The sequence below is a fragment of the Providencia rustigianii DSM 4541 genome, from assembly GCF_000156395.1.
Lineage (GTDB): Bacteria > Pseudomonadota > Gammaproteobacteria > Enterobacterales > Enterobacteriaceae > Providencia > Providencia rustigianii.
The window spans coordinates 937,277-979,937 of record NZ_GG703819.1 but is presented as its reverse complement, the minus strand read 5'-3'; the positions used below and the strand labels follow the sequence as shown (position 1 = coordinate 979,937).

Genomic DNA, 42,661 nt, shown 5'->3' with positions numbered 1-42,661 from the left:
GCCCATTTGCTTCATTACGAATGGTGATGAATATGGCGGCGGTTTTGTTTAGATTAACACCAGAAGAAATTTGGGCTGGAGTGACTCGGTATGCAGCTCAAGCTTTGGGTCGTGAGCAGAGCCATGGGCAATTGCGGGCAGGCTTCCAGGCTGATTTTGTGGTATGGAATGCCAAAGATCCGGTTGAAATGATTTATGAGCAGGGTAGTAATCCACTGAATATGAGAGTCTATCAGGGCAAAATAACCCATCAAAACTAATTAATAAATTTCCGATTGCTGTCTATGGTGAGTTTCGTCACTATAGACGGTAACTATTTTAATATTTTTTCCAATTTTGTGGCTCCTTCAATGATGTTATTACTTAACGGGAAATAAACGTGGCAGCCGAAAATAAAACGAAGCTGAAAACTCCGATTCCATTGTATTTACAGGTAAAGCAGTCAATTATTGAAAAAATACAGTCGGGTGAATGGCAAGCAAATGATCGTGTGCCATCTGAATCTGAATTAGTGGCGCAATTTAATTGCAGCCGTATGACAGCGAATCGAGCTTTACGCGAACTTACGGCGGAAGGATTGCTGGTGCGTCTTCAAGGTGTGGGTACTTTTGTCGCCGAGTCAAAAGGGCAATCGGCGTTATTTGAAATTCACAGTATTGAAAATGAAATTCTTGCAAGAAATCATCAATATAGTTGTAAAATTATTAAGCTAGAGCAAGTTCCAGCCTCTTTGACATTAGCCAAAGAGCTAGATTTACCACCAGAAGCTCCTGTATTTCATTCGATTATCGTCCATTTAGAAAACGATATTCCAGTACAAATTGAAGATCGCTATGTGAATGCACTCGCAGCTCCCGACTATCTACAGCAAGATTTTCTCTCTATTACGCCCCATGATTATTTATCTCGAGTTGCCCCATTGACACAGGGTGAACATATTGTTGAGGCCGTTGATGCTGACGACCGCAGTGCCCGATTATTGCAAGTACATGCTGGGGCATCTTGTTTGCAAATTACCCGTCGAACATGGTCACAAAGTTACATTGTGACCAGTACAAAATTATTGTTTCCCGGTCATCGATATAAACTGAAAGGTAGTTTCTCCTCATAGGCTCAAGTCTCTTAGCGGTCATTTTTTATGACCGCTATCCTACCGTTTTTCCCCTGAATCAATGTAACCAGTCTGTAAACTAAATGTGATCCGGTAGGCATAATTAGAATAAAAAAACAACAATAAAATCAATGGTTAATTTTTTATCTATTTGTTTTTTATGGAAAATAAAATCTATCAAGTGATATAAATTGAACTGTAATTGTTAAAAAATAAATTGATTGTACATGTATATACAACTATATCTATAGATAGACGTTATCGGTAAAACACGCATCTTAGTGAGGTATATACGTGACAAATCTAAATAATAAATATCGTAATATTGAGATCAGAGCTCCTCGCGGAAACGCATTGACAGCTAAAAGTTGGTTAACAGAAGCGCCATTGCGCATGTTGATGAATAATCTCGATCCTGACGTAGCCGAAAATCCCCATGAATTGGTCGTCTATGGTGGAATTGGTCGCGCAGCGCGTAATTGGCAATGCTATGACCAAATCATCGAATCTCTAAAAAAACTCGACAGCGATGAAACCCTGTTAGTGCAATCTGGAAAACCTGTCGGTGTATTTAAAACCCATGAAAACGCCCCTCGCGTATTAATCGCTAACTCCAACTTAGTTCCACATTGGGCTAATTGGGATCATTTCAATGAACTCGATGCCAAAGGCTTGGCCATGTACGGGCAAATGACGGCAGGTAGCTGGATTTACATCGGCAGCCAAGGCATTGTCCAAGGAACTTACGAAACATTTGTAGAAGCAGGGCGTCAGCATTTTAACGGCGACTTAACTGGACGCTGGGTGATTACTGCGGGCTTAGGCGGAATGGGCGGTGCTCAGCCTCTTGCAGCAACATTAGCTGGCGCATGTTCTTTAAACATTGAATGTCAACAAAGCCGCATCGATTTCCGTTTAAGAACCCAGTATGTGGATGAACAAGCCACGGATCTGGATGATGCGTTAGCGCGCATTAAAAAATATACAGCGGAAGGCAAAGCGGTCTCTATCGCCTTGTGTGCGAATGCGGCTGAAGTATTGCCAGAATTAGTTCGACGTGGTGTTAAGCCTGACATGGTGACGGATCAAACTAGCGCTCATGACCCATTAAATGGCTATCTGCCTATCGGAATGAGCTGGGATGAATATCGTGAGCATAGCGTTAATGACCCTCAAGGCACTACGTTAGCCGCGAAAAAATCCATGGCTGAACATGTCAAAGCTATGCTGGCATTTAAAGCTCAGGGGATCCCGACGTTTGATTACGGCAATAATATCCGCCAAATGGCATTAGAAATGGGTGTGGAAAACGCGTTTGATTTTCCTGGATTTGTTCCTGCCTATATTCGTCCACTGTTTTGTCGTGGAGTCGGTCCATTCCGCTGGGTTGCACTGTCTGGCGACCCTGAAGATATCTATAAAACTGACGCGAAAGTCAAAGAATTATTACCTGATGATAAACATCTTCATCACTGGTTGGATATGGCACGTGAGCGCATCAGCTTTCAAGGATTACCCGCTCGTATCTGCTGGGTAGGATTGGGGGACCGTGCCAAATTAGGCTTAGCCTTTAATGAAATGGTACGAAGTGGTGAAGTTTCTGCCCCGATTGTTATTGGTCGTGACCATCTTGATTCCGGATCAGTAGCGAGTCCAAATCGCGAAACTGAAGCCATGAAAGATGGCTCTGATGCGGTTTCGGATTGGCCATTATTGAATGCTCTGCTGAATACGGCCAGCGGTGCAACATGGGTGTCATTGCACCATGGCGGTGGCGTTGGAATGGGCTTCTCTCAACATTCTGGTGTTGTCATTGTCTGTGATGGAACCGATGCAGCTGCTGAGCGCATTGCGCGTGTACTTCATAACGACCCCGCGACTGGCGTAATGCGCCATGCGGATGCAGGTTATGAAATAGCCATCGAGTGCGCTAAAGAAAAAAACTTAAATTTACCAATGATAAAAACACGTTAAGGAGTGACATTGATGACTAAATTAACTATCCATCCGGGAAAAATGACACTCGATGAGATCCGCACTGTCTACCAAAAACCCGTAACAGTCTCATTAGATAAACAAGCCCATAGTGTGATTGCAAAAAGTGTCGCGACAGTAAATCAAATTATAGCCGAAGATAAAACAGCTTATGGCATTAATACTGGGTTTGGACTTCTCGCCAACACGCGAATTGCTAGCCAAGATTTACAATCTCTACAGCGTTCAATTGTGATGTCTCATGCGGCGGGTATCGGTGAACCTTTGGACGATGACTTAGTTCGCCTGATCATGGTGCTCAAAATTAACAGCCTAGCGCGTGGTTTCTCAGGTATTCGACTTGAAGTTATCAATGCGTTAGTCGATTTAGTGAATGCGCAAGTTTACCCATTTATTCCAGCAAAAGGTTCTGTCGGGGCATCGGGAGATTTAGCTCCACTCGCTCATATGAGCTTAATTTTACTGGGAGAAGGGGAAGCTCGTTTTGAAGGGAAATGGCTTCCTGCGAAAGAAGCGCTTAAGAAAGCAGGTCTAAAACCACTAACTCTGGAAGCTAAAGAAGGCTTGGCTTTACTTAATGGTACGCAAGTATCTACGGCTTTCGCTCTGAAAGGATTATTTGCTGCAGAAAACTTACTGCTGTCAGGAATTATTTGTGGGGCATTGAGCGTGGAAGCAACACTCGGTTCCCGTAAACCGTTCGATGCTCGTGTGCAAGAAGTGCGTGGACAGAAAGGGCAAATCGACGTGGCGGCTCTGTTCCGTGAAGTGCTCTCATCAACCAGTGAGTTGGCTCAATCCCATGAAAATTGTAAGAAAGTTCAAGATCCTTACTCGCTACGCTGCCAGCCTCAAGTGATGGGAGCCTGCTTGACTCAAATTCGTTATGCTGCGGAAGTGATCCTCATTGAATCGAATGCTGTTTCGGATAATCCACTGGTCTTCACGGATAACGGAGACATTATTTCTGGTGGTAACTTCCATGCGGAACCAGTGGCGATGGCGGCAGATAATATTGCGCTAGCTTTAGCTGAAATTGGTGCACTTTCTGAGCGTCGTATTGCCATGTTGATGGACACGCATATGTCCCAGTTACCGCCGTTCTTGGTCAATAATGGCGGTGTGAACTCTGGATTTATGATTGCTCAAGTAACGGCTGCGGCATTAGCCAGTGAAAACAAAGCGCTAGCACATCCATCTAGCGTGGATAGTTTGCCTACGTCTGCAAACCAAGAAGACCACGTTTCTATGGCACCTGCCGCAGGGCGTCGTTTATGGGAAATGGCAAAAAACGTCACGGGAATTTTAGCCATTGAATGGTTATCTGCTTGTCAGGGTATTGATTTTCGAGAAGGATTGAAATCGAGTGAAAAACTGGAAAAAGCCCGTAAAACGCTACGTGACAAGGTAGCTTACTATGATAAAGACCGCTACTTTGCCCCGGATATTAATGCGGCTATCGACCTGATCGACCAACATAAACTTTCAATGCTGTTTGCTGTCAACGCTGTTTTCCCAAAATAAGTGTTATAAAAGTAGCCGGCAATGTACCGGCTGCTATCTCTCTTCGAAACGACTGATAAAAAATACGAAGGAAAAAACATGCAAAGCACATCACAACTTACGCGTGGTCTTTCTGCGCGTCACATCCGATTTATGGCTTTAGGTTCTGCAATTGGTACAGGTTTATTTTATGGATCAGCAAAAGCAATCGAAACCGCAGGGCCTGCGGTTCTGCTTGCTTATATCATTGGTGGCGCAGCTGTTTTTATGGTGATGCGTGCGTTGGGTGAAATGGCAGTTCGTAGCCCATTAGCCGGTTCATTCTCACAATATGCGAGTCATTATCTTGGGGCGCGAGCGGGATTCTTTACCGGTTGGACGTATGTCTTTGAAATGCTCATTGTCTGTTTAGCGGATGTCACAGCATTTGGGGTATACATGAAACTCTGGTTCCCTGATGTCGCTCAATGGATTTGGGTCCTGAGTATTATTTGTTTTATAGGCGCGATTAACTTATGCCATGTTAAAACCTTCGGCGAGATGGAGTTTTGGTTATCTATCGTCAAAGTGGCGGCAATTGTTGCAATGATTGTAGGCGGTGCGGCAATTATGATGTTTGGCTTTGGTCAATCGGCTGACCATGCTGTCGGTGTTTCTAACCTCTTTGATCATAATGGCTTTATGCCAAATGGGGTAGCCGGTGTCATTGCCTCTTTTGCCGTTGTCATGTTCGCCTTTGGGGGGATAGAGGTGATAGGGATCACCGCGAGTGAAGCTAAAAATCCGGAAGTGACTATTCCCCGAGCTATCAATGCGGTTCCCGTCAGAATCTTACTTTTTTATGTATTAACGTTATTTGTGCTGATGTGTATCTATCCGTGGAATCAAATTGGCCAAAATGGTAGCCCATTTGTTCAAATTTTTGATAGCTTAGGCATATCAGCTGCGGCCAATATCTTGAATGTGGTGGTGATCACCGCAGCGATTTCGGCGATTAACAGTGATATTTTTGGTGCAGGCCGCATGATGTACGGTATGGCTCATGAAGGACAGGCACCTAAGTCATTCACTAAATTAACCAAAAATGGCGTACCGTGGATGACGGTGTTAGTCATGGTATTGGTTCTCTTTATTGGTGTCGTTTTAAATTACTTAATTCCAGAAGATGTTTTCTTGGTGATTGCATCTATTGCAACGTTTGCCACGATCTGGGTCTGGTTAATGATTTTATTGTCGCAATTTGCAATGCGCCGTCAAATGACGCCAGAGCAAGTGAAACAATTGAAATTCCCAGTACCAATGTGGCCTGTCGCACCAATCCTCGCCATTGCATTTATGTTGTTTATTTTCGGCGTTCTTGGTTACTTTGAAAGTACACGCATTGCGTTGTATGTGGGGCTGGGCTGGTTAATTTTATTGACAATTGCTTATGCAGTTTGGGTAAAAAAACCTGAAAAACAGGCCCAAGATGCGGAAGAGTTGGCTTAATAGATTTTAAATGAATTTGTATTAACGGCCCTTAGTGAGAGCTAAGGGCTTGTTTGTTTTCATCAACACATCACTAAAGATCTGCCTTCCTGTGCATTTTATTGCATTAATCTGCTGATTTGTCTCTCACTTCGTGGCAAACTTTAGCGATTCCATTTTCCCTTTTAATCGACAGGTAGGAGAAACCCTTCTTGGAAAAGATCTTCGTTGATGAAGCCGTCGCAGAACTTCATACCATTCAAGACATTTTACGTTGGACAATGAGCCGCTTTAACGCTGCAAACATTTATTATGGTCACGGTACCGACAACCCATGGGATGAAGCTTTACAGTTAATATTGCCAAGCCTGTATTTGCCACTCGACTTACCGGATGAGCTACTAACTTCACGCCTGACAACAACGGAGCGTCACCGCATCATTGAACGTGTTTTACGTCGTATCAATGACCGTATTCCAGTTGCCTACCTGACAAACAGCTCTTGGTTCTGTGGACATGAATTTTATGTGGACGAACGCGTCCTAATCCCACGTTCACCGATTGGTGAGCTGATTAATAACCATTTTGTCGGTTTATTATCAGACGAGCCACAAACCATTCTCGACTTGTGTACGGGAAGTGGCTGTATCGCTATTGCTTGCGCTCATGAATTCCCTGAAGCTGAAGTGGATGCAGTCGATATTTCAGCGGATGTACTGGCTGTTGCCGAGCAAAATATTGCCAACCACGGTTTAGAGCACCGTGTGATCCCAATTCGTTCTGATTTATTCAGAGATATGCCGGAAGTCAAATATGACCTGATCGTGACCAATCCACCTTATGTGGATGCGGAAGATATGGACGATCTGCCAGAAGAGTTCCGTGTTGAGCCAGAACTGGCGTTAGCTGCTGGAAGCGATGGCTTAAAATTAGTGCGCCGTATTCTGGCAAACGCACCACGTTTCCTCACTGAAGAAGGGATTTTAGTGTGCGAAGTGGGTAACAGCATGGTTCACTTAATTGAACAATATCCGGATATTCCGTTTATTTGGTTAGATTTCGAATTTGGTGGTGATGGTGTATTTATGCTGACTCGCGAACAGTTAGTCGAGCACCATGCGCATTTTGCTTTATATATTGATTAATCAAGGGTTGCGTTACTCAGCATAATCAAATACAACATAATAATTACTTATCACATCATATTTGTTTACAAGCATACTAACAGTAGACAATAGGGAACGGGGATGGCTGGAAATTCAATTGGACAACTGTTCCGTGTAACCACCTTTGGGGAGTCACACGGAATTGCACTAGGCTGTATTGTTGATGGCGTTCCTCCTGGATTAGCGCTGACAGAAGCTGATTTGCAAATCGACTTAGATCGCCGTCGTCCGGGTACCTCGCGCTATACCACCGCGCGTCGTGAACCTGATCAAGTTAAAATTCTCTCTGGCGTATTTAATGGCGTGACGACAGGAACCAGCATTGGTTTATTGATTGAAAATACAGACCAACGCTCTCAAGATTATGGCGCAATCAAAGATGTATTCCGCCCCGGTCATGCTGATTATACGTATGAGCAAAAATATGGCATGCGAGATTACCGTGGTGGTGGGCGTTCTTCTGCGCGCGAAACAGCAATGCGTGTCGCGGCGGGAGCTATTGCGAAAAAATATCTGCAAGAGAAATTTGGCATTCAAATTCGGGCTTGTTTAACGCAAATGGGCCATGTTGAGTGTGAAATCAAAGATTGGTCGATTGTTGAAGAGAACCCATTCTTTTGCCCAGACCCAAGTAAGCTGGATGCCCTTGATGAGCTGTTACGTGGCTTGAAAAAAGAAGGGGATTCCATCGGTGCAAAAGTGACTGTGATCGCCGAAAATGTTCCTGCTGGCTTAGGCGAACCCGTTTTTGACCGCCTTGATGCCGATATTGCTCACGCGCTGATGAGCATTAATGCAGTAAAAGGTGTGGAAATTGGTGACGGTTTTGGTGTTGTTAGCTTAAAAGGCAGTGAAAACCGTGATGAAATCAACCGTCATGGTTTTACGTCTAACCATGCAGGTGGAATTTTGGGGGGCATCAGTAGCAGCCAACCGATTGTTGCCCATATTGCGATGAAACCAACATCAAGCATTACTGTTTCGGGCAAAACCCTTAACCGTGATGGTGAAGAAGTTGAGATGATCACCAAAGGTCGCCATGACCCTTGTGTTGGTATTCGTGCTGTTCCTATCGCTGAAGCGATGATGGCCATTGTTTTAATGGACCATTTTTTACGCCATCGTGGTCAGTGTGCGGATGTGATTCCGACCATGGCACCGTTCGAATAAGTTGCACGATAGGTTTTTCAGTGGATATCTGCGGATATCCACTGTGCGTTATAAAGGTTGGGATGAGACCTTATTGAATCATGCATCCGGGCTGTGATATTCATGATTACGCGAGTGATTAATGGATAGATAACAAATCTGCATCGTAATATTTCAATTATCTGGAATATAAAATGGATTGGCTAACCGCCGTTGCTCCTGAAGTTTATGCACTTCTTTTCTTCGTCGCTTTGCTGGCTGGTTTTATTGACTCGATCGCTGGTGGTGGCGGTTTACTCACTATTCCTGCATTACTTTCAGTCGGTATTACTCCGGTAGAAACGTTGGCAACCAATAAGTTACAAGCGGTAGGTGGTTCTTTTTCTGCCTCACTCTATTTTATTCGACGTAAAGCGATCAACCTGCGAGAACAAATATTCCCTTTTGTGATGACCATGATTGGTGCAATGCTAGGGGCTATTTTAATTCAATCCATTGATACGGCGTTTTTGAAGCAGTTGTTACCTGTCATGGTGATCTGTGTGGGTGTTTATTTTTTACTCACCCCATCTATTGGTGTAAAGGATCGACCTCAGCGTGTCAGTATGCCAATTTTTGGTGTCGCCGCAGGGATGACCATGGGTTTTTATGATGGTGCTTTCGGTCCAGGAACGGGATCATTTTTAGCATTAGCCTATGTATTACTACTTGGGTATAACTTAGCCAAAGCAACGGCGCATGCTAAATTATTAAATTTTGCCTCCAATTTTGGGTCGTTGATCTTTTTTATTATCGGAGGTCATGTTCTTTGGTCACTAGGTTTTGTTATGCTAGCGGGTCAAATGCTAGGTGCAAGATTAGGTGCGCGTTTAGTCTTAACCAAAGGGCAAAAACTTATCAGGCCAATGATAGTGGTTATTTCACTACTTATGAGCATCAAGCTGTTAAATGACAGCCATGGTGATGTCATTAAAGCTTGGTTTCTCTCATTATTTTAAAATAATTTAAGTATTCAATGAGTCAACATCATTATCAGCAACTAATTGATATTTTTGAAGAGTGTTTTGGTGAAGAGTACAACACCAAGTTAGTCAAAGGGGACGATGAGCCAATTTATTTACCCGCCGATGAAACCACTCCATACAACCAAATTGTGTTTGCTCACGGTTTTTTTACCAGTGCGCTACATGAAATTTCCCACTGGTGCATTGCGGGAGAAGCACGACGCCAGCAAGTAGATTACGGTTATTGGTATTGCCCTGATGGTCGCGATGCAAAAACACAATGTGAGTTTGAAGTGGTCGAAATTAAGCCCCAAGCTTTCGATTGGTTTTTTTGTGTGGCGGCGGGGATCCCATTTAATGTCAGTTGTGACAATCTTGATGGAAATTTTGAACCTGACCGTATTGCGTTTAAACGTAAAGTTCATGGGCAAGTAATGGAATATCTTGAAAAAGGTATCCCAGAAAGACCGCTACGCTTTATTAATGCGTTACAATCGTTTTACAATACGCCTCCACTTTGTGCGGAGCTTTTTCCTTATCCGGAAGATATTTTCGCTTAATTGAATCACTCACTACAGTAAGGAATAAGCATGCTTGCGGATTTTGAAACACGCATACTGACTAAAATTGATGATATGGTTGAACATGCCAGCGATGATGAACTATTTGCTGGTGGTTATCTGCGTGGTCACTTAACCCTTGCAGTGGCAGAGCTTGAAGACGAAAACGAAAGTAGCGTAGACGCACTGTATCAACGTGTAGAGCAAAGTATCCAAAATGCGATTAAAGCGGGAGAATTAACACCACCAGACCAAATTTTAGTGCTTGGGATGTGGAAAACCCTGCTGGATACGGTACGTTAAATTCCCGTGTACACTATCCGATTAGCCAATCAAACGGATGCCCAATGTCTTCCCGCAGTTGAAGAGTCTGCGGGGCAAACCTTTGCCGGACATCCTAAATTTGATTGGATTGCCCACAGTGATGTGCAGCCCGTCGACAACCATATTGAGTGTATTGCACAAGGTATGGAATGGCTGGCAGTCGATCAGCATGATAAACCGGTGGGGTTTATTATGGCGCAGAGATTGGCTGATAGTTTACATATTGTGGAACTGTCGGTGTGCCAATCAGCACAAGGGCAGGGGCTAGGTAAGAAACTCATTAATCAAATTATTAGTTTCGCAAAAATACAGCAGATTAGCCAAGTAACGTTGACTACATTTCGTGAAGTCGCTTGGAATGCACCGTATTACCAACGCCTCGGGTTTACGATTATAGAACCCGCTCAACTCACTGAGCCATTACAGGAAATCCTTCAACATGAAATTGATGCAGGTTTCCAAGCCATTGACCGTTGTGCGATGCAGTTAATGATTCAGTAATGAATGGCGCAATACTAATTAAACTCTCAATCAAAATTAAGGCTGTCCGATGACAGCCTTAATTATTTTTACGCATCTTTAGCCGTTATCGGGCGTCCAGCCAGTAATTTTCGCACCCAAAAACGATTAGGATGTAGCGCAGCTAATACCTCGTCATCTGCGGGTAACGGTTCACTAAAGATTTGGGAGGCTAAAATTTCAGCACACAGTGGAGCGGTAGATAGCCCTCGGGCACCTAGAGCACCAAAAATGAACAGATCTGGATAAACAGGGGCGTCAGGGATAGTTTGCTGCTGCCCCTGTTTATTAGGTAGGTTTTCATAAACCGTCATCAATGCATCAAAATCAGGGACATTACCTAGTAGGGGAAGATGGTCACGGATCACGCAGCGAATACCTTGGCGAGATTGCTTGTCTGAAATATCAACCTGCTGAACCCAATCCACCTCCGGTAAGCTATTGCGTAATTTTTGCAAATTCTCTTGCTGTTCTTCTTCTTGATAATCCATGTCAAGATAGTCCCGTTGATAACTCGCGCCTAAGCAATGGTGACCATTAGTTGTATCTTCTGGTGTTAGATAGCCTTCAAAACACAAGACATTTTTTAGCCGCTGCAAGGTTGGGTTAGTCGGTATGTGGCTAACTTGTCCCCGCACAGGCGTGATGGGGAGCCGTTTTGTCTGTTCAAACTGATTTAGCTGATGGCCATTTGCCAGTACAACGGTTTGATGAAACGCTTTCTGCTCGCCATTTAGAGTTAATTCCCAGCCTTGTTCGGTATGGGTCAACTCGGTCAATTGATGGTCAAAACAGAATGTAACCCCTTGTTGACGGAGGTACTGAGCAAAGCTTTCACAGAGTTGAGCAGGGCATAGCCATCCTCCCATAGCGTAATGGATCCCGCCATAGTTCACATCCACGCCACTTAATTCACTAAGCTGCCGCCTGTCCTTGCCTACTGCGAATTCTTCTGGCCATTCTGTTTGCAGCATATTATTAATTTTTTTTGTCGCTTTCGCGTTATATGCGATTTGACTGACGCCGCACCATTCCCCATTAAATTTTAACCCTTTCGCTGAGAGCTGATGATAAAAACGAGTCGCGAAAGGAAATCCGCTAACAAAAAAACGTTCTAATGGTGAATCGGTTCCCGTTAACAATGGATAGACCGCACCTTGGCGATTTCCGGAAGCGTTCTGGGCAACGTGCTGATCTTGACAATATAGAGTGACGTTGGCGCCACGTGTAATCAGTGAATTAGCAAGTGCTAGGCTGGCTAATCCACCCCCGACAATGGCAATATCATCGGTTCGACTTGCGGGTTGTCGGGCAAACCATGGTGCAGTAATACTCGACAAATTATTCTCTAATATTCCCGTTAACATTTCTCGCTTTTGACCAAATCCTTTGATTTTTTTGATCGTAAAGCCAGCTTGTTGCAATCCTCGTTTCACAAAACCTGCAACAGTAAAGGTGGCAAAAGTTCCCCCAGAACGGGCTAATTTTGCCATTGTAGTGAACAAGTGTTCGCTCCACATTTGAGGGTTTTTCGAAGGTGCGAAACCATCTAAAAACCAAGCATCTATCTTATTGTTTAAATTATCATTAAGTACGGATATTTGCGTATTAACATCACCAATCCATAAATCTAAGACAATACTGCCATTTTCTAAAATAATACGATGATTACCGGGCAGTGCGGGCGGCCATTGTTGGCATAATTGTTGTGAAAGGTCGGCAAGCTCTGGCCAACAGCGATGAGCAGCGATTAAGTCTTGCTGAGATAACGGATATTTCTCGAAGCTGATGAAGTGTAGACGCTGAAGAGTTCCGTGAGGATTTTCGGCTTTAAACTGATTGAATAACTGCCATAATGCTAGGAAATTCAATCCTGTACCAAATCCTGTCTCTGCAATCACACAAGTTTCATATTGGTGTGTTAAAAATCGCTGTGGGAATTGATTTCCTTGTAAAAACACATGGCGACTCTCTTCTAACCCGTTTTGGTTAGAAAAGTAGATATCCTCAAATTGTTCTGAAATCGGTGTTCCTTCTTCATTCCAACTGAGGTGGGCGGTTTGTACAGCTATCTTTTTCACGTTAAAACCTGTAATTGCAAATTCATATTCAAATTCTAACGCTGATATTGGTGTAAGGCTACCGTCACATAAAAGCCTTATTTGTGCTATATGAAAAAAAATACAAATATTTACCCTGATCGGACTTGTTCAGCGTACAAGTGTAAGCTAAAGTGACAACCAGTACAGTAATCCCGTCATCATAAAATTATAGACATGAGGTAACGAATGAAGCGTGCAGTCATAACTGGCCTAGGTATTGTTTCCAGCATTGGTAATAACCAGGAAGAGGTACTGGCTTCTCTGAAGGAAGGTCGTTCCGGGATCACTTTCTCAGAAGAATTCAAAGAGGCAGGGCTGCGTAGCCATGTCTGGGGTAATGTTAAACTGGATACCGAAGGTTTGATTGACCGTAAGATCCGCCGTTTCATGAGTGACTGCTCTGTCTATGCATACCTGTCAATGGAACAGGCAATTAAAGATTCGGGTTTGGCAGAAGACCAAGTTTCTAACCTACGTACAGGTGTTGTTGTTGGTTCTGGTGGCGGTTCCCCACGTAACCAAGTTGCGGGTTCAGATGGCATGCGTGCTAAAGGTTTACGCGGTGTGGGTCCTTATATGGTAACTCGTGCAATGGCTTCCGGTATCTCTGCATGCTTAGCAACGCCATTTAAAATTAAAGGCGTAAACTACTCAATCAGTTCTGCATGTTCAACATCTGCACACTGTATCGGCCATGCTGTTGAGCTGATCCAACTGGGTAAACAAGATGTGGTATTTGCGGGTGGTGGTGAAGAACTGAGCTGGGAAATGACCTGTGAATTCGATGCAATGGGTGCGTTATCAACGAAATATAACGAGACTCCATCAAAAGCATCTAGAACCTATGACCAAGACCGTGACGGTTTCGTTATTGCTGGCGGCGGCGGTATTGTAGTTGTTGAAGAATTAGAGCATGCATTAGCGCGTGGCGCACATATCTATGCTGAAGTTGTCGGTTACGGTGCAACATCGGATGGTGCTGACATGGTTTCACCATCAGGTGAAGGTGCTGTTCGTTGTATGCAAATGGCGATGCACGGTGTTGATAAAATCGACTATATCAATACACATGGTACGTCTACACCGGTTGGTGATACGAAAGAACTGGAAGCGATTCAAGAAGTGTTTGGTAATAACTCCCCAGCAATTTCTGCAACTAAAGCTATGACAGGTCACTCTTTAGGTGCCGCAGGGGTTCAGGAAGCTATTTATAGCTTGTTAATGTTAGAGCACGGTTTTATTGCACCAAGCATTAATATTGAAACTCTTGATGAAAAAGCGACTGGCTTAAATATCGTGACTCAGCCAACAGAGCAAGCGCTGAATACCGTAATGTCCAACAGCTTTGGTTTCGGCGGGACAAACGCAACGCTGGTAATGAGCAAACTGAAAGCTTAATCGAACCTTGTTAGGTTTCTGGTTAGGACTAAAGAAAGCGAGGGCTGATGCTCTCGCTTTTTACTTTCTGATGTTTTCCCGATAACGGATGAAAACGTCAAATATTTCACTAAATAGCCTATTCATAATAAAACTCACCTTCCTCGTTTAAGAGTTCAACGATTGTTTCTCTCAGCCAATATACGGCCTTATCTGTATCACTGCGTTGGTGCCATATCATTTGGAAAACCAAATCAGGGAGAGGTAATGGGGGCGTAAATAGCGTAAATTTGTCTGACATGGACAAGGGAATAGCTTTTTGGGCTAGGGTTAAAATCAAATTAGTTCCCATTAATAATTGGGGCGCAATTTGCCAATAAGGCACTGTTACTGCAATACGGCGTTGTTGATTAATTAATTGTAATTGATGATCAATTTCATTAGCATCGAAAGGTTTCATACTCACTAAAATATGGGGGTATGATACCCAATCTATTAAATCCATCTTCCCCTGCGAACAAACCTGAGGGTCAACGATGCTGACAAATTTATCCGTAAAAACAATTTGATTTCGTAGTGAGTAATCCAGTGTATTAAATACCCCAAAGGCTAAATCTAAACTGCCTTCATGCAATTTATTTTGCATTTCTTCCCGACTGCAATGCCATATTTTAAGGTCAATATCTGGTGCATACTTGCGTAAATAGGGAACGAGTTTTACAGCGATTAAAGCCGCCCCATAGTCTGACATCGCAATATTAAAGTGTCTTTGGCAACTCAGTGGATTGAATTGTTTTTGGGCAATCAAATCATCTAGCTGATTTAATGCTTCATTTAATGGGATGCAAAGAGATTCTGCTTTGCTGGTCAATTGATACTGGCCATCGCGACGAACCAGCAAGGGGTCTTGAAATAATTCTCTCAATTGATTTAAAGCATGGCTGACCGCAGGCTGGCTCTTATACAAAGCCTCAGCCGCTCGACTTACATGGCGTTCTCGCAATAATACCGATAACGTCACCAATTGATTCAAATCTAACTTTCTTAAGTTATTCATCTTATGAATAGTACCTTATAAAACTGTTCATTTCCCAATCTCGTTATCTCTCTTTAACATGGCAACTATTCAATTTTAGTCAATATTAATGTCGAGGTTTCGATGTCAGCAATGTCAATTACAGGAATTTTACTGGCTTTTGTTGCACTATTTGCCGGCGCGGTTGTCCCTATCCAAGCGGCGAGTAATGCCATATTAGCACGGCAGTTAGGTCACCCATTATGGGCGAGCGCCACATCCTTAGTGATCAGCCTAATTGTGTTGATTCCACTTTTAATTATTTTTAAAGTGCCAAAACCCCATTTTAGTACTGAGTTGTTTAATCAACCCATCTGGATTTGGTTTGGTGGCATTGCTGGAATGCTGTATCTCACGTCGGCTCTAATTTTGGTTCCTAAAATTGGCAGTACAACATTCTTTGTTTTAGTGATTGCAGGCCAATTAATTATTTCTGCGCTTATCGAGCAATTTGGCTGGTTTGGTATGAATCGAAATTCCATTCCCATTGAAAAAATCGTGGGCATTGGTTTGGTCATTTTAGGTGTTTTATGTGTACAGTTCTCACGAAAATAATCGATTTTAGTTTGAAAAGTGAATCGAGTTATATGCTTCAGATCGTGGACCAAGTGCTTTCCTACCGTGACTTATCGGACTTATCTGTGAGCTTATTTCGATATAAATCTGTATAAATATCCCGCACTATAATATGAATAAAATAAGGAAAGAAAGATGGCATATTGGACTGCGGGTAGCGTTCCTGAATTAAAGGGTCTAGATAGAAAGACGCAAGGACAACTTTTTAGACAATGCCTGAAAGAAGGCAAGAAACGTATGGGCGCAAAATACTGGAAATTGAATGGGTTGGTGCTATTACTTTCTTGCGTACTTGCATTTGTGCTGTATCAATTAAATTTCTTTTCTGGCGGTTTTCTCGGCGGCGCGATCATCGGTGGTCTGATCGGGTTGATGTTTGTGTTTATTGTGCAAACACCCACTATTGATCTCGGGCGCGAATGGCTGCGCGAGCAAGGCTATCCGAAGCAAGAAAATTAGTTTGGCGAAAAAAAGCCCCAATGGTTAATTGGGGCGAACTCTCATTGAGATAAAGTGCAGTAAGGAATTAAGCTTGCGCTGTTTTGTGTTTACGCTTGCGGATAATTTTTACGATAGGTGGTAACACCAGCACGAATATCGCCAGAATCAATAAGCTCTTCGAAATTGGGCTGCTCCACAGAATATTGAAATCCCCATTGCTGATTGAAAGAGAGCGACGTAAATTTTGCTCCAACATCTCACCTAATACAAAGCCAAGAATCAAAGGGGAAAGGGGAAAATTCATTTTTCGTAATATAAAACCGAAGACCCCAAGCCCCATCATAAGCAGTAAGTCAAATGTGGTGCTATGAACTGCATAAACTCCGACAGCTGAGACACTGGCTATTGCTGGAACTAAGAACCACAATGGAACAGTTAACATGCGGGTAAATACACCAATCATGGGAATGTTCATTACCAGCAAAACGACGTTTGCAATTAATAGTGCGGCAATGAGTCCCCAGACTATATCCGGCTGCTCAGTAAACATGCCCGGACCTGGAGTGATATTGTACAGTGTTAAGGCGCCCATCATTACCGCCGTGGTGCCCGAACCCGGAATACCAAGGGTTAACATGGGGATAAACGATCCACACGCGGAGGCATTATTTGCGGCTTCAGGTGCAGCAACACCACGCACATCACCATCACCAAAGGTGCCTTTTTCTCCCGCAATTTTTTTCTCAGTCATGTAGGTAATGGCGCTGGCGATTGTTGCGCCGGCACCCGGTAAAACACCAACAAAAAAGCCGATGAAAGAGGAGCGTAATGTAGGACCAACACACTCTTTGGCTTCATTACGATTGAACAACATTCTACCTGTTTTGCGGATCAAGCCTTGCCCAGCGGCAGTACTTTCCAGCATCAAGAGGATTTCACTGACAGAGAACAGCCCGATAACTACGACAATAAATTGAACGCCATCAGATAAATTCACACTATCAAACGTAAAGCGGTATTCCCCAGAGTTGGCATCGACCCCGACGGTTGCAAAGGCCAGCCCTATCAAGGCAGCAAGTAATGACTTCACCGGATTTTGGCTCATCATGCTGCCTAAACAGGCGATTGCGAAGACCATCAGTGCAAAGTATTCGGCGGGACCGAAGGCGAGTGACCATTCTGCTAATAACGGTGCGAACAAAATGATACCAACGATTGCAATCGTTGAACCAATAAATGAGCTAACAGCTGAAATGGAAAGTGCAACCCCCGCCTTTCCTTGTTTTGCCATTGGGTAACCATCTAACGTGGTCATGATGGCTGCCGCATCTCCCGGGACATTCAGGAGAATAGACGAAATTCGACCGCCATACTCACACCCTAAATAGACGGTGGCGAGTAAAATCAGTGCAGATTCTGCCGGTAATTTTAGTGCAAAGGCGAGGGGCAATAAAATTGCGACGCCATTGATTGGACCTAAGCCGGGTAGCATACCGACAATCGTACCGATAAAGCAGCCGATTAACCCAATCATAATATTTTGAGGTACCAGCGCAACCTCAAAGCCTTGAGATAGATACATCCAAGTTTCCATACTGATCCCCTTAGCTAAAAAGTTCGCCGATTGGCAAAGTTACGTCGAGTAATTTGTCGAAGGCATAGAATAAAAAGATCCCAAGAACCGGCCCCGAAATGATTGCGGCTAATGGCGTTGCTCCGAATAGCAATGCAACGCTGACCGTCAGTAACGCAGTAGCTAACGGGAAACCTAACCATTCAAACGCCCATGCATAGACCACTAACGAGATAATTAGGATTACTAAACGGCGTAGAACGTAGGATTTTGGCCATTCAATAGCTTCTTGCTTGCCAAAAAGTAGCGCTAAAGCACATAAAGTCATTAAAGAAAGTATGGCTATCGGGAAGGGGCGGGGGCCCAAAGGTTCGTATGAAAACTCACTTTGTATGCCCCAGCCGATATAAAGCCCGATGCCACACAATATTAGCCAGACTATGGCAAATATGCGTTGGCTCATGGTATGACTCCGTTATTTTGCTAATCCAAAGGAACGAGCTTGCTCACGATAGTTTTCAACTTCTTTCTTAACATAAGAATCTAATTCAGCGCCGGTTAAGTTATATTCAAAGAGTCCACGTAACTCGCGTTGCTTTTTAAATTCATCGGTTTGTTGCAGTTTTTGGAAGGCTTCAACCCATTGGTTATAGTCTGCATCAGAGACTTTTGGTCCCATATAAAAACCACGAATAATTGGCCAAACAATGTCGTAGCCTTGTTCTTTAGCGGTTGGAATATTGGCGAGCCCATCGGGTAGACGTTTGTCAGCATAGACCGCAAGAATACGAATTTTCCCATCATTGATGTATGGGGTCATTTCACTAATATCCCCTGAAAGTACTTGGACATGGTTACCGAGCAGCGCCGTTAAGGTTTCACCACCTCCTTCAAATGCGACATAGCGCATTTTGCGAGGGTCAAGATTGATGGCTTTGGCTAACAATGCCGTTTTCATCCAATCTTGACTACCGATGGAACCACCAGCACCGAAGACGATGCTATTTGGATCTTTTTTGAAGGTATCCATTAATTCAGCGAGGGTTTTGTAGGGGGAGTCAGCTCGTACGGCAATCATGCCATAATCGCTACCCACGCTAGCCAGCCAGCGCACGTCATTTTCGTTATAACGCCCAAATTTGCCTTGTGCGAGGTTGAGTAAAGAACCGCCAGAGAAGGCAACAATAGTGCCCGGTTCTGCTGGGCGCTGTGCAACAATTGCATTGTAAGCAACGGCACCGATACCACCTGGCATATAGGAGACGCGCATTGGTTTTTCAATTTCTTTAGTTTCCAGCAAGGAAACTTGAACAAGTTTACAGGTTAAATCAAAACCACCACCGGGTTTTGCAGGGGCGATACATTCTGTTCTTTCTGGTAATGCCACGGCTTGGTTAACGCCAACTAAAAAAATTGCTGCAGCTAAGGTATTGATTGTGAACTTCTTCATGCTTCATTCCTCACTAGACAATAATTAAATGACTTAGTTGTTGTTGCTATGTTGTGGTCTGCGAATCGTTATGGATATTTTGTGTTCGCCATCCATCATTGGTCTTGGAACCTTTCATTTACCTTTCATTAACAAATAAAATTATTTTTATGTGATACATATCAGATTGTTTTATCTTTCTACTACTCCGATATGTTGATTTAATGTTAAATCCAATCTAAAGATGAGGAATAAGACAGGATAGTTGTGATAGGCGCGGTAAAAATGACGTTTAACACTTTTATTCCAATCAATTGGATGCCAACGTGTACGCATAAATAATCATAATGAGTGTGCGACTAATGAGAATGCTATTGGTTGAGGATCATGAAGAGTTGTCATTGTGGTTACAGAAAGCATTAACCGCATCGGGATTTGCAGTCGACATTGCCGATGATGGCTATATTGCCGACCAGCTATTACAAACAGAAGATTATTCATTGGTGGTGTTGGATGTTTCGTTGCCACGCATGAATGGCTTGGAGGTTTTGGCTTCGATGAGAAAGCGCCAGCAAGAAACTCCAGTCTTGCTGCTGACGGCAAATTCGGATGTATCAGACAGAGTGAAAGGGCTGAATGCAGGCGCGGATGACTATCTCACTAAACCTTTTGATATTGCAGAATTAGAAGCCAGAATTCGTGCTTTACTAAGACGCAGTCATGGCAATATCAATGAATCTCAGTGTTATGGAGACTTGTGTTTTCATGATGATGGTTATTTTTTATTGCGCGCGGAACCGCTTGGATTAACACCTAGAGAATACGCTGTATTAAATACACTTTTTCATCGAAGGGGACGACCGGTTTCCAAAACTCAGCTGTTTGAGCAGGTTTTTTCATTGTCGGATGAGGCTAACTTACAAAGTATTGAACTGTATGTTCACCGAGTGAGAAAAAAATTGGCAGGCTCGGATGTGAATATCAATACGTTACGCGGATTAGGATACCGATTAGAGCAGTGTAGTGTATGAAATTTGTCTCTCATCCACGCTCTCTCTTTCATCAGTTGCTGCTTTTTTTCGGTATCCCCCTCATTTTATTAGGCAGTTTCTCTGTCTATACCCACTATTACAGTGCTAAAAATGCAGCTAACTTAGCGTATGACCGTACGTTACTGGCATCAGCGAGAACAGTGGCTGAGCGTCTCCAAGTGGTCGAAGGGCATTTATCGGTGGATGTGCCTTATGTCGTGCTAGACAGTTTCGAATTGAATAATAATGACCGATTATTTTACCAAGTCATTTCGCCACAAGGGGAAACTATCTCCGGCTACGATGATCTGCCCGGTATTCCCCCTTATTGGCTACGTTCTCAACATTACACGGCATTAGTTTATTTCTATGATGCGGAGTATCGAGGCTTACCTATCCGAGTCGCAACCTTTTTTCAGCCTATTAATGAAGGCGGAATCCAAGGGATGGTGGAGATTCGAGTCGCTGAAACGGTCTATTCTCGCCAAGATTTTGCGAATCAATTATTAATTTCTGCGCTTATGAGCCAAGGAACCGTGGTGGTTATGACGCTAGTGTTAGCGTATTTATTGCTGCGAAAATTGCTCAAGCCACTGAAAAAATTGTCTAATTTAATGCTAGGACGTGCTGCGAATGACTTAACGCCAATTCCTAACGTGTTACCGTGGTCTGAATTAACGCCGTTAGTTGAGGCATTGAATCGCTATGTTGAACGGCTTAAGCGCATGGTAAAGCGTCAAGAGCGTTTTAGTGCAGATGCTTCCCATCAATTAAAAACCCCGCTTACCGTGCTGAAAACGCAAGTTTCTGTTGCACTAAACAGTGATGACGAACAGCAAAAGCAGCAAAGTTTACACGCCATCAATAAAACCTTAGATGACACGATTATTCTCACCGACAGATTATTGCAACTCGCTCGGTTAAAAGAACATGAAAAATCGGCGATTAAACTCTATCGCGCAGTGAATCTAGTCGAGATTGTTCAGCAAGTTTGTTTTACCCGTTTGGGGCAATCTGAAAGTAAACAGATTGATTTAGGGTATGAGGGGCTGGATATCTGTTGGGTCAAAGGCGAGGCTATTTTGTTGGCTGAAATGTGCGCCAATCTGATTGATAATGCAATCAAATATACCCCTGAAAATGGCATTGTGACTGTGCGTGTGGTCGCTGATGAATTACATAAATCGATGGTAAAATTGGAAATTGAAGACTCTGGGCCGGGTATTGCAAATAAACATATTCACCGATCAGTCAAAGCATTTATGCGATTAAATAATGCGAAAGGCTTGGAGGGTTCAGGGCTGGGCTTAGCCTTAGTGAAAGATATTGCCAATTACCATGGTTCTGAATTGCAGCTACTCAAAAGTGAACAGTTGGGTGGATTACTGGTGCGGATTACACTGAAAACAAGTCGACCGCCGAAGACTCAAAATTAAAGCCCTCACCAAGTAGGCGAGGGCGAATGAGATACTTTTATTGGTGTGAGTTAATAATCTATTGATTTAAAATACTAAAATCCCATTCCTTTAATGCCACCATCGAGTCTTTATCTAAATATTTTGCACCCATCTCAAGATAATCATGGGCTTTTTGAATATCGTCTTTACTCTTAGTGCCAACTAAACCGTTGTAATACATGTAGGCAAGTTTATATTTTGCCATTGCATGATGGGTACCTTGTTCTAAGTTGGTAATCTCATAGTATTTTGCAGCCTGGATATAATCCTTTGGTATTCCTTGACCGAAATAGTGCATATCTCCGGCTAAATGTGCGGTATTACTGTCATTCTGTTGTGCACCTAAATCAAAGTAATAAAGGGCTTTAGGAAAGTCTTTTTCAATGCCGCGTTCATTATCCTTACGATAAAGGTTTCCTAATATATTGTAGGCGCGTGAGTAACCATTTTTTCCAGCTAATTCATAATAGTAGATCATCTTTTGCGTATCTTCTGGCACCATTTCTCCGCGAGCATAACTAATACCTAATGAAAATGCTTCGATACGATCTCCGGCTTCAGCTTTAAGGCGTTTTTCTTCAATTTGCTGAGCAAAACGTCCATATTTTTGGAATGCTTGCTCATCTGCAACTCGTTGATCTATTTCTTGTCGTTCTTGCGGTAATAATGTACCCAATAACTCAATATTTTCAGGGTCTTTCTCTAAACGTAATGCAATGTAGTAAGCCTGTTTAGCATCCTTCTTTTCTACATAGGCTTGATACAGGTTATTTAGTGCATGAGTATCATGATAATTTAAAGAAATTAGATACCATTCAATAGCTTTATCGATATTTTTGGGCATATCACAGCTTCCATCTAAGTACACATCTCCCATTTTTTTACTTAAATTTTCAGGTTCTTGGATATAGCTTCTATCTGTATTTTTTCCAAATTGTTTTTTGTCGAGCCATTCTTTTAAGTAAATACTAGATTTATCGATATCTGCATTACGACTGTTGGTACAGTATTCCCCTGGATTATTGATTTCATATAGCTTGAAGGTGGCATTTAAGTCCCCTTGCTGATGAGCACGATATAAATAATCGAGAGCCTTTGGCTTATCGATGCTAGCGTAATAGTCATATAAACGAATTAATGCATCAGGGCGTTTTTCAGCTTGATTTTGAATTAATTCAAGGTACTTTTCACTATTGATAGGGCGTAGAATCTGATCATTTTCCAGCAAGATGCCGTTTTTATATAAATTTGCTAATGATTCAAATGCACTATCTGAAATAAAGGCATCAGTAGATTTCATCCCGACATCGAGGTATTGCAGAGCAAGATTATAGTCTGGAGAGTTATTATCTATATTGGCGTCATGCAGATAGACTTGAGCAAGCTGAACTTTGGAGTACAGGTCATTTTTTGCTGTTCCATCCAAATAATTTTGGCGTTTTACTAAAGGATCTTCAGTAACACTGTCTAAGGGGCGATAAGCTGCAATGTTACCTGCGTCAATGCTTTTTATATAGTACAGTTGTGCTGCCGCGTTATTTCCCCAAGAATAATACCAGTCACCTAATTTAGCATAAGCAGCAGCATCCCCTTTTTGTGCGGGCTCTACGAGGGTCTCATATACATCAATATAGGTTTTTACACGCTCAGGCTCCGTGTGTTTTCTTAAATAAAATATGGCATTATCCCAATCTGGTTCAGCGAGCCATTGGTGTTTCTCTTTATCGTAAATACCCATGTAGAGTAGTTCGGTGTAACGCCGTATGGCTAAATTATTTCCTTCATCACTGGCTTGTTTTAAATATTTAATAGCTTCATTGGTGTCTTGTTTTACGCCATTACCATATAAATAAGCATCCCCGACATTGAATTTTGCTGATGGACTTTCATTCAACATTTTCATGCCAAGATCATACTTGTTCATATATCGAATATACTGATCTCCCCAACTCCCAGACTTAATATAGTACTCGCGGGCTTTTTGGCGGTTAGCTACTACAAGGCGGCTACCATTTAAATACTGATGAGCCAACTCTCGGGTATAATGTTGGTCACCTAATTCAGCTAATTGGTCATAATAAGCTAATATTTTAGCCTTATTAGCATCAATAAATTGGTCTTGGCTGTAATAATCGACTAAATCATTTAAGGCTTGCTGGTTATTGAATTTTGCACTAATAGTTAAATATTCAAGCCATTTTTTTTCATCAATTTTTTGCCCATAATTTCCAAATTTATAGGCATTAGCTAATGTTCGTAATGCTTCAGGATTGTTGTTCTTAGCATCATTTTGAATCTGAATGAAATTAGCTTTTGATTTTGCAATTTCACTTTTACGTGATTTTAAAAAGCTAAAGTCGGGATCTGATATTTTCCCATAATATTCCAATGCAATGTCATAGTTAGGATCTTCCCCATATTTTCCCTCTTGATAAATCTCACCCAATTCATATAGGCAGCGATTATTGCCTAATTCTGCACATTTTTTATATTTTGGGATTAGATCATTTGGCTTGAGTCCGGTGATCTGTTGAAATCGGGCTTTATAATAGGGTGTTCTATTATAATAATTAACACTATCAAGGTTTTGGGCTATATACAAATGAGCGGATGAGCTACCTAATTCAGCTGCGTTGAGAATAGTATCATAATAGGGTTTGAGTTCATCGTTGCTTAAACTGTCGACCTCGGTTAATTGGGTCAGTTTTGTAATGCCATATAAATAGGTGATATCCGCGTCAATACAAACTTGTGGCTCTACAAGTGCGATAGCTTTTGAATTTTTGTCATATAGCGCTAAATTTATCAGTAAACTTTTAGTCTCTGGTGCTTGGAAGCCTATTTTTAAGAGAATATCGGTGGCTGCATCTTTTTCATCTGGTGTGAGTTCTGCCTTATTACTTTCCGAAGATAGTAGATTGACAATAAGTTTAGAGGCAAAATCGGTTTGCTCCGGTTTGTATTTTAATAATGCTGCGGCATAGTGAATATGAGCACTTTGGCTATATTCACTCGATTTTTCAAATAAATCAAAAGCAAGTTTGCTATTTTTTTCAGGGTTCTCTTGTAATAAATAATTGGCATAGAAATGTGCTAATTCATAATTCTCTCTTTCTATAACATCATTCTTTAAAATATCAATGATCGTTCTTTCATCTATGTAAGCCTGAATGTCACTATGATAATAAAGTTGAACTAACAAGCGATCGGCAGTGGAGGGGATACCTCGGTCATCTAAATTAGATTTGAGTATATTAACCGCTTTTTCTAAATTTGTTTTTGTACCAAAACCACGAATATAATAACGAGCTAGTTGTACTTGAGAATTATAGTCAGGGGCAATTTTATTAGCTTTTTCTAGAGCAGAAAAAGATTTTTCTGGAGAATATAGTGGGCTATCTTCTTTACCGTATACTTGGCTGGTAACGACTAAAGCCTCCGGTGAATTAGGGTATCTCTCCATTAATATGGGTGTATATTTTGTTATCAAATCAATTAACTGACGATTTGGAAATTGATAACTGGTAATTGATTTTTCAACGATCTCAACGAGAGCATCATGATGACCTAAATCTGCTGCGCCCATGAGGTATTTATTGGCGAGTGTGTCATTGCGTTCGATATTGAAATTAAACGTATTACCTGAATAAACTTGGTATGCTTGATACATCGCATCAGGGTATTGGAGATCAGCTGCTTCGATTAAATCATCGAGATTATTTTTATCCGTAAGGTAATTTAAGTACAAAGCTTTTGGTGAACGTTGTTGTATTAAAGGACGCAAATACGCTAATGCAATATTTTTATCCTTTTTAACTCCATCACCGAACATATATTTCTGATATAAAATATAAATGGCTAGCTCATCCCCTTGGCGAGCTCTTTCTTCTAAATTTTCAATAATTTTTTGTTTTTCTTCTGGTGTCTGAGAACCATAAATAGAGAGTGGGGCTGGTTCAAATTCATTTGTATCTGAAACAAACTCTAAGGCAGACGCCATCGATATTCGCTCATATTTTTCGGCAAAAAATTTATTAGGTGTGACTCCATTTCCACCTTCCGTATAGATTGTTGCAAGCAACATGGCAGGTAATGGAAAGTTTTTACTAACCAGTGGGGTTAAGATTTCTACCGCTTTTTTATTGTCTTTATCAAAATCATGAGCAATATAGCCAAGGGCAAATTTAGCAAATTGAGAATCTTGTTTTGCCGCAAGTGTAAAATATTGGCGGGCTAGTTCAATGTCTTGTGGGATTTTTTCAGTCTTGTCTGCAATATAAATACTGCCGACCATAATTTGAGCTTCTTGTACGCCAAAATCCGCAGACTTTGTTAACGAGACTAAGCCATACAAGTCGTCTGGTGTTCCCTCTATTTCTTGATTGTAGCGGTAAAAGCCAAGGTTATAGAGTGCACTTTTATTATTCTGTGATGCGGATTTCTCCAACCAATATTGGGCTTTACTGTCGTCTGGCGGTGTTCCAATCCCTTCTTTATACATCACGGCTAATGCGTAAGCGGATTGAGAGTCGCTCTCTGCATTCTTTTGAAATAGAGCAAAAGCGGCTTCAGTTTCGCCTTGTTGATATAAATCGTAACCTGCTTGTGCTGAATTGGACTGGCTGGAGGTATTTATAAGATAAAGACCAGCTGAAATGGCAATTATTATAAATATAAAAAGACCTATTTTAAGTTGTCTAGTCATCGTTATTTTATCTCAATGGGCATGTATTTTTCGATATTCCATAATCCTTATAGGCATATCGAATCAATATTTCATGGCAATATGAATACCCTTAATTAACAGAGGGCTATTTGGCTTAAGTCTAGGGAGATATAAATAAGATACAATCAGATTTTGCCTGATTATTCAGTTTAAGAGTGCCAATACCGATTTATAGTTTAGATATGAGAGGTTAGTGATAGGAATTAATGTGGATAAAGGAAAGCCCCACAAAGTGGGGCATATGAGTTAACGACATTGCATTGATTTTTTAGTGATAAATAACAGTAGGTCAATTATGGACAAATATCTTCTTGTGCACTTTTACTTTTACGTGCAAACACTTGAGTGAGTGGAGTGCGTAATTGCTGAGCGAGCATCACACCAAGTAACACGACACCACCACCAATTAAATGGTAACTTTTCAGCTCTTCTCCCAGAGTGAAAACAGCAATAATGGCTGTGAACACGGGGGCGAGATTCATAAAGATTGAAGCGGTGTTTGCACCTAAATGAATAACGCCTTTGATCCATAATGCAGGGGCAATAATTGACGCGGCAATCCCGGCAAAGAAAACTAACCCCACATTATCTCGATTCAGTGAAACGTCATCAGCGAGTAAGAAATTAGGAATTAATAATAAAACCCCAAAGAAAATTTGCACATATAAAGAATCCCAACTTGATAATTGAATCGCCCAGCGCTTGGTGAGAACACCATACAGCGCATAGGCTGCAGAGGCGACAATCATCAGCAACTCACCTTGACCAAGACCATTATCGAGCAACGAGCTTGGATTCCCTTGGCTGACTAACCAAGCCAGACCAAACAGTGAGAGTAGTGAACCGATAACAATCCCAACAGTTGGAATAACGCGTAGGACGAAAATGCTGATCACCACCGTCAGCAGTGGAATAAATGAGTTCATGACGCCCATAAACGTGGCGCTAACCGTATGAGCCGCATAATAAGCTAGGCTTTGGTATAGCATCATGCCCAAAGCGCCTAAAATAGCGAGTTGCCACCAATGTTGTTTGATGATTTTGGCATGACGCAATACAGAGCGTAAAACAAATGGGGTCATAACCAAAAATGCTAGAGCCCAGCGATAGAACGAGATTGCCGCAGGGTCAATAGCAGTCGCAGCTGCTTTATTGACGATGGCATTCATCGACCACAGTAAAACCGCAATCAGCGGAAACAGGAAATATTTCATTAACAAGGTTCTCCCTAATCAGTCACAGGAGTATACATCTGTCTGAAAAATTATATATACTGATATTCAGACAATCGATAACGTTTTTCAGACAGGCTGATGAATAATTCACAAAATGATGTGTGGCAAATAAATGAATGCAACATTATCGAACCAGATTTTATTGCACTACGCCATGAACAGATTAACCAACAAACAGAATATAAATCTCACTCTCATCCTTTTGGTCAATTGCTGTATGTGGTGTGTGGAATTATGGAGATGGAGGTTGAAGGTAAGCACTATATGGCACCTCCTGAATTTTGTATTTGGATCCCTGCAAACACACAACATGCGAGTTTTAACAAGCAGAGTGTAAAATTTCGGATTATCGATTTTTCTCAGAAATATAGCCATAGACTTGCCGATAGAGCCTGTGTGGTAAGGCTAAGCTCTATTTTCCAAACCATTATGGCTGATATGTATCAGCGAGGTATTGTTCAGCCAGAAACTGAGCAAGATAAGCGACTCGGGGACGTGCTGATTGATCAATTTGCGATTTCCCCCTGCCAAGATACCTATTTGCCCACCAGTAAAGACAAATTTTTGGCACCGATTTTACAAGAATTACAGAAAGAACCTGCGGATAATACAACGTTAGCTCAATGGGCTAAGCGCTTTTACACCTCAGAACGAACGCTATCTCGCCGCTGCCAACAGGAATTGGGAATGTCATTCAGCGAATGGCGGCAACGTTTGCGTTATTTACATGCAGTCTCTGGACTCGAAAAAGGCAAAAGTGTTCATGAGGTGGCGTTGGATGTAGGGTATAGCTCTGCTTCTGCATTTATTGCCATGTTCCAGCAAATTTCTGGTGTAACGCCAGATAGGTTTCGTTTCAAAGAATTTATTACCCAAGATGAGTCATTATTACGAGGGTAAAAGATTCTGCATACCTACGATTTGGAGTATAGTGTGGCAGCCGAATAGGGCATCAATGGGTATTATTAACAATTCTATTGGGACGAATTAAGTGAAAATTTTGGTCGATGAAAACATGCCGTATGCTGAAACACTTTTTAGTCAGCTAGGCGAAGTGAAAGCTGTGCCAGGGCGCCCAGTACCAGAACAAGAACTTATTGATGCAGATGCATTAATGGTGCGCTCGATTACCAAAGTGAATAAATCTCTACTGGATAATACGCCAGTAAAATTCGTCGGTACTGCAACAGCAGGCTTTGACCATGTGGATATCCAATGGTTATCTGAGGCTAATATTGGCTTCTCTTCTGCACCCGGTTGTAATGCTATTGCGGTCGTAGAGTATGTTTTCTCTTCTTTATTGCTGCTTGCTGAACGTGATAATTTTGATCTACGAGATAAAACTGTCGGCATTGTGGGCGTGGGTAATGTGGGCGGTCGCCTTCTCAAGCGCTTACAGGCATGGGGAGTGAAAACTTTATTATGTGACCCTCCGCGTGCTGACCGTGGAGATCAAGACACATTTGTCTCTTTAGATACCGTATTAGAGCAAGCGGATATTTTAACTTTCCATACTCCATTAAATATGGATGGCATCTATTCAACATTCCATTTAATGGACGCTCAGCGCCTTGCTAATTTACGAGATGGTACGATTTTAGTGAATGCAAGCCGTGGTGAAGTGGTTGATAACCAAGCGTTGTTGAGCATACTGCAACAAGGTAAGTATTTGAGTGTGGTGCTAGATGTTTGGGAACCAGAGCCAAACTTAGATACAGAATTACTCGCATACGTAGATATTGGAACGCCACATATTGCGGGTTACACCTTAGAGGGTAAGGCTCGGGGAACAACTCAAGTGTATGAAGCGTATTGTCAATTTTTAGGCAAAACGGCGCATGTCTCACTGGCTTCTTTATTACCTAAACCTGATATCAGTGAAATTACATTTAACGGTAAATTAACGCAAAGCCAACTCAAAAGATTAATTCATCTAGTGTATGATGTTCGCCGTGATGATGCTGCGTTACGAGCGGTTGCGGGGATTTCCGGTGAGTTTGATAAGTTACGTAAAAACTACCAAGAACGTCGGGAGTGGTCATCGTTGACGGTTCAATGTGACGATGAGCAAACCGCCAAATTACTCAATGAGTTAGGTTTCAGCGTTAAAATTTAATAGCAAATTATTTTTCAATGAAATGAGGGTGTGAATAACGACTCATTTCATTTTGATTTTTAGAGGAAAAACCATGACTGAAGGTTGGAATATTGCATTGCTCGGGGCAACCGGTGCGGTCGGCGACGCTATCATATCACTACTCCAAGAGCGAGAGTTTCCCGTTGGTGAGCTTTATTTACTCGCGAGTGAACGCAGTGCAGGGGAGAGCATTCGTTTTAACGGGAAAAGTTACCAAGTCAAAAATGTAGAAGGTTTTGATTGGTCACAGGCACAAATTGCTTTTTTCACCGCAGGTGAGGAAGCGAGCGCTCAATATGCTGATTTAGCAGCACAAGAAGGCTGTATTGTGATTGATAGCAGTGGGGTATTTGCTTTAGATCCAGACGTGCCGCTAGTGGTTCCCGGTGTTAACCCTCAAGTCTTAGCCGATTATCGTAACCGCAATATTGTTGCAGTTGCGGATAGTTATGTTAGTCAGCTATTAACTGCGATCAAACCATTGATCGATGCTGCTGGATTAGGTCGAATTACGCTGACGAACATGTTATCGGTTTCTGCTCATGGCAAAGCTGCGGTAGATGATTTGGCGGGACAGAGTGCACGTTTATTAAATGGTATTCCGGCGGAAGAAGGTTATTTTAGTAAACAATTAGCCTTCAATATGTTGCCATTAATGGCGGATAGAGAAGGTAGCGTAGTACACGAGCGCCGTTTAGTTGAACAGGTGCGTAAAGTCTTACAGGATGACGGGTTGCCAGTTGCTGTCAGCTTTATTCAAGCGCCAGTATTCTATGGTAATGCGCAAGTTGTTCATTTAGAAACCTTACGTCCTGTGAGTGCAGAAGAAGCAAGCGAAGAATTTGAACGTTTTTCTGATATTCAAGTCTCAGAAGAGGGGGATTATCCAACTCAGGTGACTGAGGCATCGGGTAATGACGCTTTAAGTATCGGTTGTATTCGTAATGACTATGGTATCCCTGAAGTGCTCCAGTTTTGGTCAGTTGCCGATAATGTCCGCTTTGGTGGTGCATTAATGGCAGTTGAAACCGCAGAAAAACTGGTTCAGGAGCAGTTTTACTAATGTCAGAATCAACTAAGTTGTATCGAATCGCGCTTGGAATTGAATACAACGGCAGTCGTTATTATGGTTGGCAGCGTCAGCAAGAAGTTAAAAGTGTTCAGGGCTGTCTTGAAGAAGCACTGTCTAAAATTGCGGCAGAGCCCATCAGTGTAAACTGTGCAGGGCGTACTGATGCGGGAGTCCATGCGACAGGGCAAGTGGTGCACTTTGAAACTACTGCCATTCGTAAAGAAGCTGCGTGGACCATGGGGGCAAATACACATCTGCCCCCCGACATCGCGGTACGTTGGTGTAAGCCTGTTGATGAAGAGTTTCATGCTCGATTTAGTGCAACAGCACGTCGATATCGTTATGTGATTTTTAATCATCGTTATCGACCTGCAATTTTATCAAATGGCGTGACGCACTTTCACTATCCTCTGGATGAAAAGAGAATGCATCAAGCGGCTCAGGCGCTATTAGGTGAAAATGATTTTACTTCATTCCGAGCCGTTCAATGTCAGTCAAGAACACCTTGGCGCAATGTGATGCATGTGAATGTGACCCGTCACGGAAACTATGTGGTGGTCGATATTAAGGCGAATGCCTTTGTACATCATATGGTGAGGAATATTGTAGGCAGTCTGTTGGAAATTGGCTGTGGTAACCAAGATATTGATTGGATGCATCAGTTATTAGAATTAAAAGACCGTACTAAAGCCGCTGCAACAGCGAAAGCTGAAGGGCTGTATTTAGTGAGTGTAGATTACCCTGATAAATTTGACCTACCACAAAACGTGATGGGGCCTCTATTTTTAGCAGATAATCTGATCTAAATGACCTTAATATAAATCTCCACATGAGGAACCCCATGGAGTTTATCAGTTTCATTATTGATTTTATTTTGCATATTGATGTGCATCTTGCAGAATTAGTCGCCCAATATGGTACTTGGGTATACGGTATTTTATTTTTAATCCTATTCTGTGAAACGGGTTTAGTGGTTACGCCGTTCCTGCCTGGGGATTCGTTATTATTTGTTGCAGGGGCACTTGCTGCATTACCAAGCAATGATTTGAATGTTCACCTGATGGTGTTACTGATGATTATTGCAGCAATTATTGGTGATGCCGTGAACTACACCATTGGTCGTATTTTTGGTGAGCGATTATTTAAGAATCCAGATTCAAAGATTTTCCGTCGCTCATATTTAGACAAAACCCATGAATTTTATGAAAAGCATGGTGGAAAAGCGATTATCTTAGCGCGTTTTGTTCCTATCGTGAGAACCTTTGCGCCTTTCGTCGCAGGGATGGGTAAAATGTCTTATCGTCATTTTGCCTTTTATAATGTGGCGGGTGCGTTATTATGGGTGCTATTGTTTACTTATGCAGGCTACCTATTCGGTGACTTGCCGATAGTACAAAAGAATTTGAAATTACTGATAGTCGCGATTATCTTTATCTCAATTCTGCCGGGTGTTATTGAAATTATTCGACATCGCCGTGCAGCAGCGAGAGCCAAAAGTGCGGCGACGCAGAAAATCGATAACCAATAACAGGTTTAAAAAGTTTTTATCTACAGTGAGATATCATTGTGGTTTAATGGCAAAAAATAACATACTGATTTATACCCATTATATGAAGTGCTGACGATATTCAGCCACTAACATAATTTTGGGTATGATCAGAGTGCAATCAGACAAAAAGGTCCATTAATGAGCTGGATTGAGAAAATTTTAAAAAAAGGTACTTCGACCCCATCCCATAAAGCCAATATCCCAGAAGGTGTTTGGCGCAAATGTGATAGTTGTGGACAAGTCCTATATGGCGCCGAGCTTGAGCGTAATCTTCATGTGTGTCCGAAATGTGACCATCACATGCGTATTCACGCCCGTCAACGCCTTGAATCCTTCCTTGATGAAAACTCAACAACGGAATTAGGTAGCGAATTAGAGCCAAAAGATATCCTCAAATTCCGCGACTCTAAAAAGTATAAAGATAGAATTAGCGCCGCTCAAAAAGAAACCGGTGAGAAAGATGCAATGGTTGTAATGAAAGGGACCTTAAAAGGTATGCCTGTCGTTGCTGCTGCATTTGAATTTGCCTTTATGGGCGGTTCAATGGCATCTGTGGTTGGTGCGCGTTTTGTTCGTGCAGTTGAGCAAGCACTTGAAGATAATTGCCCATTAGTTTGCTTCTCAGCAAGTGGCGGTGCGCGTATGCAAGAAGCCTTGTTATCATTAATGCAAATGGCGAAAACTAGTGCTGCACTAGCCAAAATGCAAGAGCGCGGTCTGCCTTATATTTCGGTGTTAACTGACCCAACCATGGGTGGGGTATCTGCGAGCCTTGCAATGCTTGGTGATATCAACGTCGCTGAGCCAAAAGCGCTGATCGGTTTCGCGGGTCCTCGTGTTATCGAACAAACCGTACGTGAAAAGTTACCACCAGGTTTCCAACGCAGTGAATTCCTGCTGGAAAAAGGTGCGATTGACATGATTATTCGTCGTCCTGAAATGCGTGATCGTCTAGCAGATATTTTGGCCATGTTAACTAACAAGCCAAGCTTAAATCCTGAGCCAACACTGGTTGTTGAAGTGGTAGATGTCGAAATTGATCTGGCAGATACTATTGATAATACAGAAAAAGTGAAAGGTTCTGCTAAGCATAAAAAAGATGATGAGTAAGCAAATCATTCCTACTGCCAAGTCTCCATTGGAGGCTTGGCTCTCTTACCTCACTGACCTGCATAGCCAAAATATTGATATGGGGTTGGAGCGAGTAGGGCAGGCCGCCCGCCAAATGAATTTAACCCAACCCGCACCTCGTGTAATTACGGTGACTGGCACGAATGGTAAAGGGACAACCTGTCATACCCTTGAAAGCATATTGATGGCTGCGGGATTGAAAGTTGGGGTATACAGTTCGCCACATCTGATCCGCTATACTGAGCGCGTACGTATTCAAGGACAAGAACTTGCTGAAAGTGAGTTTTGTCAGGCATTTGCGGCAATAGAAGCTCAACGTGGAAATATTTCTTTAACCTACTTTGAATATGGCACCTTAGCTGCACTACAATTATTTAAGCAGGCAGCATTAGATATTGTGATCCTTGAAGTTGGGCTAGGGGGACGTTTGGATGCGACCAATGTCGTGGATGCTGATATTGCGGCAATCACTAGTATTGCCCTTGATCATACTGATTGGCTGGGTTCTGACCGTGAACATATCGGTTATGAAAAAGCAGGTATTTTCCGTCAAGACCATTATGGTGTCGTAGGTGAGCCGGATATGCCAGCCTCAATCGGAGAATATGCCGATAAGATTGGAACACGCTTATTTCGTCGTGGAAAAGATTGGAATTACCAAGAGCATGGTAATCATTGGTCGTGGGAAAGTGAGCAACGATCATGGCAAGATTTGCCATTACCCAATGTTCCATTAGCGAATGCGGCAACAGCCATGGGTGTGATTAGCTGCTTAATGGAGATAGCGCCTGAATTAACACTAAAAATAACGGATCAAGCAATCTATCATGGTTTACAAACGGCTCAACTGCCGGGGCGTTTCCAGGTTATTGGCGAAAATCCGCTAAAGATTTTGGATGTCGCTCATAATCCACATGCCGCAGGGTACTTGGTGACAAAATTGGCGCAATTGCCCATTGTTGATGGTCGACGTATTCGCGCGGTTGTCGGTATGCTGGGAGATAAAGATATTCAAGGCACATTGCAGTGTTTATCCAAGCAAGTGACTGACTGGTATTTAGCACCTCTCAAAGAATTTCGAGGCGCGGATGTGGCCCAACTGAGTCAACACCTTGATGATGCAAATGAATTTGATTCTGTGGAAGCTGCATGGCAACAGGCGTGTAATGATGCTCAGCCGCAAGATGTGATTGTGGTGTGTGGTTCATTCCATACTGTCGCGCATGTCATGATGTTATTAGAGAAAACAAAAGGATAGAGCCAGTGGCTAGTCAATTTCAAAATCGTCTTGCTGGCGCCATTGTCTTAGTAGCAGTGGGGGTTATTGTGCTTCCTGCATTACTGGATGGCGATAAGAAATACAATGAGAACGAATTTGCAGCCATTCCTATTATTCCTAAACCGGGTGATGAAGAAGATATTGAAGCAATTGCACCGATTACCCATAGTGCATCAACCGCTTCTTCAGAAGGAACCTCCGAGGCAATGTTATCGGAAGCTATCACTGAACAGCAACAGAGTGAAAAACCGCCGGTAGCAGCAAATAGCACAAACCAAAATGGTGCGACTATTCCTGTAAATGTCGCACCAGAGAAACCACGCGTTGAGCCAAAACCGGAGCCTAAACCGGAGCCTAAGCCCGTACCAAAACCAGAACCTAAGCCAGAGCCTAAACCTGAACCGAAAGTAGAGCAAAAATCAGAGCCACAAGGTAAAGCCTATGTGGTGCAGGTGATTGCACTGAATAATGCCAACAAGGTTGAAGAGATCGTAGCTAAATTGAGGTTATCTGGGTATCAGGTTTATACTGTACCGGCACAACCCGTGAATAATAAGTTAACGCGTATTTATGTTGGACCGGATGCTTCAAGGCAGAAGCTTGAGTCTGCACTACCGGAATTAAATGCGATTACCGGCACTAAAGGAATAATACAGTCATTTAAACCTTAAATTTCACTGTGATTATCCTTAAAAGATAAAGGTATTTAGTAACTTACTGCGGCGATTATGATTTTTTCTTTTCGCCGCTGGTTTTTTTAAATTCAGTAAAAAATGGTTACGCAAACGTTTTCGTTTTCTGTTAGAATGCATTCGCCGTTGTCGTGAATGCAAATTTTGGAATGAGATATGGTCTGGATTGATTATACAATTATCGCCATTATTGGCTTCTCGGCACTGGTAAGCCTGATCCGTGGATTTGTTCGTGAAGCATTATCCTTGATCACTTGGGGTTGTGCATTTTTTGTTGCGAGTACCTTTTATCCTTATTTAGCCAGTTATTTTACGAACTTTGAGGATGTACTTATCCGTAACGGAATTGCGATTGCAGCTCTCTTTATTGCGACCTTAATTGTCGGCGCAGTAGTGAACTATGTGATTAGCTCATTAGTCCAAAAAACCGGACTATCAGGTACAGATCGTGTACTGGGGATCTGCTTCGGTGCGTTACGTGGGGTATTGATTGTATCGGCGCTATTGTTCTTTCTCGATACCTTCACACCACTTCCTCAAAGTGAGGATTGGCAGCGTTCAGAACTTATTCCGCAGTTCAGTCATATTATTAGGTGGTTTTTTGACTACCTGCAAAATGCGTCAAGTTTCCTACCGGAGAATATTTCTCCGTCTGGCTGATGAGGAAAGACTAAATGTGCGGTATTGTCGGTATCGCCGGTGTTTCACCGGTAAACCAATCAATTTATGATGCGCTAACGGTGCTTCAGCACCGTGGGCAAGATGCAGCGGGTATTGCTACGATTGATAGCACAAATAATATCCGTTTGCGTAAAGCTAATGGTTTAGTGAAAGATGTCTTTGAAACTCGCCATATGTTGCGGCTTCAAGGTTCTATGGGCATAGGACACGTGCGTTACCCAACAGCGGGTAGTTCAAGTGCATCTGAAGCTCAGCCTTTTTACGTGAACTCCCCTTTTGGTATTACGCTCGCTCATAATGGTAACCTGACAAACGCGCACGAATTGGCTCGTAGCCTATTTGAAACAGCGCGTCGCCATGTTAATACCACGTCAGATTCTGAAATCTTACTCAACGTATTAGCTTACGAATTAGATAAATTTGACCATTTTCCTCTTGAACCAGACAACGTTTTTAGTGCAGTTGCTTCTATGCACAAAAAACTTCGTGGTGCATATGCGTGTGTTGCCCTAATTATTGGACACGGTATGTTGGCATTCCGCGATCCCCACGGTATTCGTCCATTAGTACTAGGGCGCCGGGTACTGGAAACGGGTGAACATGAGTATATGGTAGCATCAGAAAGTGTCGCGCTTGATACCCTTGGTTTTGAGTTTTTACGCGATGTTGCACCGGGTGAAGCAGTTTATGTGACTGAAGACGGTAAACTTTTTACTCGCCAATGTTCTGAAAATCCGCAACTGACCCCCTGCATTTTTGAATATGTCTATTTTGCTCGCCAAGATTCATTCATCGATAAAATCTCGGTATATAACGCAAGATTACGTATGGGGCAAAAACTGGGGGCTAAAATTGCGCGTGAGTGGGAAGATTTGGATATCGATGTTGTCATACCAATCCCTGAAACCTCTTGCGATATTGCGTTAGAAATTGCTCATATACTCGATAAACCTTACCGCCAGGGTTTTGTAAAAAACCGCTACGTAGGTCGTACTTTTATCATGCCGGGGCAGCAAGAACGCCGCAAGTCTGTACGTCGCAAATTAAATGCTAACCGTGCAGAGTTCCGTGATAAAAATGTTTTACTGGTTGATGACTCAATTGTGCGTGGAACGACGTCTGAACAAATCGTTGAATTAGCTCGTGAAGCAGGAGCTAAAAATGTCTATTTCGCCTCAGCCGCTCCTGAAGTTCGCTTCCCTAACGTTTACGGTATTGATATGCCAAACGCTAATGAGTTAATTGCTCATGGTCGTGAAGTGGATGAAATTCGTAAATTGATTGGTGCAGATGGTTTGATCTTCCAAGACCTTTCCGATTTAGTGGATGCGGTTCGTGAAGAGAATCCAGAAATCAACGAATTTGAGTGCTCAGTATTTGACGGCATCTATGTGACGAAAGATATTGACCAAACCTATTTAGATTATCTGGAAAATTTACGTAAAGATGATGAGTTGAAATTGAAAGATCAGAGTGATGTTGAGGATCTTGAGATTTATAACGAAGGCTAAATTTTCTTCATAATTAGTTCCACAACGTTGTTAGCTGCACTCGTGAGCGCTAGTCACATACTTTTGTATGCTCCTAGCGCTCATTCGTTTGCTGCCTAGTTATGAAACTAATTATTTAGAAAATTTGTTTGAATATCACACTATATGTAATCAACGTTCCAATCCCCCCTGATATCCTTTCTATCATTAAATTCGCGCCCTACAACTTCATGACATTTGGTATATAATGCAAGAAATTGCGTGAAATTGGGGCTGACATGAAAAAACTTATCATTGGGTTAACTGGGGCGAGTGGGGCAATCTACGGTATTCGATTGCTAGAGGTACTCAAACCGGTACAAGATGTAGAAACCCATCTAGTGATGAGTGCGGCAGCGCGTCAGACATTGGCGTTGGAAACCGACTACAGTGTCAAAGATGTTCAACAATTCGCTGACCATGTTTATGATAGCCGAGATATCGCGGCTGCAATCTCTTCAGGCTCTTTTCGTACCGTAGGTATGGTAATTATGCCGTGCACCATGAAAACCCTATCTGGCATCGTACATAGCTATACTGATACCTTAGTCACCCGTGCCGCAGATGTGGTATTGAAAGAAGGGAAAAAATTGGTACTGGGAGTTCGTGAAACACCATTACATTTAGGTCACTTGCGCTTACTTGTCCAAGCCGCAGAAATGGGCGCCGTGATTATGCCACCTATGCCAGCGTTTTATCATCGACCTCAAGCAATTCAAGATATCGTTGACCAAACGGTGAATAGAGTACTCGATCAGTTTGATATTCAACTAGAGCAAGATCTATTCACTCGTTGGCAAGGTGCAAAATAATTATTGCTCAGGCGTTAATAGATCCTCTAAAGCAATTCTTAACTCAATAAATTCGAATTCGAATCCTGCTTCTTCTAGTCGTTTAGGAATGGCTTGTTGCCCTCCTAGCAATAATGTTGCCGATTCACCCAATACGGCTCTGACTGCAAATGCTGGCGTACGTATAAAAGAAGGGCGGTTAGTGACATCCCCCATCATGGCTGCAAATTGGTCATTATGAACAGGGTAAGGAGAGGTCATATTAAAGGGACCTGATAACCCTGGAGTTTCCATTAAAAAGCAAATCGCTTTTACCATATCCTTAATATGAATCCATGGCATATATTGTTTGCCATGGCCGATAGGCCCGCCTGCACCCATTTTGAATATCGGCAGAATTTTTGCTAATAATCCACCATTTGGGGACAATACTAACCCTGTTCGCAGTAGACATACGCGAGTTTTTGGTGATTCTGCTTCTTGGGCGATGGCTTCCCAGCGGGCAGCAAGGTCATGAGTAAATTCGTCATGAGGTTGATCCACTTCGGTGATCACGGATTGACCTTGATCCCCGTAATAGCCGACAGCAGAGCCAGATAAAAATACACTGGGTGGATTTGAGCTGGCTTTAATCAAATCTGTGATTTTTTGTGTGATTTTCCAGCGGCTATCACATAGAATTTTTTTCTGATCCGCAGTCCAGCGTTTTTCTGCGATAGGTTCGCCAGCAAGGTTAATGACCACATCAAAATCATTGAGGTTGGTTTTATCATTTAAGGTCGTCCAACATTCTACCGCTTTACAAAATAAGCTATATACTTTTTGTGGGGAACGACTTAATACGGTGACTTGGTGGGAATGCATAACTAGCTCTTGAACGAGTTGTGTGCCAATTAGCCCAGTACCGCCAGTAATTAAAATTTTCATTTTCCACCCTCATTCGATTTTTAGGTTACTCACGATACCTAAATAATCTAATATTTATCGTCCTATTATAGATAACTATAGCATTAGGAATTAGGAATTGTTGGGTTTCAGTTAACGGTTCGAAAAAAAGAATTTTGTATTATATCTTAAAGGGATGTGTTGATTTTTGTAATAAAGGGATGTGTTGATTTTTGTAATGGAGTCCAGCGGCAAATTTGGTTAGGATCCCTTGCATCATATTGATGAAAAGAATACTTTGTAGCGAGGTATTTCTGGTGAATAGGCTAAATAAGGTTTTCAGGATGGAACAACAGACCGAATTCGTGGAGTGGGTAGATATTGTTGATGAAGACAATAATGTGATAGCACAATCTACGCGTAGTCAAATGCGCGCTGAAAACTTGCGACATCGTGCTACTTACATCGTCGTGCATGATGGTATGGGGAAAATTTTAGTGCAGCGAAGAACGGACATTAAAGATTTCTACCCGGGGTTATTAGATGCCACTGCCGGTGGAGTGGTTATGCGAGATGAGAATATCCTAGAATCAGCTAAGCGTGAAGCAGAAGAAGAACTTGGTGTTGCGGGTGTTCCTTTTGCAGAACATGGCACATTCTATTTTGAGAATGAAAATTGTCGAGTATGGGGTGGGTTATTTAGTTGTGTTAGCCATGGTCCTTTTGCCTTACAAGAAAGTGAAGTGGTCGAAGTGAGTTGGTTGACTCCCAAAGAGATCACTGCACGTTGTGATGAGTTCACGCCGGACTCATTAAAAGCGCTATCTCTTTGGTTAACACGCAATAATGAGTCAAATAAAGCGATCAGCTGCTCAAGCCCAGAGTAAGCTATAACTATTAATACCCAAGAAGGACTACTAAAGTAGTCCTTTTGTGTTTTTGTGATTAGTGAGCTTGGGCTCTTTGATCTTATCGGATAGAGGGTATTGATGGAGCTTGTCGGCGTAAGATATATTGGCATCAATAACCTTTTCTCCAGATTTATTTTTTAAAAATGTATAATTATTAGACACTTTATCTAATACTCGGAAAAACTTTTCTTTTTCAGTTGTAATGACTAACCCTTTATTGGGTTCAAAAAATTCAAATATGGGAACACCATCTAGATGTTTGATAGCAATTCCCATCGCATGGAATTGTGATGAAAAATCACTGATGGTGTCCTGTTTCCTTTTTAAACGTAAGTCAATTTTTTGCTTGAACTGCTTTAGTGTCATTTTTTCATTGTAACTATATTCTGATATTTTTTTTGCGGAGCGGTATGGCTCATAAAAAATTCCATATTTTTTATTTTTATTCTCTAAAATTTTTTTTAGTAAACTAGTTTGAAAACATTCGGATAATTTAAAAAAGGATTCAATGCTATTAGCTGATAAATTATTTTGATAGTGATTAGAACACTTTTGTTTAACTTGTTTTGAGTGTTCTTTAATACAATCAATTTCAAAAGGCATTTTATCTTTCAATAAATTTTTTCTAAGGTTTGGAAAATAAGTATAAAAGTAGAGTTGCATTGTTAATTCATAAAACTTTAATGAATCTGTGCTAGACAGTTTATGAGATGAAGATTGAATTATATTTATTTTAAGTATACGTATTAAATAATTTTCAATAGTTTCATTATGATTTTGTGGTGGATAGCTAAAGTCACATCTTGTGTTATGGATATTGATAATTCTATCACTGAGCAATTGTATTTTTGATGCGGAATGAAATAATTTATTTATAAAGGAATTGCTTTTGTCTGTAAGGTTTCCTTTATTTTTAGCTAGTTTTATTTCACGATAAAATTCGGTGACGAAAGTTCGTTCATAATTAGCGTGAGCATAACGCAAGAATAGATGAGTTAGTCCATAGCAAAGGCCATCCTCAAGTTTTTTCATATTATCAATACCAATTATTTTTCTTGAAAATTCATTTTTTATTGTATTTTTATAGTGTTGAATAATTTTAGATTAATCGAATTTTTCATTCACTTTTATCGAATTAAACATACAGGCTCTTATATTAATAGATAATAATATCGAGGGTAATGATATTCAATGATAGAAAATACGCTTTCATATAGCGATGAAAAATAAAGGTCAACCAGTTTCCTGATTGACCTTTTAACGTAATGCTTAATAACAAAAATTAAGCGTTTTCGTTTTGTGCCGCTTGGATAGCAGTTAACGCAACAGTATAAACGATATCGTCTACCAGTGCGCCACGGGATAAGTCGTTAACCGGCTTACGCATACCTTGCAGCATTGGACCGATAGAGACCAAGTCCGCAGAACGTTGTACCGCTTTATAAGTGGTGTTACCGGTATTCAAGTCTGGGAAGATGAATACCGTAGCTTTACCTGCAACAGGTGAATTTGGTGCTTTAGATTTAGCCACATCTGCCATTACTGCAGCATCGTACTGTAATGGACCGTCGATCATCAAGTCTGGGCGTTTTTCTTGTGCTAAGCGAGTCGCTTCACGCACTTTTTCAACATCACTACCCGCACCGGAGTTACCTGTAGAGTAAGAGATCATTGCAACGCGAGGCTCAATACCGAAAGCTTTTGCTGAATCTGCAGATTGAATAGCGATTTCAGATAGCTGCTCTGCTGTCGGGTCTGGGTTAATTGCGCAGTCACCGTAAACAAATACTTGTTCTGGTAGCAGCATAAAGAACACAGAAGACACTAATGAGCTACCCGGTGCAGTTTTGATTAACTGTAGCGGTGGACGAATAGTATTTGCTGTGGTGTGAACCGCACCAGAAACCAAGCCGTCAACTTCGCCTTTCTCTAGCATCAGCGTGCCGAGAACTACGTTATCTTCTAGTTGTTCGCGAGCAACCACTTCGGTCATACCTTTGCTTTTACGCAATTCAACTAAACGAGCAACATACTCTTCACGAACTTTAATTGGGTCAACAATTTCAATACCAGCGCCCAATTCGACACCTTGAGACTCAGCAACACGACGGATATCTTCAGGATTACCTAAAAGAACACAAGTCGCGATACCACGTTCAGCACAGATTGATGCTGCTTTAACAG

The 42,661-nt window shown here is 42.0% G+C and carries 38 protein-coding genes (1 of these 38 only partly in view); 28 read left to right on the top strand and 10 right to left on the bottom strand.

Translation table 11 applies throughout. The features are described from left to right. The 11 genes from PROVRUST_RS14340 to PROVRUST_RS14290 all read left to right on the top strand — a co-directional run. Positions 1-260, top strand: a 260-nt coding sequence (locus PROVRUST_RS14340) for an amidohydrolase family protein (protein WP_006815588.1), incomplete at its 5' end; no start/stop codon positions are given. A gap of 119 nt (positions 261-379) precedes the next feature. Further along, positions 380-1,111, top strand: coding sequence for a histidine utilization repressor (gene hutC / locus PROVRUST_RS14335; protein WP_006815587.1), 732 nt, complete (start codon positions 380-382; stop codon positions 1,109-1,111). Between the two features lie 294 nt (positions 1,112-1,405). Then, on the top strand, positions 1,406-3,085 hold the full coding sequence (hutU, locus tag PROVRUST_RS14330) for a urocanate hydratase (protein ID WP_006815586.1): 1,680 nt from the start codon (positions 1,406-1,408) through the stop codon (positions 3,083-3,085). Positions 3,086-3,097: 12 nt separating this feature from the next. Further along, positions 3,098-4,630: a histidine ammonia-lyase gene (gene hutH, locus PROVRUST_RS14325; protein WP_006815585.1), complete on the top strand. Its 1,533-nt coding sequence runs from the start codon at positions 3,098-3,100 to the stop codon at positions 4,628-4,630. A gap of 78 nt (positions 4,631-4,708) precedes the next feature. Next, positions 4,709-6,097, top strand: a complete 1,389-nt coding sequence (locus PROVRUST_RS14320; protein ID WP_039855375.1) for an amino acid permease — start codon at positions 4,709-4,711, stop codon at positions 6,095-6,097. A 191-nt stretch (positions 6,098-6,288) separates the two neighbouring features. Then, positions 6,289-7,221 carry a 50S ribosomal protein L3 N(5)-glutamine methyltransferase gene (prmB, locus tag PROVRUST_RS14315; protein ID WP_006815583.1) on the top strand — a complete coding sequence of 311 codons (933 nt, stop codon included), beginning with the start codon at positions 6,289-6,291 and terminating at the stop codon, positions 7,219-7,221. A gap of 102 nt (positions 7,222-7,323) precedes the next feature. Next, positions 7,324-8,412, top strand: a complete 1,089-nt coding sequence (aroC, locus tag PROVRUST_RS14310; RefSeq protein WP_006815582.1) for a chorismate synthase — start codon at positions 7,324-7,326, stop codon at positions 8,410-8,412. A 173-nt stretch (positions 8,413-8,585) separates the two neighbouring features. Continuing rightward, positions 8,586-9,389 carry a TSUP family transporter gene (locus PROVRUST_RS14305; protein ID WP_006815581.1) on the top strand — a complete coding sequence of 268 codons (804 nt, stop codon included), beginning with the start codon at positions 8,586-8,588 and terminating at the stop codon, positions 9,387-9,389. Positions 9,390-9,406: 17 nt separating this feature from the next. Continuing rightward, positions 9,407-9,955 (top strand): elongation factor P hydroxylase, encoded by a 549-nt coding sequence (locus PROVRUST_RS14300; RefSeq protein WP_006815580.1) that lies wholly within the window; start codon positions 9,407-9,409, stop codon positions 9,953-9,955. Between the two features lie 30 nt (positions 9,956-9,985). Beyond that, on the top strand, positions 9,986-10,258 hold the full coding sequence (locus PROVRUST_RS14295) for a YfcL family protein (RefSeq protein ID WP_006815579.1): 273 nt from the start codon (positions 9,986-9,988) through the stop codon (positions 10,256-10,258). Positions 10,259-10,264: 6 nt separating this feature from the next. Beyond that, positions 10,265-10,780, top strand: coding sequence for a GNAT family N-acetyltransferase (locus tag PROVRUST_RS14290; protein WP_006815578.1), 516 nt, complete (start codon positions 10,265-10,267; stop codon positions 10,778-10,780). Positions 10,781-10,848: 68 nt separating this feature from the next. On the opposite strand, the gene mnmC is transcribed toward PROVRUST_RS14290, so the two are convergent. Then, positions 10,849-12,879 carry a bifunctional tRNA (5-methylaminomethyl-2-thiouridine)(34)-methyltransferase MnmC2/FAD-dependent 5-carboxymethylaminomethyl-2-thiouridine(34) oxidoreductase MnmC1 gene (gene mnmC / locus PROVRUST_RS14285; RefSeq protein WP_006815577.1) on the bottom strand — a complete coding sequence of 677 codons (2,031 nt, stop codon included), beginning with the start codon at positions 12,877-12,879 and terminating at the stop codon, positions 10,849-10,851. A 207-nt stretch (positions 12,880-13,086) separates the two neighbouring features. Between mnmC and fabB the strand changes: the two genes are divergently transcribed. Continuing rightward, a complete protein-coding gene (gene fabB / locus PROVRUST_RS14280; RefSeq protein ID WP_006815576.1) occupies positions 13,087-14,298 on the top strand; it encodes a beta-ketoacyl-ACP synthase I in 1,212 nt (403 codons plus the stop codon). A 118-nt stretch (positions 14,299-14,416) separates the two neighbouring features. Here fabB and PROVRUST_RS14275 read toward each other — a convergent pair whose 3' ends face one another. Then, positions 14,417-15,334, bottom strand: a complete 918-nt coding sequence (locus PROVRUST_RS14275; RefSeq protein ID WP_006815575.1) for a LysR family transcriptional regulator — start codon at positions 15,332-15,334, stop codon at positions 14,417-14,419. A gap of 102 nt (positions 15,335-15,436) precedes the next feature. Here PROVRUST_RS14275 and PROVRUST_RS14270 point away from each other — a divergent pair, with 102 nt between their 5' ends. Both PROVRUST_RS14270 and PROVRUST_RS14265 read left to right on the top strand, forming a co-directional pair. Further along, the gene (locus tag PROVRUST_RS14270) at positions 15,437-15,907 is read left to right on the top strand and encodes a DMT family transporter (RefSeq protein WP_006815574.1); all 471 of its coding nucleotides are present in this window, start codon (positions 15,437-15,439) and stop codon (positions 15,905-15,907) included. Positions 15,908-16,063: 156 nt separating this feature from the next. Beyond that, positions 16,064-16,387 (top strand): hypothetical protein, encoded by a 324-nt coding sequence (locus PROVRUST_RS14265; protein ID WP_006815573.1) that lies wholly within the window; start codon positions 16,064-16,066, stop codon positions 16,385-16,387. Between the two features lie 67 nt (positions 16,388-16,454). Here the strand turns inward: PROVRUST_RS14265 and PROVRUST_RS14260 are convergent, their stop codons facing one another. Genes PROVRUST_RS14260 through PROVRUST_RS14250 form a run of 3 tightly spaced genes read right to left on the bottom strand, consistent with a single transcriptional unit; the run spans position 16,455 to position 19,392 of the window. Continuing rightward, the gene (locus PROVRUST_RS14260; RefSeq protein ID WP_006815572.1) at positions 16,455-17,963 is read right to left on the bottom strand and encodes a tripartite tricarboxylate transporter permease; all 1,509 of its coding nucleotides are present in this window, start codon (positions 17,961-17,963) and stop codon (positions 16,455-16,457) included. Positions 17,964-17,973: 10 nt separating this feature from the next. After that, positions 17,974-18,405, bottom strand: coding sequence for a tripartite tricarboxylate transporter TctB family protein (locus tag PROVRUST_RS14255; protein WP_006815571.1), 432 nt, complete (start codon positions 18,403-18,405; stop codon positions 17,974-17,976). A 12-nt stretch (positions 18,406-18,417) separates the two neighbouring features. Continuing rightward, positions 18,418-19,392 carry a Bug family tripartite tricarboxylate transporter substrate binding protein gene (locus PROVRUST_RS14250; RefSeq protein WP_006815570.1) on the bottom strand — a complete coding sequence of 325 codons (975 nt, stop codon included), beginning with the start codon at positions 19,390-19,392 and terminating at the stop codon, positions 18,418-18,420. A 341-nt stretch (positions 19,393-19,733) separates the two neighbouring features. On the opposite strand from PROVRUST_RS14250, the gene tctD reads away from it, so the two are divergent. Both tctD and PROVRUST_RS14240 read left to right on the top strand, forming a co-directional pair. Further along, positions 19,734-20,402 carry a transcriptional regulator TctD gene (gene tctD, locus PROVRUST_RS14245; protein WP_006815569.1) on the top strand — a complete coding sequence of 223 codons (669 nt, stop codon included), beginning with the start codon at positions 19,734-19,736 and terminating at the stop codon, positions 20,400-20,402. Then, complete coding sequence (locus tag PROVRUST_RS14240; RefSeq protein WP_006815568.1) at positions 20,399-21,838, top strand: sensor histidine kinase; 1,440 nt, start codon at positions 20,399-20,401, stop codon at positions 21,836-21,838. The genes tctD and PROVRUST_RS14240 overlap by 4 nt, the downstream gene beginning before the upstream one ends. 58 nt (positions 21,839-21,896) lie before the next feature. On the opposite strand, the gene PROVRUST_RS14235 is transcribed toward PROVRUST_RS14240, so the two are convergent. Next, entirely contained in the window at positions 21,897-26,564 is a 4,668-nt protein-coding gene (locus tag PROVRUST_RS14235) for a tetratricopeptide repeat protein (RefSeq protein ID WP_006815567.1), read from the bottom strand. Between the two features lie 314 nt (positions 26,565-26,878). Beyond that, the gene (locus PROVRUST_RS14230; RefSeq protein ID WP_006815566.1) at positions 26,879-27,799 is read right to left on the bottom strand and encodes a DMT family transporter; all 921 of its coding nucleotides are present in this window, start codon (positions 27,797-27,799) and stop codon (positions 26,879-26,881) included. Between the two features lie 99 nt (positions 27,800-27,898). On the opposite strand from PROVRUST_RS14230, the gene PROVRUST_RS14225 reads away from it, so the two are divergent. The 11 genes from PROVRUST_RS14225 to PROVRUST_RS14175 all read left to right on the top strand — a co-directional run bounded on the left by PROVRUST_RS14225 (position 27,899) and on the right by PROVRUST_RS14175 (position 38,702). Next, entirely contained in the window at positions 27,899-28,720 is an 822-nt protein-coding gene (locus PROVRUST_RS14225) for an AraC family transcriptional regulator (protein ID WP_006815565.1), read from the top strand. Between the two features lie 91 nt (positions 28,721-28,811). Further along, positions 28,812-29,936: a 4-phosphoerythronate dehydrogenase PdxB gene (pdxB, locus tag PROVRUST_RS14220; protein WP_006815564.1), complete on the top strand. Its 1,125-nt coding sequence runs from the start codon at positions 28,812-28,814 to the stop codon at positions 29,934-29,936. Between the two features lie 73 nt (positions 29,937-30,009). After that, on the top strand, positions 30,010-31,020 hold the full coding sequence (locus PROVRUST_RS14215) for an aspartate-semialdehyde dehydrogenase (RefSeq protein ID WP_006815563.1): 1,011 nt from the start codon (positions 30,010-30,012) through the stop codon (positions 31,018-31,020). Continuing rightward, positions 31,020-31,835: a tRNA pseudouridine(38-40) synthase TruA gene (gene truA / locus PROVRUST_RS14210; RefSeq protein WP_006815562.1), complete on the top strand. Its 816-nt coding sequence runs from the start codon at positions 31,020-31,022 to the stop codon at positions 31,833-31,835. Before PROVRUST_RS14215 ends, truA begins: the two co-directional genes overlap by 1 nt. Before the next feature lie 35 nt (positions 31,836-31,870). After that, positions 31,871-32,557, top strand: coding sequence for a DedA family protein (locus PROVRUST_RS14205; RefSeq protein ID WP_039855372.1), 687 nt, complete (start codon positions 31,871-31,873; stop codon positions 32,555-32,557). Between the two features lie 159 nt (positions 32,558-32,716). Next, positions 32,717-33,688, top strand: coding sequence for an acetyl-CoA carboxylase, carboxyltransferase subunit beta (gene accD, locus PROVRUST_RS14200; protein ID WP_006815560.1), 972 nt, complete (start codon positions 32,717-32,719; stop codon positions 33,686-33,688). After that, positions 33,678-34,967: a bifunctional tetrahydrofolate synthase/dihydrofolate synthase gene (gene folC, locus PROVRUST_RS14195; protein WP_006815559.1), complete on the top strand. Its 1,290-nt coding sequence runs from the start codon at positions 33,678-33,680 to the stop codon at positions 34,965-34,967. Before accD ends, folC begins: the two co-directional genes overlap by 11 nt. A gap of 5 nt (positions 34,968-34,972) precedes the next feature. Further along, positions 34,973-35,659 (top strand): cell division protein DedD, encoded by a 687-nt coding sequence (dedD, locus tag PROVRUST_RS14190; protein ID WP_006815558.1) that lies wholly within the window; start codon positions 34,973-34,975, stop codon positions 35,657-35,659. Positions 35,660-35,836: 177 nt separating this feature from the next. Continuing rightward, positions 35,837-36,340, top strand: a complete 504-nt coding sequence (cvpA, locus tag PROVRUST_RS14185; protein WP_006815556.1) for a colicin V production protein — start codon at positions 35,837-35,839, stop codon at positions 36,338-36,340. A gap of 14 nt (positions 36,341-36,354) precedes the next feature. Then, positions 36,355-37,872, top strand: a complete 1,518-nt coding sequence (purF, locus tag PROVRUST_RS14180) for an amidophosphoribosyltransferase (RefSeq protein ID WP_006815555.1) — start codon at positions 36,355-36,357, stop codon at positions 37,870-37,872. 257 nt (positions 37,873-38,129) lie between these two features. Further along, positions 38,130-38,702 (top strand): UbiX family flavin prenyltransferase, encoded by a 573-nt coding sequence (locus PROVRUST_RS14175; RefSeq protein WP_006815554.1) that lies wholly within the window; start codon positions 38,130-38,132, stop codon positions 38,700-38,702. Here the strand turns inward: PROVRUST_RS14175 and PROVRUST_RS14170 are convergent, their stop codons facing one another. Beyond that, positions 38,703-39,608: a TIGR01777 family oxidoreductase gene (locus PROVRUST_RS14170; RefSeq protein ID WP_006815553.1), complete on the bottom strand. Its 906-nt coding sequence runs from the start codon at positions 39,606-39,608 to the stop codon at positions 38,703-38,705. Positions 39,609-39,910: 302 nt separating this feature from the next. On the opposite strand from PROVRUST_RS14170, the gene yfcD reads away from it, so the two are divergent. Beyond that, positions 39,911-40,453, top strand: a complete 543-nt coding sequence (gene yfcD / locus PROVRUST_RS14165; RefSeq protein WP_039855369.1) for an NUDIX hydrolase YfcD — start codon at positions 39,911-39,913, stop codon at positions 40,451-40,453. Between the two features lie 30 nt (positions 40,454-40,483). Here yfcD and PROVRUST_RS14160 read toward each other — a convergent pair whose 3' ends face one another. Further along, a complete protein-coding gene (locus PROVRUST_RS14160) occupies positions 40,484-41,509 on the bottom strand; it encodes a hypothetical protein (protein ID WP_006815551.1) in 1,026 nt (341 codons plus the stop codon). 250 nt (positions 41,510-41,759) lie between these two features. Beyond that, positions 41,760-42,661, bottom strand: the 3' end of a protein-coding gene (pta, locus tag PROVRUST_RS14155; RefSeq protein WP_154600492.1) for a phosphate acetyltransferase. 1,228 nt of this gene lie beyond the right edge of the window; 902 of the gene's 2,130 nt are visible here — the last part of the coding sequence; its start codon lies off the right edge, out of view — the gene reads right to left on this strand; its stop codon occupies positions 41,760-41,762.

What these genes read in the sequence shown, in the direction of transcription:
- hutH (WP_006815585.1), top strand. Translation starts at nt 3,098, where the DNA reads ATGACTAAATTAACTATCCATCCGGGAAAAATGACACTCGATGAGATC.
- PROVRUST_RS14320 (WP_039855375.1), top strand. Translation starts at nt 4,709, where the DNA reads ATGCAAAGCACATCACAACTTACGCGTGGTCTTTCTGCGCGTCACATC.
- aroC (WP_006815582.1), top strand. Translation starts at nt 7,324, where the DNA reads ATGGCTGGAAATTCAATTGGACAACTGTTCCGTGTAACCACCTTTGGG.
- PROVRUST_RS14305 (WP_006815581.1), top strand. Translation starts at nt 8,586, where the DNA reads ATGGATTGGCTAACCGCCGTTGCTCCTGAAGTTTATGCACTTCTTTTC.
- PROVRUST_RS14300 (WP_006815580.1), top strand. Translation starts at nt 9,407, where the DNA reads ATGAGTCAACATCATTATCAGCAACTAATTGATATTTTTGAAGAGTGT.
- PROVRUST_RS14295 (WP_006815579.1), top strand. Translation starts at nt 9,986, where the DNA reads ATGCTTGCGGATTTTGAAACACGCATACTGACTAAAATTGATGATATG.
- fabB (WP_006815576.1), top strand. Translation starts at nt 13,087, where the DNA reads ATGAAGCGTGCAGTCATAACTGGCCTAGGTATTGTTTCCAGCATTGGT.
- PROVRUST_RS14275 (WP_006815575.1), bottom strand. Translation starts at nt 15,334, where the DNA reads ATGAATAACTTAAGAAAGTTAGATTTGAATCAATTGGTGACGTTATCG.
- PROVRUST_RS14270 (WP_006815574.1), top strand. Translation starts at nt 15,437, where the DNA reads ATGTCAGCAATGTCAATTACAGGAATTTTACTGGCTTTTGTTGCACTA.
- PROVRUST_RS14265 (WP_006815573.1), top strand. Translation starts at nt 16,064, where the DNA reads ATGGCATATTGGACTGCGGGTAGCGTTCCTGAATTAAAGGGTCTAGAT.
- PROVRUST_RS14260 (WP_006815572.1), bottom strand. Translation starts at nt 17,963, where the DNA reads ATGGAAACTTGGATGTATCTATCTCAAGGCTTTGAGGTTGCGCTGGTA.
- PROVRUST_RS14255 (WP_006815571.1), bottom strand. Translation starts at nt 18,405, where the DNA reads ATGAGCCAACGCATATTTGCCATAGTCTGGCTAATATTGTGTGGCATC.
- PROVRUST_RS14250 (WP_006815570.1), bottom strand. Translation starts at nt 19,392, where the DNA reads ATGAAGAAGTTCACAATCAATACCTTAGCTGCAGCAATTTTTTTAGTT.
- tctD (WP_006815569.1), top strand. Translation starts at nt 19,734, where the DNA reads ATGAGAATGCTATTGGTTGAGGATCATGAAGAGTTGTCATTGTGGTTA.
- PROVRUST_RS14240 (WP_006815568.1), top strand. Translation starts at nt 20,399, where the DNA reads ATGAAATTTGTCTCTCATCCACGCTCTCTCTTTCATCAGTTGCTGCTT.
- PROVRUST_RS14235 (WP_006815567.1), bottom strand. Translation starts at nt 26,564, where the DNA reads ATGACTAGACAACTTAAAATAGGTCTTTTTATATTTATAATAATTGCC.
- PROVRUST_RS14230 (WP_006815566.1), bottom strand. Translation starts at nt 27,799, where the DNA reads ATGAAATATTTCCTGTTTCCGCTGATTGCGGTTTTACTGTGGTCGATG.
- PROVRUST_RS14225 (WP_006815565.1), top strand. Translation starts at nt 27,899, where the DNA reads ATGAATAATTCACAAAATGATGTGTGGCAAATAAATGAATGCAACATT.
- PROVRUST_RS14215 (WP_006815563.1), top strand. Translation starts at nt 30,010, where the DNA reads ATGACTGAAGGTTGGAATATTGCATTGCTCGGGGCAACCGGTGCGGTC.
- truA (WP_006815562.1), top strand. Translation starts at nt 31,020, where the DNA reads ATGTCAGAATCAACTAAGTTGTATCGAATCGCGCTTGGAATTGAATAC.
- PROVRUST_RS14205 (WP_039855372.1), top strand. Translation starts at nt 31,871, where the DNA reads ATGGAGTTTATCAGTTTCATTATTGATTTTATTTTGCATATTGATGTG.
- accD (WP_006815560.1), top strand. Translation starts at nt 32,717, where the DNA reads ATGAGCTGGATTGAGAAAATTTTAAAAAAAGGTACTTCGACCCCATCC.
- folC (WP_006815559.1), top strand. Translation starts at nt 33,678, where the DNA reads ATGATGAGTAAGCAAATCATTCCTACTGCCAAGTCTCCATTGGAGGCT.
- cvpA (WP_006815556.1), top strand. Translation starts at nt 35,837, where the DNA reads ATGGTCTGGATTGATTATACAATTATCGCCATTATTGGCTTCTCGGCA.
- purF (WP_006815555.1), top strand. Translation starts at nt 36,355, where the DNA reads ATGTGCGGTATTGTCGGTATCGCCGGTGTTTCACCGGTAAACCAATCA.
- PROVRUST_RS14175 (WP_006815554.1), top strand. Translation starts at nt 38,130, where the DNA reads ATGAAAAAACTTATCATTGGGTTAACTGGGGCGAGTGGGGCAATCTAC.
- PROVRUST_RS14170 (WP_006815553.1), bottom strand. Translation starts at nt 39,608, where the DNA reads ATGAAAATTTTAATTACTGGCGGTACTGGGCTAATTGGCACACAACTC.
- yfcD (WP_039855369.1), top strand. Translation starts at nt 39,911, where the DNA reads ATGGAACAACAGACCGAATTCGTGGAGTGGGTAGATATTGTTGATGAA.
- PROVRUST_RS14160 (WP_006815551.1), bottom strand. Translation starts at nt 41,509, where the DNA reads ATGAAAAAACTTGAGGATGGCCTTTGCTATGGACTAACTCATCTATTC.